This is a genomic window from Pseudomonas sp. NPDC096950, assembly GCF_044762525.1.
Classification (GTDB): Bacteria; Pseudomonadota; Gammaproteobacteria; order Pseudomonadales; family Pseudomonadaceae; genus Aquipseudomonas.
The window spans coordinates 1-53,980 of the sequence record NZ_JBIWEL010000034.1; the positions used below are offsets into that span (position 1 = coordinate 1).

Sequence of the window (53,980 nt, forward strand, 5' to 3'; positions counted from 1 at the left end):
TGGACCTGGGCCACTACGAGCGGTTCATCCGCACGACCATGACCCAGAACAACAACTTCACCACCGGCCGTGTTTACGAACACGTCCTGCGCAAAGAGCGCCGTGGTGATTACCTGGGCGCTACCATCCAGGTGATCCCGCACATCACCGACGAAATCAAGCGCCGGATCATCAAGGGCGCCGGCGATGCCGACGTGGCCATGGTCGAGATCGGTGGCACCGTGGGTGACATCGAGTCGCAACCGTTCCTCGAAGCGATCCGCCAATTGCGTTTCGAAGTCGGCGCCAAGCGCGCGATGCTGATGCACCTGACGCTGGTGCCGTACATCGCCACCGCCGGCGAAACCAAAACCAAGCCAACCCAGCACTCGGTCAAGGAACTGCGTTCCATCGGCCTGCAGCCTGACGTGCTGGTGTGCCGCTCCGACCACCCGATCGACATCTCGTCCCGTCGCAAGATCGCCCAGTTCACCAACGTTGAAGAACGTGCGGTGATTGCCCTGGAAGACGCCGACACCATCTACAAGATCCCGGGCATCCTGCACTCCCAGGGCCTGGATGATTTTGTCGTCGAGCGTTTCGGCCTGCAATGTGGTGGCGCCGACCTGTCCGAGTGGGAAGCCGTGGTCGACGCCAAGCTCAACCCTGAGCACGAAGTCACCATCGCTATGGTCGGCAAGTACATGGAACTGCTGGACGCCTACAAGTCACTGATCGAAGCGATGAGTCACGCCGGCATCAGCAACCGCACCAAGGTCAACCTGCGCTACATCGATTCCGAAGACATCGAAAACCAGGGCACCGCGCTGCTGGAAGGTGTCGACGCGATCCTCGTACCGGGCGGCTTTGGTCTGCGTGGCGTGGAAGGCAAGATCACCGCCGTCCAATACGCTCGCGAAAACAAGGTTCCGTACCTGGGCATCTGCCTGGGCATGCAAGTGGCCGTGATCGAGTTCGCTCGTAACGTGCTGGGCTGGAAAGATGCCAACTCCACCGAGTTCGATCGTGCAAGCGGTCACCCGGTCGTGGGCCTGATCACCGAGTGGGAAGATGCCACCGGCGCCGTAGAAACCCGCACCGAAGCGTCCGACCTGGGCGGCACCATGCGCCTTGGCGCACAGGATTGCCTGCTGGAGCCGGGTTCGCTGGTTCACGATTGCTACGCAAAAGACGTGATTGTCGAGCGTCACCGCCATCGCTACGAAGTGAACAACAACCTGCTGCCGCAAATCATGGAAGCCGGCCTGAAAATCTCCGGTCGTTCCGGTGATGGCGCGCTGGTCGAAGTGGTTGAAGCACCGGATCATCCTTGGTTCGTCGCTTGCCAATTCCACCCTGAGTTCACCTCGACGCCGCGCGACGGTCACCCGTTGTTCACCGGTTTCGTCAAAGCAGCGCTGACTCAACACCAGAAGAAGGCATAAATCCGATGGCGCAGAAGATTATCCGTGTAGGCGATATCGAGATTGCCAACGACAAGCCAATGGTGCTTTTCGGTGGCATGAACGTGCTGGAAAGCCGCGACATGGCGATGCAGGTCTGCGAAGAGTACGTCAAGGTCACCGAGAAACTCGGTATCCCTTACGTGTTCAAGGCCAGTTTCGACAAGGCTAACCGGTCCTCCGTGACCTCTTACCGTGGCCCCGGCCTGGAAGAGGGCATGCGGATCTTCCAGGACATCAAGCAAGCCTTCGGCGTGCCGATCATCACCGACGTCCACGAGCCTGAACAGGCCGCGGTCGTCGCTGAAGTCTGCGACATCATCCAGCTGCCAGCCTTCCTATCGCGCCAGACCGACCTCGTGGTCGCGATGGCCAAGACCGGCGCGGTGATCAACATCAAGAAAGCCCAGTTCCTCGCACCGCACGAGATGAAACACATCCTGAGCAAGTGCGTGGAAGCAGGTAACGATCAGTTGATCCTCTGCGAGCGCGGTTCGAGCTTCGGCTACAACAACCTGGTCGTCGACATGCTCGGCTTCGGCATCATGAAGCAGTTCGAATACCCGGTGTTCTTCGACGTGACCCATTCGCTGCAAATGCCTGGCGGTCGCTCCGATTCCGCTGGCGGTCGTCGCGCCCAGGTCACCGACCTGGCCAAGGCCGGCATCAGCCAGTCCCTGGCGGGTTTGTTCCTCGAAGCCCACCCGGATCCGGACAATGCCAAATGCGACGGCCCTTGTGCCTTGCGTCTGGACAAACTGGAGCCATTCCTGGCCCAGCTCAAAGCTTTGGACGAACTGGTTAAGAGTTTTCCGACGGTAGAAACCGCGTAAACCTCATTTCTCCGGTAAAGTACCGCACGATTTAATGTTCAGGCCCGCGGGCCTGAGCCTTATCGTCCGCAAGCCTGCCCGCTGCACATCACTTGCCGACGGTAAAAGATTTCCTCTAGCTGCGTCGTTTTCGTCAACTTTGGAGTGTTTACAACAATGGCAAAAATCGTCGACATCAAAGGTCGTGAAGTTCTCGACTCCCGTGGCAATCCCACCGTCGAAGCGGACGTGCTTCTCGATAACGGCATCATCGGTAGCGCTTGCGCGCCGTCCGGTGCTTCCACTGGCTCGCGTGAAGCACTCGAGCTGCGTGATGGCGACAAGAGCCGTTACCTGGGCAAGGGCGTACTCAAAGCCGTAGCCAACATCAACGGTCCGATTCGCGACCTGCTGTTGGGTAAAGACCCAAGCGACCAGAAAGCCCTCGATCACGCGATGATCAAGCTCGACGGTACTGAAAACAAAGGTTCCCTGGGCGCCAACGCGATCCTCGCCGTTTCCCTGGCTGCGGCCAAGGCAGCAGCACAGGACCAGGACCTGCCGCTGTACGCTCACATCGCCAACCTGAACGGCACCCCGGGTGTTTACTCGATGCCGGTTCCGATGATGAACATCATCAACGGTGGCGAGCACGCCGATAACAACGTAGACATCCAGGAATTCATGGTTCAGCCGGTTGGCGCCAAGTCTTTCTCGGAAGGCCTGCGCATGGGCACCGAGATTTTCCATCACCTCAAAGCTGTGCTGAAGGCCCGTGGCCTGAGTACTGCCGTCGGTGACGAAGGTGGTTTCGCACCGAACCTGGCTTCCAACGAAGACGCTTTGAAAGTGATCTCCGAAGCCGTGGCCAACGCCGGTTACAAGCTGGGCACCGACGTGACCCTGGCACTGGACTGCGCAGCCAGCGAATTCTACGAAGACGGTAAATACAACCTGTCCGGCGAAGGCCATGTATTCACCTCTGAAGGTTTTGCTGACTACCTCAAAGGCCTGACCGAGCGCTACCCGATCATCTCCATCGAAGATGGCCTGGACGAGTCCGACTGGGCTGGCTGGAAAGTCCTCACCGACAAGATCGGCGAGAAAATCCAACTGGTGGGCGACGATCTGTTCGTGACCAACACCAAGATCCTGAAAGAAGGGATCGATAAAAAGATCGCCAACTCGATCCTGATCAAGTTCAACCAGATCGGCACCCTGACCGAAACCCTGGAAGCCATCCAGATGGCCAAGGCCGCTGGTTACACTGCCGTCATCTCGCACCGCTCCGGCGAAACCGAAGATTCGACCATTGCCGACCTGGCTGTGGGCACCTCGGCTGGCCAGATCAAGACCGGCTCCCTGTGCCGTTCCGATCGCGTTTCCAAGTACAACCAACTGCTGCGTATCGAAGAGCAGTTGAACGGCAAAGCCAAGTACAACGGTCGCAGCGAGTTTCGCGGCTGATTAGTACGTGGTAAAAAAGACACCGGATTGTGTCGGAAAAATCGCTACAGCGATGGATTTGCCACTAATCTGATGCCTTAAGAGCACAAGCCTGGGTCTTCCAGGCTTCGTGCTATCAGAAGCTTCATAGTTTTGGCATGGCTGTCTTTTTTCACTGGATACCTGATATTCGATGCGCAGTCCCAATTGGTTGTTCCTCGTCTTGCTCCTGCTGCTGGCTGGCCTGCAGTACCGCCTGTGGGTGGGAAATGGCAGTCTGGCGCAAGTGGCCGAGCTGACTCAGCAGATTGCGGATCAACACGCCGAGAACGAAGGGTTGCTGGAACGCAATCGGGTGATGGACGCCGAAGTCAGTGAGTTGAAAAAGGGCATGGAGACCGTTGAAGAACGGGCTCGTCATGAGTTGGGCATGGTCAAGGACGGTGAAACCCTTTACCAGTTGGCTCAATGATCCAGTCGTTACCGGCCTTCTGGGCCGTAATTCCTGCCGCGGGCGTCGGCGCCCGTATGGCCGCGGACCGTCCCAAGCAATACTTGCAACTGGGCGGGCGCACTATTCTCGAACACAGCCTCGGCTGTTTCCTTGATCATCCTGCCCTGAAGGGCTTGGTGGTCAGTCTTGCGATTGATGATCCTTATTGGCCGAACCTGGCATGTGCCTCCGATCCGCGCATTCAGCGGGTCGAGGGTGGCGCCGAGCGTTCGGGGTCTGTGCTCAATGCGTTGCTGCATTTGCATGCGCTGGGCGCCGATGATGAGGATTGGGTGTTGGTGCATGATGCTGCACGGCCGAATCTGGCCCGGGATGATCTTGATAAGTTGCTGAGCGAATTGGCGGATGATTCGGTTGGCGGACTGCTGGCAGTGCCGGCACGGGACACTCTCAAGCGCGTCGACAAAAACGGGCGCGTGCTGGAAACCGTGGATCGCAGCGTGATTTGGCAGGCTTATACGCCGCAGATGTTTCGCCTGGGTGCGTTGCATCGGGCGTTGGCCGATAGCTTGGTAGCGGACGTGGTTATTACCGATGAAGCGTCGGCGATGGAGTGGTCGGGTTTGGCGCCGCGCTTGATTGAAGGGCGATCCGATAATCTGAAGGTCACCCGCCCCGAAGACCTGGAGTGGTTGCGTCAGCGTTGGGTGAACCGCCGCTAAGATCGCAGCCTCGTTGCACTCGACAGCGCCTACATTGTCCGCGCTCACCGTACGGCACCTGTGGGCGCTGTCGAGTGCAACGAGGCTGCGATCTTTTGATCTTCAAACCCTCAAACCCGATACTCCGGTCGCTCAGCCAACCCTTCCTTCAAATAATCCACCAACTTGCGCACCTTCGGCGACAGATGCCTTTGCTGCGGATAAAGCGCCCACACCGCCGTATTCGGCGGTTGATGCGCTTCCAGCAGCGAAATCAGCGCGCCGCTGTGCAAATGCTCCAGTACGTAATAGTCCGGCAACTGACACAACCCCACCCCTTGCAGCGCCGCATCCAATACCGCTTGCCCACTGTTGCAACGCCAGTTTCCCTGCACTCGCTGGGAAAATTCCCGCCCGTTCTGTTCCAGTTGCCACAGGTCCGAGCTGCCGATGAGGCAGTTATGCCGGCTCAATTCCGACAAACTGTGTGGCCGACCGTACCGTTCCAGGTAGGACGGGGAGGCGCACAGGAACATGCGTCGCGGTGCCAGGCGTGTTGCCACCAGTCGTGAGTCTTGCAAGCGACCGAGACGGATCGCCAGGTCCAGGCCTTCATGTACCAGATCGAGTTGGCGATTGCTCAGTTCAATGTCGATCCGCAATTGCGGGTAAAGCCCCATGAACCGGGTCACCAGCGGCACGATAAAGCGTTCGCCGTAAGCCACGGCGCAGGTCATGCGCAGCATGCCTTTGGGTTCGCTTGTCAGGTCGCCGACCGCGCGCAACGCTTCTTCGCGACCATCCTGTAAACGCTGGCAGTGCTGCAGAAACGTTTGCCCGGCCTCGGTCAGGGTCACCCGCCGGGTGCTGCGATACAGCAGGCGCGTCTGAAGGCGCTCTTCCAGGCGTACGATTTGTCGACTGACATGGGAGGACGAAACCCCAAGGCGTTCCGCCGCGGCGGTGAATTGGCTGCATTCGGCGACGGCGACAAACTCGTCGATCCCTTCCCAGCGGTTTTCCGACACTTAGGATTATCCCTGTACGGCAATAATATTTTGCATTTGTCCCGATTATTCATCGTACGGCTGTGTATTACACTCCTTGTCTCGTTTTTATTCACTGGAGAGTCAGCATGATCAAGTCGCGCGCCGCCGTTGCCTTCGAGGCCAAGAAACCCCTCGAAATCGTTGAAGTCGATGTCGCCATGCCGAAGGCCGGTGAAGTCCTGCTGCGTGTCGTGGCTTCCGGGGTTTGCCACACCGACGCCTACACCTTGTCCGGCGCTGACCCGGAAGGCATCTTCCCGTCGATCCTCGGTCACGAAGGTGGCGCCATCGTTGAAGCCATCGGCGAAGGCGTGACCTCGGTCGCGGTAGGCGATCACGTGATCCCGCTGTACACCCCGGAATGCCGTCAGTGCAAATTCTGCCTGTCGGGCAAAACCAACCTCTGCCAGGCCATTCGCGCCACCCAAGGCAAAGGTCTGATGCCGGATGGCACTTCGCGCTTTTCCTACAAGGGCCAGCCGATTTTCCACTACATGGGCACCTCGACCTTCTCCGAGTACACCGTGCTGCCGGAAATTTCCGTCGCCAAGATTGCGAAAGAAGCACCTCTGGAAAAAGTCTGCCTGCTGGGTTGCGGTGTCACCACCGGCATCGGCGCGGTGCTGAATACTGCCAAGGTAAAACCGGGTGACACCGTGGCCATTTTTGGCCTGGGCGGCATCGGTTTGTCGGCGGTGATTGGCGCGGTCAAAGCCAAGGCTGCACGAATCATTGCGATCGACATCAACCCGGCCAAATTCGAGATCGCCAAGCAACTGGGTGCAACCGATTGCGTGAACCCGAAAGATTTCGATCGTCCGATCCAGGAAGTCATCGTCGACATGACCGATGGCGGCGTCGACTTTTCCTTTGAGTGCATCGGCAACGTGCAATTGATGCGCGCGGCCCTGGAGTGCTGCCACAAAGGTTGGGGTGAGTCGGTGATCATCGGCGTGGCCGGCGCTGGCCAGGAAATCTCGACCCGTCCGTTCCAACTGGTGACCGGTCGCGTCTGGCGCGGTTCGGCGTTCGGTGGTGTGCGCGGGCGTACCGAGTTGCCAAGCTATGTGGAAATGGCCGAAACCGGCGAGATCCCGCTGGATACCTTCATCACCCACACCATGGGCCTGGAAGATATCAACAAGGCGTTCGACCTGATGCATGAAGGCAAGAGCATCCGTTCTGTTATCCATTTCTGAGGTCGCTCATGAGCCTGGAAAATATCTCCTGCCAGAAAAGCTTCGGCGGCTGGCACAAACGCTACCGGCACCGCTCCGACGTGCTCGGCTGCGACATGGTGTTTGCCGTGTACCTGCCGCCGCAAGCGGAGCAGGGCGGCAAGTTGCCGGTGCTGTACTGGTTGTCCGGCCTGACCTGCACCGACGAGAACTTCATGCAGAAGGCCGGCGCCATGCGCATGGCCGCCGAGTTGGGGCTGATCATCGTCGCGCCGGACACCAGTCCGCGTGGGGCTGATGTACCGGCCGATCCGGAGGGCGCCTGGGACTTCGGCCTCGGCGCCGGTTTCTACCTGAATGCCACCCAGGAACCGTGGTCGCGGCACTATCGGATGCATGACTATGTCGTGCAGGAATTGCCGGCATTGGTCGAAGCGCATTTCCCGGCATCGGATAAACGCGGTATCAGCGGCCATTCCATGGGTGGCCACGGGGCGCTGGTTTGTGCGTTGCGCAATCCGGGCCGTTATCAGTCGGTGTCGGCGTTTTCGCCGATCAACAATCCGATGGATTGCCCGTGGGGGCAGAAGGCATTCTCCCGCTACCTGGGTGAAGACCGATCCAAGTGGCGCGAATGGGATGCTTGCGCGCTGATCGCTGAAGCCGATGAGCACCTGCCGTTGTTGGTCGATCAAGGTGATCGCGACGATTTCCTCGCCACCCAGCTCAAGCCTGAAGCCCTGCAACAGGCGGCCAAACTGGCCGGTCATCCGCTGACGTTGCGCCTGCAACCGGGCTATGACCACAGCTATTTCTTCATCGCCAGTTTCATCGACGACCACTTGCAGCATCACGGGCGCGCTCTAGGCCTCTAATGCAGGTAGAATCACGCCCTGACAAAAATCGGGGCGTTTTTTTATGCGTATTGGCCACGGCTATGATGTGCACCGTTTCGCTGAAGGCGATTTCATTACTCTGGGCGGCGTGCGTATTGCACACGGCTTCGGGCTGCTCGCTCACTCCGACGGTGACGTCCTGCTGCACGCCTTGAGCGATGCCTTGCTCGGCGCGGCTGCGCTGGGTGATATCGGCAAGCACTTCCCGGACACCGACCCAACGTTCAAGGGCGCCGACAGCCGTGTGCTGTTGCGTCACGTCGTCGCACTGATCCACGCCAAAGGCTGGAAAGTCGGCAACGTCGATAACACCATCGTTGCCCAGGCGCCGAAAATGGCCCCGCATATCGAATCGATGCGCGCGCTGATTGCCGCGGATCTTCAAGTTGAGTTGGATCAAGTGAACGTGAAAGCTACCACCACCGAAAAGCTTGGCTTTGTCGGTCGCGAAGAAGGCATTGCCGTGCATTCCGTTGCCTTGTTGCTGCGCGCATGAACGAACTGCAATTGCTCGGCCCTCAGGCCTATGGCGAAGCCCTCGGCACGGCGGTACTGAAAGCCACGGCGGAAGATTTCCAGGTCGATGAAGTGCTCAATATCCCCCTCAGCGGTGATGGCGAGCACCTGTGGATTTGGGTCGAGAAGCGCGGTCTGAACACCGAGGAAGCTGCACGCCGGATCGCCAAGGCGGCGGGCGTACCGTTGCGCACCGTCAGTTATGCGGGATTGAAGGATCGTCAGGCGCTGACCCGCCAGTGGTTCAGCGTGCAACTGCCGGGCAAGGCCGATCCTGATCTGTCGGCAGCGGAAAACGACACACTGAAAATCCTCAAGACCGGTCGGCACAAACGCAAGCTGCAACGCGGTGCCCACTCGGCCAATGGTTTCACCTTGCGTCTGACTCAATTTGCTGGCGACAAGGCGGCAATCGAAGAGCGTCTGCAACTGATCGCCCAAAAAGGTATTCCGAATTATTTCGGCGCCCAGCGTTTCGGCTTTGACGGCGGCAACGTGGTCGATGCCCGGGCCTGGGCGGCACGCAAGGCGTTGCCGGAGCAGCGCAATGTGCGTTCGCGGCTGCTCTCTACGGCTCGCAGTTTTCTGTTCAACCAGGTGCTGGCGGCGCGTGTGGCCGATGGCACCTGGCAGAAAGCTCAGGTCGGCGATCTGCTGGCCTTCACCGACAGCCGCAGCTTTTTTCCGGCCGGTGAAGCGGAGTGCAGCGACCCGCGCCTGGCGATTCTCGACCTGCATCCGACCGGTCCGCAGTGGGGCGAAGGTGACTCGCCGGCCACGGGCGCTGTCCATGAACTGGAGCAGGAAATCGCCAGCCGCGAAGCAGACTTGCGCGATTGGTTGATTAACGCCGGTATGAGCCACGAACGTCGCATCCTGCGGCTGCCCATTGGTGGGTTGACGTGGCATTATCCCGAGCCTGACATTCTGCAACTGGAATTCGTCCTGCCGGCCGGATGCTTCGCCACCGTATTGGTGCGTGAACTCGTCGATCTGGTGCCGGTGGGGCAGACGGACAGCCCATGCGTATTCTGATTTCTAACGACGATGGGGTAACCGCACCCGGTCTCGCCGCGCTTTATGCTGCGCTGGCGGATTACACCGAGTGCGTGGTTATCGCCCCGGACCAGGACAAAAGCGGCGCCAGCAGTTCGCTGACGCTCGACCGTCCGTTGCACCCGCAAACCCTGGCCAACGGCTTCATCAGCCTCAATGGCACACCTACCGATTGCGTGCACCTGGGCCTTAACGGCTTACTGGAGCGCCAGCCGGACATGGTGGTTTCCGGTATCAACCTGGGCGCTAACCTCGGGGACGACGTGTTGTATTCCGGTACCGTGGCGGCGGCCCTTGAAGGTCGCTTCCTGGAGCGTCCTTCGTTTGCCTTTTCGTTGGTCTCACGGCAAGTAGAGAACCTTCCCACAGCCGCCTACTTTGCGCGCAAACTGGTCGAAGCCCATGCTGACCTCCAGCTGCCACCGCGCACGGTGCTGAACGTGAACATTCCCAACCTGCCGCTGGATCACATCCGTGGAATTCAGCTGACCCGCCTCGGGCATCGCGCCCGCGCCGCGGCACCGATGAAAGTCGTCGATCCGCGTGGCAAGTCCGGCTACTGGATTGCCGCTGCCGGGGACGCCGAGGACGGCGGCCCGGGGACTGACTTTCATGCGGTGATGCAGGGCTATGTCTCAATCACTCCACTACAACTGGATCGCACCTTCAATGATGCCTTCAGAAGTCTCGATGGCTGGCTGGAGGGGCTGCGTTAATGTCTCGTGAACAAGACGATATGCTGCGTCGCGGCATCGGCATGACCTCTCAGCGAACCCGCGAGCGGCTTATTCAGCGGCTGTATGAAGAGGGGATTTCCAACGCCAAGGTGCTGGAAGTGATCCGCCGTACACCGCGTCACCTGTTTGTCGACGAGGCGCTGGCGCACCGGGCCTACGAAGATACCGCGCTGCCGATCGGCAACAACCAGACCATCTCCCAGCCTTATATGGTGGCCCGCATGAGCGAGTTGCTGCTGGAGGCCGGTCCGCTGGACAAGGTGATGGAGATCGGCACTGGCTCTGGCTACCAGACGGCCGTGCTGTCGCAGTTGGTGGAGCGGGTGTTTTCCGTAGAGCGCATCAAGGTGTTGCAGGACCGGGCCAAGGAACGCCTGGTCGAGCTGAACCTGCGCAACGTGGTCTTCCGCTGGGGCGATGGCTGGGAAGGCTGGCCGGCACTGGCACCGTATAACGGCATTATCGTCACCGCCGTCGCCACCGACGTGCCCCAGGCACTGCTCGACCAGTTGGCACCGGGCGGACGTCTGGTGATTCCGGTCGGCTCCGGTGAGGTCCAGCAATTGATGCTGATCATCCGTGAAGAACAGGGCTTTTCCCGACGCGTTCTGGGGGCGGTGCGTTTCGTGCCATTGCTCAACGGGCCACTGGCCTGAGCATTTGTTTTGCCGCGCTGAATTCTCTTCGATTGCCCATGTCTTACAGCGGCGTCGATCAGTTAAACGGGATTCATCAGCGGGCAGCAAACGTGTGCGCGAAGCGATTTCGCTTCATTAAAGGTAAAGCCTGTACGGCCCGTTATACTTGCGACATTTCGTGCCGAATCACGGCAATCCACATTTTCAGCCACCACAAAGGGAGCGGCGGGTGAGTCTCACAGTCATTGCGCAGCGTAGGGTTACAACAAGCTTTCAGCGCCTGGTGACTGGCCTTGTCTTGAGCACGTTGCTGGTCGGTTGCTCCAGCACCAAGTCGAGCACCGTGGGCGTGGTGGATCGCAACAATGCGGTCGCCCAGCGTCCGGCGGTGACGACGGGTCAATACGTCGTTCGACCGAAAGACACCCTGTTCTCGATCGCTTTTCGCTACGGTTGGGACTACAAAGCCCTCGCAGCACGGAACAATATTCCTACGCCGTATACGATCCATCCGGGTCAGACAATTCGCTTCGATGGTCGTACCGGTTCAACGTCGACGGCAGCGGCCAGCGCACCGGATTCAACGCCTTCGTCGTCGCTCAAAACCACGGTAATTCGACGCCAACCGAATGGCGCAACTACCACGACAGCGGTGGTTGCACCGTCCGTCGCCAACAAGCCAGCACCCGCACCACTGCCTCCGGCAGGTCCGGCCCCGACCGGCTGGGGATGGCCTTCTAATGGCATATTAATTGGAAAATTCTCTTCAAACGGTAGTTTGAATAAAGGAATTGATATCGCCGGGGATTTGGGACAGCCTGTTTTAGCTGCGTCTGATGGGACGGTGGTATACGCCGGGAGTGGCTTAAGGGGCTACGGCGAATTAGTCATCATCAAACACAGCGATACCTACGTCAGTGCCTACGGACATAACCGCAGGCTGTTGGTTCGGGAGGGGCAGCAGGTCAAAGTCGGACAGACAATTGCCGAAATGGGGTCAACGGGTACAGACCGGGTGAAACTGCATTTTGAGATTCGCCGACAAGGTAAGCCTGTAGATCCGCTGCAATTCCTGCCACGTCGTTGATTTGTTGTCAGCCTGTTCCGTCACGTAGAGGGAACAGGCTCCAGCGTTGCCAAGGATAAAGGCGCCGCTTGAGCTTGAGGTCGAACTCACCAAAGGACTATAACAATGGCTCTCAGTAAAGAAGTGCCGGAGTTTGACATCGACGATGAGGTTTTCCTTATGGAGACCGGCATCGCTACGGATTCGATGTCGAATGATGAAGGGGCTGCACCACCTTCCGTTCGTGCCAAATCCAAACACTCCGCTTCGTTAAAGCAACACAAGTACATCGACTACACGCGGGCACTCGATGCCACGCAGCTGTATCTCAATGAAATCGGCTTTTCCCCGCTGCTCTCCCCGGAAGAAGAAGTTCATTTTGCGCGCTTGTCGCAAAGTGGCGATCCGGCCGGGCGCAAACGCATGATTGAAAGCAACCTGCGGCTGGTGGTGAAAATCGCCCGGCGCTACGTCAATCGTGGTTTGTCGCTGCTGGACCTGATCGAAGAGGGCAACCTCGGGTTGATCCGGGCAGTGGAAAAGTTCGACCCCGAGCGCGGCTTCCGCTTTTCGACCTACGCAACCTGGTGGATTCGTCAGACCATCGAGCGCGCGATCATGAATCAGACCCGGACCATCCGGTTGCCGATCCATGTGGTCAAAGAGCTCAACGTGTACCTGAGGGCCGCACGGGAGCTGACTCAAAAGCTCGATCACGAACCTTCACCCGAAGAAATCGCCAACCTGCTGGAAAAACCGGTAGGCGAGGTCAAGCGCATGCTGGGCCTGAACGAGCGGGTTTCTTCGGTCGACGTCTCGCTGGGTCCGGATTCGGATAAAACCCTGCTGGACACCCTTACCGACGATCGTCCAACCGATCCATGCGAACTGCTGCAGGACGATGACCTGTCCCAGAGCATCGATCAGTGGCTCTCGGAGCTGACCGACAAGCAACGCGAGGTGGTCATACGCCGCTTCGGCCTGCGCGGTCACGAGAGCAGCACGCTTGAAGATGTAGGCCTGGAAATTGGTCTTACCCGGGAGCGGGTCAGGCAAATCCAGGTGGAAGGGCTTAAGCGCCTTCGAGAAATTCTCGAGAAGAACGGCCTGTCGAGTGAGTCGCTGTTCCAATAAGGCATTCGCTCAATGGCACCAAAAAGCCCTGACTGGTTCGGGGTTTTTTGTTGCCTGGGAGAAAGCTCGGGTTCGTAGTCTTGCGGTGTAAGACTTCGCTTACTCTTTCGTAAGTGTTCGTTATTTTTACAGGTTGGTGGTTGGCCATTTTCAAAGCGACGTGGTTATAACTAACTGACTTATATGGATATTTTGTTTTGTGAAGTGCATATGACAGCGCGTTTCGCCAGCGAAGTGCGGTTGCTCATACCGGGGGATTCTCTAGTATCTGGGTTGTGTCGACGGATAGACACGCCCTTCAAGGAAGAGGGGAAAGGACATCGCAGGACGCGGTTCATCAGGACGATGAAAAGGAATACAGGGAATAGGGAAAAAATGTGGGCGGGTCAAACCGCCCCTTTTTTTGCCTGCAGAAAAGTTTAAAGATCGCAGCCTTCGACAACGGCCACAGTCACGTAGGAGCTGCCGAAGGCTGCGATCTTTTGATCTTCATAAAAGCAAAAAGGCCCGCAAGGGGCCTTTTCGAGAACGCGCGGTAAATCAGCGTTCGAGGTCTTTGATCTTGCCTTTGACGCCATCCCACTCTTCGGCATCGGGCATCGATTCTTTCTTCTCGGTGATGTTTGGCCAGATTTCTGCCAGCTCAACGTTCAGCTGAATGAATTCCTGCATCTCTTCCGGGACTTCATCTTCGGAGAAGATGGCCACGGCCGGGCATTCTGGTTCGCACAGTGCGCAGTCGATGCACTCATCCGGGTGAATCACCAGGAAGTTCGGGCCTTCGTAAAAGCAGTCCACCGGACAGACTTCTACGCAGTCGGTGTACTTGCACTTGATGCAGTTGTCGGTGACGACGAAGGTCATTTCTAATTTTCTCCTCAGGCGGCGGCAGCGGAGCCCCTTCACGTTGGGGTCGCCAGGTTCGGGAGCGATAGTCTGCAGGCGGGCTAAACGCCTGCAGCATCCCAAACCGCGCGAGATTCTAACAGCTTGCAGGCAAGTGCGTTAGATCCGTGTCTTTAGTGTATAGAGCATTTCCAGCGCACGGCGCGGACTCATGTCGTCCAGATCCAGTTTGGCCAGTTCATCCAGCACCGGATGCGGCAGGCTGGCGAACATGTCGCTCTGCTGCGGCGCGGCCGGTTTGCCTTTGACGGGCTTCGGCACTTCATGGGGCAGGGCGGTGGCTTCCAGTCGACCCAGGTGCTCGCGGGCACGCACGATCACTTCGCTTGGCACACCGGCCAGCTGCGCAACCGCCAGGCCATAGCTCTGGCTGGCAGGCCCTGGCAGGACGTGGTGCAGGAACACGATGCGTTCGTTGTGCTCGGTGGCATTGAGGTGCACGTTGGCTACCAGTGGCTGGGCTTCCGGCAACACGGTCAGTTCAAAGTAGTGGGTGGCGAACAGCGTGTAGGCACGCAGGTGCGCCAGACGCTCGGCCGCCGCCCAGGCCAGGGACAGACCGTCGAAGGTACTCGTGCCGCGCCCGACTTCGTCCATCAGCACCAGGCTGCGTTCGGTGGCGTTGTGCAGGATGTTCGCGGTTTCGCTCATCTCGACCATGAAGGTCGAACGGCCGCCGGCCAGGTCATCGCTGGAACCGATCCGGGTGAAGATGCGGTCCACCAGGGACAACTCGCAACTGGCCGCCGGCACGAAACTGCCGATATGCGCCAGCAACACAATCAATGCGGTCTGACGCATGTAGGTGGATTTACCGCCCATGTTCGGACCGGTGATCACCAGCATGCGGGTGTTGTCATCAAGGCACAGGTCGTTGGCCACGAACGGCGTGCTCAGCACTTGCTCGACCACCGGGTGACGACCCTGGCTGATACGCATGCACGGCTCACTGACGAAGCGTGGGCAGTTCAGGTCGAGGTTCAGCGCCCGTTCGGCAAGGTTGCTCAATACGTCGAGTTCAGCCAGGGCAGCGGCGGTGTCTTGCAGCGGCGGTAACTGGGCGATCAAGTCTTCGAGCAGCGCTTCGTAGAGCATCTTCTCGCGAGCCAGGGCGCGGCTCTTGGCCGACAACGCTTTGTCTTCGAAGGCTTTCAATTCCGGCGTGATGAAGCGCTCGGCACCTTTGAGCGTCTGGCGGCGAATGTAGTCCGCCGGTGCTGACTCGGCTTGCTTGCTCGGCAACTCAATGAAGTAACCGTGAATGCGGTTGTAGCCAACCTTCAGGTGCGACAGACCGGTGCGGGCCTTCTCCCGGGCTTCGAGGTCGATCAGGAACTGCCCGGCGTTTTCGCTGAGCGATTGCAGGTCGTCGAGTTCGGCGTCGTAACCGGTTTTCAACACGCCGCCGTCACGGATCACCGCCGGCGGGTTGTCGATGATGGCTTTTTCCAGCAGCGCCGCCAGTTCCGGGTAGGTGCTGGTGGTCGCAGCCAATTGAATAATGTGCGGGGCTTCGAGCTCGGTCATTGCCACTTGCAGCTCGGGCAGTGCGCCGAGGGCGTCGCGCAGGCGAGCCAGGTCGCGAGGACGGGCGTTACGCAAACCGATCCGCGCCAGGATCCGCTCGATGTCGCCGATTTCCTTGAGCTGCGGTTGCAGCTTTTCGAAACGGTAGGCGTCGAGCAGGCAAGTGATCGAGGACTGACGCGCCAGCAACACGGTCAAATCCCGCAGCGGACGATTCAACCAACGGGTCAGCAAACGGCTGCCCATCGCGGTCTGGCAGCGATCGACCACCGATTGCAGGGTGTTCTCGCGACCGCCGGCCAAGTTGGTGTCCAGTTCCAGGTTGCGACGGCTCGCGCCGTCCAGTACCACGGTGTCGTCCAGGCGCTCATGGCGCAGGCTGCGCAAGTGCGGCAGGGCGGTGCGCTGGGTTTCCTTGGCATAACTGAGCAGGCAACCGGCGGCGCCGATGGCCAGGGTCAGGTTCTCGCAACCGAAGCCTTTAAGGTCTTGGGTCGAGAATTGCTGGCAGAGACTTTTCAGCGCTGTGTCGCGCTCAAAATCCCACGGCGCACGACGACGAACCCCACGACGTTTTTCCGCCGGCAAGTCCTTCGGCCAATCGTCCGGGATCATCAGCTCCACCGGATTGACCCGCTCCAACTCCGCCAGCAAGTTTTCCCAGCCTTTGATTTCCAGCACGGTGAAGTTGCCGCTGGTGATGTCCAGCACCGCCAGACCGAACAAGCGCTCATCACCCAGCACCGCCGCGATCAGGTTGTCCCGACGCTCATCCAGCAACGCTTCATCACTGACCGTACCCGGCGTGATGATCCGCACTACCTGACGATCCACCGGACCTTTGCTGGTGGCCGGGTCGCCGACCTGCTCACAGATCACCACCGACTCGCCGAGTTTGACCAGTTTCGCCAGGTAACCTTCCGCGGCGTGGTAAGGAATCCCACACATCGGAATCGCCTGACCCGCCGACTGCCCACGGGCGGTCAGGGTAATGTCCAGCAACTTGGCGGCCTTCTTCGCGTCTTCATAGAAGATCTCGTAGAAGTCACCCATGCGGTAGAACATCAGCTGGTCAGGGTGCTGGTTCTTCAGGCGCCAGTATTGCTGCATCATCGGCGTGTGCGAGGACAGATCGGAGATAGCTTTATTCATCGGAAATCAGGAAAACTCGTTGAAAGGTGTAGGGCAAAGGAGGGGCATCGGCCCGGCTTTTCCGCGATGGGCGCAAGGTTAACATGAGCGGTCTGCCGGACGCAGGCATGAAAGACCTGTGACTCATTCGGCTTTTATTTACGTTTTATGCGCTATCTATGCAATTCTGCATTTGTTTTCCGCAAAAAGATCAAGCACTATTCGCGTTATGCAAAAACGCAATGTTTCTTCAGTCTTAAGAGCGCTGCTCGATCAGCACGGGATCTCCCCCACGGAGCTTCACCGTCGCACCGGCGTGCCTCAATCCACACTCTCGCGCATTCTCAGCGGGAAGATCGTCGATCCTTCGGATAAACACATTTCGAAGATCGCCGAGTACTTCGCCGTGAGCACCGATCAGTTGCGCGGGCGCGCGGATGTTGCGCCGGCCGCGGGTGCGGGGCGCGAGCCCATACATTCCGAACTCAAGGATATAAGCTTGTGGGACGACGATACCCCTGTCGATGACGACGAGGTGTCGGTCCCCTTTCTTCGCGAGGTTGAATTGGCTGCTGGATCAGGAAGATTCGTCATCGAAGAAAGCGAGCGTTCCAGCTTGCGCTTCGGCAAGCGCAGTCTGCGTCACAACGGCGTGCAGTTCGACCAGGCCAAGTGCGTGACGGTACGCGGCAACAGCATGTTGCCGGTGCTGCGCGACGGCGCCACTGTCGGCGTGAATGCCGGTAAATGCGGGATTGGCGACATCGTCGACGGCGACCTGTACGCGATCAACCATAACGGCCAATTGCGGGTGAAACAGCTTTATCGCCTGCCGACCGGTATCCGCCTGCGCAGCTTCAATCGCGATGAGCACCCGGACGAGGACTACACCTTCCAGGAAATCCAGGAAGAGCAGATCGTCATCCTCGGTCACGTCTTCTGGTGGGGCATGTACGCCCGCTAACCTCTTCTCCGTCAGATAAAAACCCGCCACCCGGCGGGTTTTTTTTCGCCTGTGCAAAAACCACCAACGCCTTTGCCTGTGGGGCTTTCATGCGTCAGTGCAAAACAAATGCATAAATAAATGCATTTACGCATTGACTGTATATGCATCCATGCATATTCTTTGTCTCAAGCCGCTCAACAAAGCGGCTCGAAACGAAGCTCTTTAGTTCCACCACAAAGGCAGCGATGAACCGGCCTCAACGGTTCAGAGGGTTGGCAACTGACCCGGGTGTGCAGCGTAAAGCACCAGAAGCAGTTATCCGGCGGGCAGGGACCGCGGTCGGAAAAACAATTTGAATGGACTCGTACCGCGCCAGTAGCGCCGAAAAGTCAGCTTCCTTTTTTGCACACAGGATCAAAGGAAGGCGAAGGACCGCATTACTGAAAAGCCCGGCACGCGCCGGGCTTTTTGGAATGCCTACCTGAACCATTCCGGAAGAGATGCTGCAGTGAGCCAGCATCCGCCATAAACCCAATGTGAGGAGTAAGAAAATGAACCGATATGCATTTGTCAACCTGTCGGGCAGGCCGAGCGTTTTCAAGGTAGTGGAGACCGATCAAGGTGTTCCCGATATCGATCCCAATGGCCCTTGGGGTGTCTGGGTCGACATTACGGGGAACACTGATGTTCAAGAGGGTTGGCATGCCGACCTCATCAACGATGTCTGGACGTTCACCCCGCTGACAGAACAAGAAGCACTCGATAAGGCACGCGGTCGGATGCAGGAGCTGCTGGAGAAAGCAGGCCGGTGGCTGATGTTCAATCCCTTGCAATACAAAGCAGACATTGGCGTTGCCAGCACGGCTGAGCAAACCCTGTTGGTGGCGTTCAAGGAGTACTGCATCGCGGTGAGCGAAGTCATCAACCAATCCGGTTATCCGCGAACGATCAATTGGCCGGTTGCGCCCTTCTGAACCGGTAAACGGTTAAATCCGCTGCGAAGGACTGCATTACTGAAAAGCCCGTCTAAAAACGGGCCTTTTGGAATGCCTACCTACCGTCAGGCATATCAAGCCAATCATTCAACTCAATAGGTGAACTCATGGACGTCTTCAAAAAATACATTAACCGGTTCTTGCTTTCCGTTGCGCTGCTCGGCGCCGGAGGCAACGCTTTTGCCGCCAACCTTTTGGTCAACGGCAGCTTTGAACAACCCGGCTGCAGCGGTAGCTGCATTCTGGATACCACAGCGAAAACCAACTTCATCACGGGCTGGACGACGTTTCTGTCCGGTGCCGAGTATTTCAATATGCCCGCCTCGATTGGCGGCTCGGTAGCAGCCGATGGCGTGGTGATTGTCGACCTGGCCAACTACGTCTACGGCAACGGCGGCGGCATTCAGCAGAACTTTGCCACCACGGTCGGCGCCAAGTACCGATTGACCTTTAGCGCAGGCAACTCGCGATACGCCAGTCGCTCCGGCGACGGTGTCATCCAGGTGAAAGTGGCCGGGCAAACCGCTTCCTTCAACACCCCGGTCGCCAAAGGCGTCGCGGTCGAGTGGAGCACCATCACCTACGACTTTACCGCCACCACAGCGCAAACAACGTTGGCGTTTTTCAACGAACAGAACCCGTACAACAACTTCGCCTTTATCGACAACGTGATCGTTGAACGCCTTTAAAGCCGTATCGCCTGACATCACCAGGGCTGCGTCCACAACCCGCAGCCCGATCCTTCATCAATCACCCCCGGGAGGCGTGACATGACAAACGAGCAACAAGCGTTGCTGGACATGCCGATCTGGCTTGTCATCGTCCTTGCCCTGGTGGGCGGGGTGTCCGGCGAAATGTGGCGCGCCGACAAGGAAGGCGCCCGAGGCTGGGCGCTGTTGCGGCGCCTGGCGTTGCGCTCCGGGGCCTGCGTGATCTGTGGAGTCTCCGCGATCATGTTGCTGTACGCCGCCGGCGTTTCGATCTGGACCGCATGTGCGTTTGGCTGCCTCACGGCGATGGCTGGAGCGGACGTGGCCATCGGGCTGTATGAGCGCTGGGCGGCGAAGCGGATCGGCGTCTGTGACGTCCCGGCCCGCGATTCCCAAACGGATCAACCCTAAACGAAGGCACAGGAGGCCATGAATGCCCGTTGTCATCGAAAACCCTTCGCAACTGGTGACCGCCATTGCCGATGCGTTGCACATCGCCATGCCCGGCGTGAAGGTCGGCAGTCCTCAAGACTTTGACAGCACCAGCCATTCGACCTGGGTGCTGATTGCGATCGACCACGATGCGCCGGGCCTGCGCGCCAATAACGGACGCATCGCGCATGTCCTGACGATTTCGTTGCAGATCATATTGCCGACACCGGGGCCGGAAGTGTGCGACCTGGTCAGCGAGTTGAAAAACCTCGTCACCGACAATCGCTGGAAACTGCCGGCCGATCAATGCGACCTGCCGCAGGACATCGATGGCCTCCCAGCCATCTCCGTCAGCGGTACTCGGGATTACAAAGCCTGGACCGTTTCATTCACCCAGACGCTGTACCTCGGCCCATTGCTGCTGGAGGACCCGACGGGCATCCCGAAATTCGCCCGCACCTGGGAGGTGTCGAACATCGACGACCCGGATCAATACACCGCACTCGAGGACTAGCCCATGTTTGACGCGCTGCTACGGATGCAACTGGGTCCGATCATCGAGCGACTGGCGCAAATGGAGACTGAGCTTGAAGACCTGTATCGGCGCGCCGACAGCTTTTGTCGGCTCGGCGTGTGTGAGGAAGTCGATGCCGCCAGCAATACCTGCAAGGTCCGTCACGGCGAGTTGCTGACCCCGGCCATCCGCTTTTTCAACCCGAGTGCCGGGGCCCAGAGCGAGTCGCGAATCCCCTCCATCGGCGAGCAATGCCTGCTGCTGAACCATGGCGGCGGCGAGGGCGGCAGCCAGTCGGTCGCGATGTTCGGCCTTAACGGTGACCGGTTTCCTCCGGCCTCGACACTGGCTTCGCTGACCCGTCGCCTCTATCAGGACGGCACGGAAAGCGGCTACGACGATGCCAGCCATGTCCTGCACTGGAACAACGGCCCGGCAGCTTTCACCGGTTCTCGCGAATCGCTTGAGCTGAGTATCGGCCCGGCCCGATTGGCGATGACACCCCAGGCAATCACCTTGCAACTGGGTGCGGTCGGTTTGCTGATCGACGCTGGCGGTGTGCACCTGAGCGGCCCGGTGGTGGATCACCAGGGGCGTGTCATCAGCCCCAAATAAAAGGTTTCCCATGATCGGAATCGATAGAAATACCGGAGCCACTGTCGACGACTGGCTGCAGTTTGTGCAGCGCGCAACCCGCGCACTGACCACTCCGTTGGGCACCCGTCAGAAGCGTCCTCTGTATGGCAGCACACTCCCTGAATTGCTGGGGCAGAACCTCGGTGATGACGTGCTGATCCTGGCCCAGAGCCATGCGGCGCAGGCGTTCTACAACAAGCAGAACGGCATCGACGATTTTGAGCCGCAGGTCATCGTGGCCAGCCGGCAGGGCGCGGGGTTGTTGCTGCGCTTCGCCGGCACCTGGAAAAACCGTCAACAGACCTTCGAGGTGGTGACATGAGCATGTTGATCCCCGGCCAAAACCAGTTGGCCGAGCCGGCCATCGTCACCGTCGAAGCGTTTGAGGACCTGCTCGCAGAGTTCAAGACCTTTGTCGTTGAGTACGTCGGTGCCCGCTCTCCCGAGAGCGCGGCGAAGCTGAAAGTCAGTCTGGAAAATGAAAGCGAACTGCTGACCCTGGCCCTCGAGGCCTTTTGTGTGCGGGTGCAAACTCACGAGCGCAAATACAACGCCCGGATCAAGCAGATGCTGGCGTGGTGGGCCTCCGGCAGCAACCTCGATGCACGCCTGGCGGACATGGGGCTTGAGCGTCAGTTGCTGGACCCGGGCGACCCGGCGGCATTCCCGCCCATCCCTGCGGTTTTTGAAAGCGACGACGATGCTCGGTTGCGTTATTACCTGGCGCCCCATGCCCCGGCAGCGGGGTCGCGGATGCAGTATCGCCGTGAGGTGTTCACCCTGGGCGAACGGCCGGCGGTGAAGGTCGAAACCGCGGCGGCGGGTGTGGTGACGGTCACTTACACCTTCGACCCGGACGGCTTTGCCGCACAGGTCAAGGATGGTAATGGACGGCGTACGGCTCCCGGAGAAGTGATGGTCACCGTGCTGGCCCGAGAGGGCGATGGCACGCCGTCCGCTGCGCTGCTTACCGGTGTTCGCCAACACTTTGCCCGGCCAGATGTGCGGCCGGAAACGGACCTGGTCACGGTGCAGGGCGCGCAAATCAAGACTTACAAAATCCGTGTCGTGGCGAAGATCAACGCCGGTCCCGATTCGGGGCTGACCAAGGTCGCCGCGCAACAGCAGTTGCAAGCGTATGCCGATTCTTGTCATCGCCTCGAAGGGCGGGTTGACCCGAGCTGGATCGACTACACGCTGCACAGCGCCGGCGCGGTTCAATTGCAAATCCTTGAACCGCTGGCGCCGATTGTGACCACGGCGTTCCAGGCCCCCTATTGCACGGGCGTCGAGGTCGAGGTGGACACGTTATGAGTGATGACACACCTCACCCGAGCCTGTTGCCGGCCAACAGTTCGCCGCTGGAAAGGGCGCTTGATATTGGTTTTTGCCGATTGCTTGAACGCATCACGCCGCCGTTTCCGGAGTTGATGAATCCCACCGAAACACCGTTGGCGTTCCTGCCGTACCTCGGCGCGGATCGTGGGGTCAGCGAGTGGAGCTCCGAAGCGCCCGAAGCTGAAAAGCGTTTAACGGTCGAACTTGCCTGGCCCACCGCACGCCAGGCCGGCACTCGAAAGGCGCTGGAAAACGCCGCCAAAGGTTTGCAGTTGCAACCCGAGGTGCGCGCCTGGTACGAGCAATCGCCGCCCGGCCAGCCCTACAGTTTTTCCGTCCGGGCCTTTACCGAACAGCCTTACAGCGAAGCAATCGATGCGCGCCTCGATCGACGCCTGGCGGACGCCAAGAGCGAGCGAGACACCTTAAAGGTCTCCGTCGGCCTGAGTGCCTTCGGCAATCACGTCATCGCCGCCACCACCGTGTGCGGCGAGTTGACCACGGTTTATCCGATTGTCATCGAAGGGCTCGAAGCCTCGGGCCAGGTCTTTATGGCGGCCGGGCTCTACGCCGTCGAAACCTCCACTATTTATCCTCAGGGGTCCTAAATGGCCGACTATTACACCCTGCTTACCAACGCGGGGATCGCCTACGAAACTGCCTGCAAAGCGGCGGGCCTGCCGATCAAATTGTCTCAACTGTCCGTTGGTGATGGCGGTGGTGCGGTTTACAACCCGGCGGCAACCGACACCGCACTCAAGCGTGAAGTCTGGCGCGGGCCGCTTAATGCACTGTTCCAGGATGAGAAAAATCCGAGCTGGTTGCTGGCTGAAGTGACCATCCCGCCGGAGGTTGGCGGCTGGTATGTGCGCGAGGCTGGGATCTGGACCGATACCGGCATTCTCTATGCCATCGTCAAATACCCGGAGTCGTTCAAACCGGTGTTGGCAACGTCGGGGTCGGGCAAAGAGTTTTACATCCGCTCGATTTTCGAAACCAGTAATGCGTCCTTGGTGACGTTGCTGATTGACGACACCGTGGTTAAAGCGACCCGTGCGTGGGTGACTTCCTATGTCGCTGACGAACTCGCCAAACTCGACAGCAAGCAATCGGTGCGTGTGGCGACGACCGCCAACATCTCGCTCGCCGGGCCTCAAACAATCGATGGCGTGGCAGTAGTTGCGGGTGATCGTGTTCTGGTTAAAAACCAGACGGCCGCGAAAGATAACGGCCTCTATGTGGCGGCGGTTGCTGCCTGGGTTCGAGCGAAAGACGCGGATGTCAGTGCCGAGGTGACGTCGGGCCTGATCGTCTCCGTAGAGCAGGGCGCGACGCTGGCCGACACACGCTGGCAGTTGATCACGGATGTAGCAATTGTCCTGGGCACCACAGCGCTGACATTCCAGAACGTGACGCAGGGTTTTGCGCCGCTCAATGCGCCTGCATTGGTCAGCCCTACGGCGAATACACCAGCGCAGTTCGATAACTCGCAACTGCTGGTCAATTCGGCGTTTCTGAAACGGGCGGGAGTTGAGTACGGGGACTATACGACCTACGCGGCGTCTACTGCATTGACCCTCGCGGACATCGGTAAATGGGCGGCCTTTTCTACTGCTGGCGCGGCTGTCGCTACCTTGCCGGTCGGAGGTGGCGTTATTTCGCGCGGTGCCACAATTTCCATTCTGTGTGGGATGGGAACGCTCAGGATCACGGCAGGGGCTGGTGAGCTGATTGATGCGGTTAACGCTCCGGGTGATATCTCAATTGCTCAGGGTGACACTGCCGAGTTTATTCGCATTGGCAACTTGTGGCGGTTAATCGGTGGGTCAGCGTTGCTGAAATATGCCGGTGTCATGTCTGGGCCTAACTGGACGACGCCTCCACGGTTTGATAACACCAAGAAGCTTGCGACGACTGAGTGGGCCAGGTCGAGAGGGTTTGAACTGGGAGGTTTCTATCCATTCACCACCGCATTAACCGGTATCGCGGCCCATATTGGCAGCTTGGTTCACGCCTACGGTAATGGTCCAGCTTCCTACAGTATTCCCGACTCGGTGGCGAACGGCGTACTGCCAGGTAGCACTATCCGCCTGCAGAACTGGTCAATCGCGAACATGGTCCTGGTCACTCAGGGCGCGGACAAGATGCAGGAAAGTCTCGCCATATTGAATACTGCCACCAGCCGTTCCATTCCGCCGGATACTTATGTGGACATCACCTACATTGGCGACGGTAACTGGCTTTTGCTGGGTACCGGCGTCGTTGGCAGGACGTTACCGTTTGGTGCTCTGATGTCAGCGAACGGCTACCAAAGGCTGCCGAGTGGAATGATTATTCAATGGGGTTCTTCTGGAGGAACGGCAGGCAGTGTTCCGATAACTTTCCCAGTTGCATTCCCCAATAAAATCGTCTGGCTTGGTACTCAGGACAGCAATGGTTCGCCGTCCTTAACGTTTTGGTCTTATACGCTATCGGGCCTTGCGGGGTTTACGGCCTACAACATTGCCTCCATCACAAAGGGGTCAACAACGGTGAACGCACCAACTGGTTCCGCCTGCCTTTGGATTGCTCACGGTTATTAAGGAGAGAAAATGTTCTATTCCGCACAAACTGGCGGCTTCTATGATGCCGAGCTTCATGGTGCGCGCCTGACCATGATTCAGAACCCGGCTTGGATCAGGCCAACGAGGGATATCATCCTACAGCCGGGGGAGTCGATGCTGGTCGGCGATGAGCTCATGACGAACACTGGTGAAGAACCGGTGACGCTGAAAAATGTACTCGATATGGGTGCAAGCCCAGACATGCTTGAGGTGGCTAACCTGAGCTGTTTAATCCCCTTGGATGCGGTAGAAATCACGACAGAGCATCGTAACGAACTATTGGCAGGGCAATCGCTGGGAAGGGTGATTGCTCCTGATGACAGCGGCTACCCGATTTTGATTGATCCGCCGCCTGTGTCTGCAGTCGAGCAAGCACGTGTGGAGCGAGCTTGGCGCGATGCCCAGCTCGCGCCTACTGACGGTATGGTCTCCCGGCACCGCGATGAGCTGGAGGCGGGCATTGCGACCTCCCTCACGACCGAGCAATACGCCGAGCTGCAAGCCTACCGGCGCGAGCTGCGCGACTGGCCACAAGGGGCGGCGTTTCCCCTGGCGGATCACCGTCCCGTTGCACCCATCTGGCTGTCTGGCCAGCTCCAATAAACGCCCCGCACCGCCGGGGCGTTTTCTTATCCGCTACATCCCAACACCACCCGAAAGCCCCAATCGAATGGGGCTTTTTCGTCTCTGGAGAAACACAAATGGCAGAACGCCAAACCTACACCGTGCTCGTGCCGTTCCCTGTCGGGCGCGGCCACTGGTCCACCGCTGGCCAGGAACTCGACCTGCTCGACGTCGAAGCCAACGCCCTGCTTAGCGCCGGTCGCCTGGCGCTGAAATCCACATCCACCCAGGCCGAACCGGCCGCTGCCAAGAAGGCTGAATAACCATGGCTGAGGTTTTGAACTTCGAGCATAACGGCATTACCGTCAATGCCACCGAATCCCCCGAGGCCATGGGTGGCCTGGGTGACAACGTGATTGGTCTGGTTGGCACCGCGCCTAAAGCCGATCCGCTGATTCCGCGTAACTCTCCGTTCCGCATCAATAGTTTCACCACTCAGGCGCTGCTCGATCCGACCGGCACCGAGTCGGGCACGCTGTATCAAGCGGTGTACCAGATCCTGAAAGTGGTGAAGGTGCCGGTCTACGTGGTCATCGTCGAAGAGGGCACCGCCCCGGCCGACACCATCAACAACGTGATCGGCGGCATCGAGCCAGTGACCGGTCGCAAACTCGGCCTGGCCGCACTGAGCGGTGTGCCGGAAGACCTGACCATCATCGGTGCGCCAGGCTTCACCGGCACCAAGGCGGTGGCCAGCGAATTCGCTTCGTTCGGCAAGCGCATCAAGGCCCGTGTAGTGCTCGACGGCAAGGACGCCGCGGTCGCTGATCAAGTGACTTACAGCCAGGAACTGGGCGGCGCCGACCTCGGTTTCGACCGTTGCCTGGTCGTGCACAACATGCCGGCCGTTTACTCCAAAGCGGCGAAGAAGAACGTGTTCCTCTCGCCTTCCAGTCTGGCAATTGCCGCACTGGCCAAGGTCAAGCAATGGGAAAGCCCGGGCAACCAGGTGACCTACGCCGAAGACGTTTCGCGGGTCGTGGAATACAACATCCTCGACACCTCCACCGAAGGCGATCTGCTCAACCGTTATGGCATCAGCTATTACGCCCGCACCGTCCTCGGCGGCTTCTCGCTGCTGGGTAACCGCTCGATCACCGGCAAGTTCATCAGCTACGTCGGCCTGGAAGATGCCATCAGCCGCAAATTGGTGAAAGCCGGCCAGAAAGCCATGGCCAAGAACCTGACCAAGTCGTTCATGGATCAGGAAGTCAAACGCATCAACGACTGGCTGCAAACCCTGGTCGCCGACGAAACCATCCCGGGCGGCAGCGTGTACCTGCACCCGGAATTGAACAGCGTCGAGAAGTACAAGAACGGCACCTGGTTCATCGTCATCGACTACGGCCGCTACGCACCGAACGAACACATGATTTACCAACTCAACGCCCGCGATGAAATCATCGAGCAGTTCCTGGAGGATGTTCTCTAATGTTTACCAACCGTGTAAGACAGGCCATCGCGGCCACCCTGCAAGGCCTGCCGTTGTCGGCGACTGTGGAAGATTTCACCCCGCCGAAGATTGAATTCGACATGGAAGAGATGCGCGGCGGGCGCTTTATCGGCGAGGAGATGGCCAAGAGCGGCAAAGTGCTCAATGCCACATTGACCCTGCAAGGCGCTGGTCCGGAAATCATGCTGGCGCTGGGTGTGAGCCTGGGCGATGACATTCTGCTGAACGTCCGTGAAGCCGGCCAGGATCAGGATGGCAACACTTGGTTCACCTACCACACCGTGGGCGGCAAGTTGAAATCCCTCGAAGAGGCCAAGTTGAAGATGGGTGATAAGCCCACCACCACGCTCGTGCTGTCCTGCCGCACCTACAACCGCCTCGAAAACGGCATCCCGGTGATCGACATCGACGTGCGCACCCAGAAGTTCATGCTCAACGGCGTCGACATCCTCGGCGATGCGCGCCGCGCCGTGCTGCTGCCTTAAACCCCGCAATACCCGCCAGTTAAACGCAATCCTTGTGGGAGCGGGCTTGCTCGCGAAAGCGACGGTACATCCAACATCAATGTATCTGACACACCGCTTTCGCGAGCAAGCCCGCTCCCACAGGTTGCACACCTCGACTGGCCTGCATCACGCAACACCTCCCCATGATCCACCAAGGAATTCATTTCATGTCCTGGACGCCTCCTGTTCACGTCTTGCTGGCGCCGATCACCGCCGACAATCAGGCGCAGATCGAGCAGATTCAGCTCAACCCCTTGTTCTACGCCGCGCAGAAAGAGGCCCTGGCCCGTGCCGGTGAGGATGAGGACGATCAGTTCTTCGAACTGGCGAAATTGGCCACCGGGTTGTCGGTCAAGGAACTCGACCAACTCAAACGCCCGGACTACGTGAGCATCGCCCAGTACGTGCACGAAATGTCGACCCGCCCGGCTGCTTACTTCCTGGAACAGGAAGGGCAGGGCGAGCAATCGGCAGACCCCGATCAAGTGCAACTGCTGCAACCGCTCAATGCCGGGGGCCGCAGCATGACCGCGCTGACCCTGGAAATGCCGGTGCTGCGCGCCACCAAGGCGATGAAAAAACTGAAAACCGCCAAGGAACGCGCCGAGTTCATCACCGCCCATTGCACCGGGCTGATGATTCCCGATCTGGACCTGCTGACCGTGCCCGACTGGACACAGCTTCAGGTACGCATCGACGATTTTTTAAACAAACCGGCGGACTTCTTTCGGAGCGCGACATCGAAGTAATCCTCGATGTGGTGCCGCTCATTTACCCGGTAAGTGAAGCGGAAATTCTGGAATGGGACGCCGGCAAGGCCTTGCGCCGCTACGACATCGCGATCACTCGCCTTGGCGTGAAACAGGAGTAGAGCGGGATGGCGGACGATAGATATTCGCTCAAATACGCAGCCCCCGACGACAGTGGGTTGGCGTTCGGTAATACCAGCCTGGTCGCCGCCGGCACGAGCGTTGTGTCAGCACAAGGCACGGGCACGTCCGCCAGGGATCAATTGCCTGGCCTCGGTCTTGCGCTGGAAAACGTCGGGCTCAAACTCGCGCTGCTGACGACGGCGATTGAGTCGTTGACCTTGAAACTTTCGTCACAACGTTTGCTGTCCCAAACGATGGGAGCCGGTGCCAAGAGTGAGCCGGCTAGCGAGAAGAGTGCGGGCAGCGCGGGTAACAAAATCGAACCGCCTGACCTGCTCAAACCTGCAATAGAGATGGACTCGGCCATGGCCGATCTGAAGCAGGCCGCTCAGTTGACCCCGCGCCAGAGCGCAGAGATGGCTCAGTCAACCCAGTACATCGCCAGCGCTCCGCTGGTGGCGGCCGGGGGGACTAAAGCGGTTGATCTGGTGAAGATCGAAAGCCTGGCGGCCAAGGCCGGGATCGTTAGCGATTTGCCCAACGCTTCGGACCGTCAGTTTGAGCTGCTGCGCTTCGCCAGTGACGCTGGCGTCACCGCGTCGGCATTCAAAATGCCGGCCCTTGATGTCGGCGAGATGATGGTCGCCTGGCGGACCTCCATGAAGCTCAGTGGCGCACAGGCTTTTGATCTGGCGGACGCTACCAACCACCTGAGCAAAATACCGGGTGGTGCGAAAGCGGCTGATATCGGAGCCGTCTTGCAGAGTGACGGTGCTGCCACCGCCGCCGCGGGCCTGGCCCCGGCACAAGCAGCAGCGCTGACGGCGGCATTGTTGACCACGGGTACGCAAAAGTCCGACGCTGGCACTGCGCTCAATAGCATCACCACCGCCATGGCCAAGGGTGATCAGGTTTCGGCAACCGAACGAGCGGCCTGGCAACAGTTGAAGCTTGATCCTGTCGAGGTGGCTGGCCTTCTACGCCAGGAGGACAAGGCACCCGGCGCGATCATGTCGGTGCTTGCAGCGTTGAACGCACAACCTGCCGAACAACGCGCGACGCTGGCCACCACTTTGTTCGCCAACGGGGACGCAGCGGCGGTGCGTATGTCGCGCAATCTGCCTGACGTCAACCAAGCGTTCTGGCAGGTCTCCGATAATCGCCAGTACGCCACGTCGCAGCTGGGTGACAAGGGCTCGGTGAAGCAAGACGCACTCATACAATCGAAGACCCAACAGGGTCAGTGGAATGTCTGGAATGCGCGTAATGATCGTCTGTCGGTGGCCACCGGGAATGCGCTGGCACCCACAGCTGCCAGTGCGCTGAGTACCGCAGGCTCGTTGACGGAAAATCTCAGTGAGTTGGCCGAAACCCACCCGAAAATCACGGCGGCTGTCGTTATTGTCACCGCCACCCTCAAGCCGCTGGTGAGTGCGCTGTTCAAAGCCATCACGGATGAGGTGAGCAGTCAGGCAGCCAAGGGCGTGTTGGGTAAGGTGGCCCCTCGGCTGCCTGGCAGTTTGGGGAAATTGATCTCCGAAGACTTCAGAAAAACCGGTGGCTCGCCCAAACCGGATCTCAAGCTCGCGAATGCCGCCGCGGCTGATGTAGAGCTGGGTCCCATGCGAGGCCTGAGGACTTCAATGAGCCCCTTTAGACGCTTGATACCTGCAGCGACCGCGGTAGCTGTCGCCCCCATGGTGGTAGAAGGCGCGATGAACGGTGACGCCCGGATGGTTGGCACTGGCCTGGGCACTGCTGGCGGCGCTTGGGCAGGTGCTGAAATGGGTGCCGTCATGGGCGGCACGGCGGGCGCCTTTCTCGGTCCTTTCGGCGCCGCCGTTGGCGGGCTGGCCGGCGCGGCCATTGGCGGATTGGCAGGCAGCTGGATCGGTCAAGAAGCGGGTGCCTGGCTGGGTGAAAAACTCGGTACGCCCGCCGACAAACTTCCCGCTCCGGATCAGGCCGCGAAAGACCTGACCAATACCCAGACCACCAGTCAGCAAAATGCGCTGACCGCAAACATTTATATCAATGGCCAGGACCAAACCAGCGCGACCCAACTGGCCAACCTGGTGGTGCAACACATTTCCAGCCAATTCGGGCTGATGACAACGACCAATCAACTCGCCGTGCGACGTGACACGGCCCTGACCGACGGGGTGGCTTGATGAGGCAGCAAATGGCACTCGGCACCTTCATTTTTGGCCTGTCGAGCGACTTCGCCTACAGCGGTCTGGTGCGCAAGTCGGACGGCGGCTGGGTGAAGGTGGATATTTTGACCAGCAAGCCCAAGTCCAGCCAGACCGGCCAAGGCCTGCAAACCCTGACGATCAACGGCAAGGCGATGTACGCGGTGGCCATGGATCGGCTCGATGAGTTGCGCGCTTTGCAAGCACTGCGAGTACCACTGCCGCTGGTCGATGGCATTGGTCGCAACTGGGGGCTGTGGCGGATCGACGATGTGACTGAAACCCAGAGCGACGTGATCGATGACGGCACGGCGATGTTGATCAGTTGGTCGATTATCTTGGGAGAGTACGTCAATGCGTAAGGTCCGAACGATTGCCGGTGACTCGGTGAATCTGTTGCTCTACCGCGAAATTGAACGCTGCGACGACGGGGCCGAAGAAGCGCTGTGGCGCCTTAATCCGACGCTGGCCGAGCAAGGTCCGGTACTGCCGGCTGGCGTCTGGGTGGTGCTGCCGGAACTTGAATCCAGGCCCACAGCGAAAACGCCGGTTACGGCTTGGGATTAAGGAGGCTACATGGCCATCGGCTTCACACCGGCGATAGAAATCTACGGGGCCAATGCGACCCTGATCAATCAGCGCCTGATCAGTTGGGAGCACATCGATACCGCTGGTATCGAGTCTGATCAACTGACGTTGGTGCTCGATCTGGAAGGTCTTGAAGGGCTGCCGAGCCTGGGTGGGAAAATCGGCTTGCGCGTGGGGTATCTGGAATCCGGGCTGGTGGATAAAGGCCAGTTTGTGGTGGCCCGACGGACGCCGACGCTGTTCCCGTTCCGTGTGTCGCTGGTGGCGACCGCCGCGCCGTTCAGTGCGGCGGACGAGAGCGGATTCCAGCAGCGCCGCTCGGTCAGTCATGGCCCGACGACCCTTGGTGCGTTGTTTCGCGAACTGACGTCCAAATACGGTTTTTCGCCGAGGGTGGACCCGTCACTGTCGTTGATAAAGATCGCGCACATCGATCAGTCGAATGAAACCGACATGGGCTTTATCTCACGCTTGGCGACCAGGTACCGTGCCATCGCCAAACCCTTTAATGAGCTGTATGTGCTGGCGCGGCCGGGGCAGCTAAAATCGTTGTCGGGCAAGGTATTGGCGGACGTGAGACTGTCAGTCACCCACAACAATCGCCCCGGCGACCATGCGTTCATCACCGCGACCCTTGATGATTCCGCCCGAGCCAAGACTCAGGGCTGCCAGATCACTTGGTGTGACGCTGCAACCGGTTTGCTGCAGATGGTTGAAGCCGGGTTCGCACCGTTCAAGACCCTGCGCTTGAGCTGCCAGAACGCGGAAGAAGCGCAAGCGATCGGCGAAGGTGAAGTGCGCAAGATGGGCCGTGAAAAACTCAAGGTGAAAATCAGCTGTCCGGGCAATCCTGACTTCTCGGCCGAAGGGCTGGTCGTGCTGGACGACACCTGGCCGGACTTTATGCGCGGGCGTTGGTCGATCGACAAAGTCACCGCCAGCGGCGACCGCGCCACCAGCTATCGCTGCATGATCGACGCGACCTGCATCGATCCCGGTGCTGAAGCCATCGTCTGACCTAAACCAGTCGCCAGCACACAACCCCCCTGCGGGAGCGGGCTTGCTCGCGAAGACGCCAGCCCATCCAACACCGATGGCGCCTGGCCCACCGCTTTCGCGAGCAAGCCCACTCCCACATTTGCTCCGCGTCATGCGCAGCAGTTGAGCACAACCGAGATCCCCTGTGGGAGCGGGCTTGCTCGCGAAGACGGCGGCACATTCAACATTGATTCAGCCTGACCCACCGCTTTCGCGAGCAAGCCCGATCCCACAGGTTTCGACCGCACCTTTCATACAGATGGAGCGCCCTGATGAAGATCACTCCGATCCTCACGCAACTGCGTGACCAATGCCCAACCCTGGCCAATCGCATCGCGGCGGGCATCGACCTCACCACTTTGCAAGCCAACACCCCGCTTACCACGCCATGCGCCTACGTCGTCCCCCTCGCCGATGTGGCGAGTAAAAGTCTCGCGCAAAACCTGGCCCTGCAACCCATCCGCGACACCTTCGAAGTGACCCTGGTGCTCGACACCACGGACGCAACAAAAGCGCTGGATCTGTTGCATGACCTGCGCGCCGAATTGTGGCGCGCGCTGGTGGGTTTCAAGCCTGGGACTGCCTACAACGCCATCGAATACGACGGCGGTGAACTGCTTTCCATCAACGCCAGCCGCGCGTTGTATCGCCTGCGCTTTTTCGCCGAATTCCAGCTCGGCCGCAATCTGCCCAACCAACCGGCAGAGAGCTGGCACGAGCGTGAACTGGACGGTTTGTCGTCCTTTACCGGGGTCACCGTGCGGGTCGATGCCATCGATCCGGCGGACCCCAATTTGCAACGCCCAGGCCCCGACGGGCGCCTGGAAATGACTTTCTCTGGAGATGTAACCCCATGAGCAAACGCATCACCGTGCTGCCGGCCCCAGGCCGTGTCGTGCCGGACCCGGAAGCGGGCGATCTGTTGCCCCTCGAGGGCCGTGAAGTGCCGGACAACGCCTGGTGGCGTCGTCGTCTGGCTGATGGCGATATCACTACCAAAGCCGTGAAAGCGGCCAAACCACAGGGAGCCAAATAATGGCGATCGGATTCAGCAACATCCCCGCGGACATTCGTGTTCCTCTGTTCTACGCCGAGATGGACAATTCGGCGGCCAATAGCGCGTCGTCGGCCATGCGCCGTTTGATCGTCGCCCAGGTCAACGACAACATCGCGCCGGCCGACGTCGGCAAACTGGTGCTGGTGTCCAGCGTTGCGCTGGCCAAAAGCATTGGCGGCCAAGGTTCGATGCTCGCCTCGATGTACGAAACCTGGCGCAAGACCGACCCAATCGGCGAGATCTGGTGCCTGCCGCTGCACAACACCGAAGGCAGCATCGCCAAAGGCGTGCTGACCCTGACCGGCGCAGCAACCCAGAGCGGCGTGCTTAACCTGTACGTCGGCGGCGTTCGCGTTCAGGCAGCCATCGTCAGCGGTGCTACCGCGGCTCAAGCCGCCACGGCGCTGGCGTTGAAAATCAACGCGGCTGCGGATCTGCCGGTCAGCGCTGCTGCGGCCGAAGGCATCGTGACCCTGAGCGCCAAATGGACCGGCGACAGCGGCAACGACATCAGCCTGCAATTCAATCGCCTGGGCAAGAGCAACGGCGAAGAAACCCCGGCAGGCCTGACCGCGGCCGCCACTACCATGACCGGCGGCGCCGGTGTACCGGATCAAGTGGCTGCCGTGGCAGCGCTGGGTGATGAGCCGTTCGAGTTCATCTGCATGCCGTTCTCCGACCTGTCGACCCTCAACACCTGGCAAGCCGTCATGGATGACAGCACCGGTCGTTGGTCCTGGGCCAAGCAATTGTTCGGTCACGTCTACAGTGCCAAGCGCGGCACCATCGGTACTCTGGTCGCTGCAGGCCAGGCGCGCAACGATCAGCACATGACCATCCAGGCGCTGGAGCCGGGCGTACCGCAACCGTTCTGGGTCCAGGCCGCTGCACTGGCCGCGCGCACCTCGGTGTTCATCTCCGCCGACGCCAGCCGTCCGACTCAAAGCGGCAGCCTGCCAGGTCTCGACCCGGCGCCGGCCAGCGAACGCTTCACCCTGACCGAGCGTCAGTCGCTGCTCAACTACGGCATCGCCACCGCGTACTACGAAGGCGGCTACGTGCGCATTCAGCGTTCGATCACCACCTACCAGAAAAACGCCTACGGCCAGGCCGACAATTCGTATCTGGACAGCGAAACCATGCACCAGTCGGCGTTCATCGTGCGTCGTCTGCAAAGCGTGATCACCAGCAAATACGGGCGCCACAAACTGGCCTCCGACGGCACCCGTTTCGGCGCCGGCCAGCCGATTGTCACCCCGAGCACCATTCGCGGTGAGCTGATTGCCCAGTACGCCAAGCTCGAACTGGAAGGCCACGTGGAAAACGCCGAGCTGTTCGCCGAGCACCTGATTGTCGAGCGCGACGTGCAGGACCCGAGCCGCGTGAACGTGCTGTTCCCGCCGGATTACATCAACGGCCTGCGCGTGTTCGCACTGCTCAACCAATTCCGCCTGCAGTACGACGACGCCGCTTAAAAAACGCGTCTGACTGTGTGATTCAGCCCACCTCGCGTGGGCTTTTTATTTGAAGGGAGAAACACCATGGGTCAACTGATTGCGGGCACCTGCTACGTCAAAGTGGACGGCGCTCAACTGACTATCAATGGCGGCTGCGAAGCGCCACTGATGTCCACCAAACGCGAAACCGTCGTACCGGGTTTCTACAAGGAAACCGACATCGCGCCGTCGTTCAAAGTGACCGCGCTGCACACCCCGGACTTCCCGCTCAAGCAGCTGGTGGCTGGCGTCGACATGACCGTCACCTGCGAATTCAGCAACGGCAAAGTCTACGTGCTGGCCGGTGCCTACCTCGTTGATGAACCGGCGTCCAAGGGCGATGACGCCTCGATCTCGCTGGTGTTCAACGGCGTCAAGGGGACCTGGCAATGAGCGGCGCCGTGAAGCTTCAGGTTGCGATTGAAGCCCACGGCGAGCCTTTGACCGAACTCAACCTGCGCCGTCCGACGGTGCAGGAAGTGCGGGCAATCAAGGCGCTGCCGTACAAGATCGACAAGAGCGAAGAAGTCAGCCTGGACATGGACGTCGCGGCCAAATACATCGCGGTCTGCGCCGGTATTCCACCGTCGTCGGTCAACCAGTTGGACCTGGCTGACCTCAACGCGCTGAGCTGGGCTGTCGCGAGTTTTTTCATGAGTGCGGCGTCGGAGCCATCACCGACCTGATCGCAGTCGCCTATGACCTGGCCTGGTTCTGGAAGGTTGACCCCGAACAGATGATGGCCAGGCCACTGGATGTGCTCCGGGAATCCCTGGAGCACGCGCAACGGATCAATGCTATGCAGCAGGTGCAGTGATGGCAGACACAGAAACGGTAAAGAAATCGGTGCTGTTGACCGGTATCGATGAACTGTCACCCAAGCTGGCGGCCCTTGTTTCGAAGGTCGACAGCTTCAAGAAAAACCTCGAACAGGCCGGCCTCGGCAAGCTGGATATCAGCGGACTGTTCAAGGGCGGTAGCGTGATCACGCCGTTCGTGGAGGGGATCAAGGCGTCCGACGCGTTCAAGGGCAAATTGGCCGAGGTCAGTGAGTCGGCCAAGGCTGTCGATCTGCCGAGTGCGCCCGAAAGCGCCGCGCAAAGCATGAATATTTTCAGCCAGTCGATGGCCAAGGTATCGACCTCCATCGACGCCGCGTTGGCACCGGCAGTCGCCACCCTGGTGGTGAGTCTGGAGCCGTTGTTGACGGGAGTAGGGCGCTTTGTCGCCGACAACCCGAAACTGGTCGAGACGCTGGCGACGGCCGCCATCGCGTTCTCGGCGATGCAAACCGCGGTCACCGGGGCGACCCAGGTTTTTGATCTGATGGGCTCGGTGCTCAAGGTCAATCCGATCATGTTGATTGCCATGGGCGTAGCGCTGGCCGCCGGTTTGATCATTACCAACTGGACGCCGATTTCCGCGTTCTTCGTCAACCTGTGGGACGGCATCAAGAATGTCGCCGCGAAGGCAATGGCGGTGTTGAGCACAGTCTTCAACTGGACACCGCTCGGCCTGCTGATTGCTAATTGGGGACCGATTACCGGGTTCTTCTCCGGTATCTGGGATGGCATCAAAGCCATGACCACGACGGTGACGGGTTTCCTGAAAACGGCTTTTTCGTGGACGCCCTACGGAATGATCATCGACAACTGGGCCGGGTTGACCGGTCTGTTCTCGGCGATCTGGGAGTTGCTCAAGGCCCTGACGGTGCCGGTGATCGACTTCCTCAAAGGTGTGTTCGACTGGACTCCACTGGGCATGATCGTCAACAACTGGGGCGCCATCACCGGTTACTTCAGTTCGATCTGGACCACCCTGCAACTGGCGGCCCAAGTCATCAAGGACTTCTTCGGCACGTTGTTCGATTACTCGCCGCTGGGGATGATCATCACTAACTGGGGGGCCATCAGCGGTTTCTTCAGTTCGATCTGGGCCGCGCTGCAACCGGCGGCCCAGGCCATCAAGGATTTCTTCGGCACGTTGTTCGATTACTCGCCGCTGGGGATGATCATCAATAACTGGGGCGCCATCAGCGCGTTCTTCGATCCGCTGTGGGCCGCTTTGCAAAGCGCGGCGCAAGTGGTCAAGGATTTCTTCAGCAGCGTGTTCGAGTGGTCACCGATGGCGCAGATTGCGGCCAATTGGCAACCGATCGGCGAAGTGTTTTCGGCGTTGTGGGGTGTGGTGCAAGCATTGGCCGCGCCGACGCTGGAGTTCCTGCACGGGATGTTCGAATGGTCGCCGCTGGGGCAAATCATCAAGAACTGGGAACCGATCACCGAGTGGTTCAGCGGTCTGTGGAAAAAGCTCCAGGACGTCATCGCGCCGATCAAGGAATTGTTCGAAGGCGGGTTCGCGGGGGTGATCGCCAGCGTCACCGGCAAGGTCGAAGGTCTGGCCGAGGCGCAGAAGAAAACCAATGCCGAAGGCAAAGGTGAACTGGCGCCAGCGTTCTTTGGCGCCAGTACCGAACCGTCGTCGACGACAGACTTGGCGCCCGGCGACCTGGCGCAAAAACCGTCGATGTTGACGGGTTCCCTGACGCAAAACTCCAGCGCCCTGATCCAGCAAACCGCCGCCAACAACCGTACGCAACTCGAAGGCGGCCTGACCGTGCGCTTCGACAATGCGCCGGCCGGCTTGCGCACTGATCAACCGCAAACCAATCAGCCGGGGCTGGCGCTCAACTCGCGTATCGGCTACCGCTCACTTTCGCTTGGAGGTTCCAATGAGCTGGCGTGATCGTTTATTGCCGGCGTCCTTTCGAGGTGTCGGTTTCTGGGTCGACCAGGCGAAAACCCCGGTCGGTAAAAAGGGGCAGTTGCACGAGTACCCGCAGCGGGACTTGCCGTATTTCGAGAACCTTGGCCAGCAGGCGAAGATTCACGATCTGACGGCATTCATCGTCGGCCCCGATTGCCTGGAACAGCGCGACAAGCTGCTCCAGGCGCTGGAGCAGGGCAGCGGCGAACTGGTGCATCCGTGGCTGGGACGCTTGCAGGTCAAGGTCGGCGAATGCGACATGACCCACACCCGCCAGGACGGCGGGTTGGTGACGTTTACGCTGAAGTTTTACCCCGATGAACCGCTGCCGTTTCCGACGGCGACGGTCAGTACACAGAAAGTGTTGCTGGTATCGGCGGACAGTTTTTTAGGTTCGGCGGTGGCGCGTTTCGAAGACGCGATGACTTTGGTCAAGGCGGCGCGGATCGGCATTGCCGACCTGCGCAACAGCATCAAGGACATCTACGGGGTGATTCAGACTCAGCTGCAACCGCTGATCGATCAATACAAGCAGATCAGCGAGTTGGTCAAAGCGGTCAAGGAATTGCCCAAGGAAGTGGCGGCCGAATTCAAGGGATTGGTCGGCGACATCAAGGAACTCAAGGACTTCGCCCGTGACGGTTACCGTGGCGTGATTGCCAACGTCTCCCAACAGGTCGAAGCCATCCGCAAGGCTGACGCGCCGAAGATCACCACCGGCAAGGACACCACCGCCGCGGCCCAGGCCCTGGCCAATCTGGTGCAGGACACCTTGCTGGTGCAGGCCGCCCAATGGGTCGCGGCGATGCCGGTGGCGTCGAAAGTGGTCAAGTTGGGTACCACGCCGTCCCTCGAACAACAGGCCGAGCAACCGGTCCAGCGACAAGCCGTGCCGGTGGCCGATGATGTGCTGGCGTTGCGCGCGGCGCTGGATGAGGCGATCCAGCAAGCGTCGAACAAGGCTGATCCGGCGCACTATCAGGCAATGACGGACCTGCGGCATAAGCTCAATGCGCACCTGACGGCCGTTGCGTCGTCGGGTGTCAGGCTGGTCAGCAAGTCGTTCCAGGAAAGTTTTCCGGCCCTCGTCATCGCGTACAAGCAATTGGGCGACGCCACTCGGGTGGAGGAAGTGATCCAGCGTAACGGCATTGTTCATCCCGTTTTCTCTCCGCCGAATGACCTGAAACTTTCCGGGGAGTAAGCCATGAGTGATCTGGATAACAAAGTGACCCTGACCGTTGATGGCCTGGAGTATGGCGGCTGGAAAAGCGTGCAAATCACCGCGGACCTAGAGCGTCAGTTCCGCACCTTCAAGCTCGACGTTACCTGGCAATGGCCGGGGCAGACCACGGTGCGACGGATTCAGCCGGGGGCGCCGTGCGAGGTGCGCATCGGTAACGATCTGGTGCTCACCGGGTATGTGTTCAAGGCGCCGATCAGTTATGACGGGCGGCAAATCGGGCTGAGCATCGAAGGCAGTTCGAAAACCCAGGACTTGGTGGATTGCGCGGCGACCAACCGTCCCAACCAGTGGCATCAGCAATCGTTGCTGAGCATTGTCGAGGCGCTGGCGTCGTCCTATGGCGTCGCCGTGGTCAGTGAGATTCCGGAAACCGCCCGGCTCGGCAGTCACACCATCGTGCCGGGGGAAACGGTGTTCCAGTCCATCGACCGGTTGCTGACGCTGTTCCGGGTGTTTTCGACCGATGACGCCCAGGGCCGGGTAATCCTCGCTCGCCCGGGCAGCGGCGGACGTGCGAGCGATGTGCTGGAACTGGGCAAGAACATTCTTTCGGCCAGTGCGCCGATGGATTACAGCCAGGTGTTTTCTGAATATCGGGTGATCGGCCAACAGAAGGGCACTGACCAGAAGAGCGGGACGGCGGCCAGTGAGGTCGAGGCGGTATCCACCGACCTGGGCTTCAAACGCAAACGGGTCACGGTGATCAATGAAGGCATGCAGATCACGCCGGAACTGGCGCTGCAACGCGCCAACTGGGAAGCCGCCACCCGCGTCGGCAAGGCCTCGGCCACCAGTTACCAAGTGCAAGGCTGGCGCCAGGCCAACGGCGATTTGTGGCGCCACAACACGCTGGTCAGGGTCAAGGACCCGGTGCTGGAAGTGGATGGCGACATGCTGATTTCCAAAGTCACTTACTCGCTCTCAGCGCAAGGCTCCACCACCACCCTGCAAGTGGCCCCGCCACACACCTTCGACGCCAACCCGGCACCGCCCAAGAAAACGTCGGCCTGACACCGAAACCTGTGGGAGCGGGCTTGCTCGCGAAAGCGGTTAAGCATCCATCACTGAAGTCGCCTGACCCACCGCCTTCGCGAGCAAGCCCGCTCCCACATGGGTCTGCATCGGTCCTGATTTAAAGGAAACCCAATGAGCCTACTGACACGCCTCCTGGCGCGCGGCACTGTCGTGCTCGCCAACTCGGCATCCAAGCTGCAATCGCTGCAAATGCGCCTCACCGCCGGTGAAGTGAACGATGACATGGAACACTTCGAGCCCTACGGTTTCACCAGTAACCCACTGGCCGGCGCCGAGGGCATCGCCACGTTTCTGGGCGGTGACCGTTCCCACGCCATCGTCCTGGTGGTCGCCGACCGCCGCTATCGCCTCCAGTCCCTGGCCGCCGGTGAAGTGGCGATCTACACCGACGAAGGCGACAAGATCCACTTCAAGCGCGGGCGGATCATCGACATCCAGACCGCGACCCTGAACATCCGCGCCAGCACTGCCGTGAACATCGATACACCCGTCATCAACCAGACCGGAAAAATCGTCTCCACGGGCGATCAAATCGCCGGCGGCATCAGCCAGCTCAAACACGTGCACGTCGGCGTCCAAGCGGGCAGCGGCCAGACCGGCGTGCCGGCGGGAGGTCAGTAATGCTCATCAGCCAGAACCTCCACGCCGCACTCACCCGCGCGGTGCTGATCAGCCTGTTCACCTGGCGCCGCGCCGCCGATGACGATGCCCTCGATGACGAGGAACGGTTCGGCTGGTGGGGCGATACGTTTCCCACCGTCGCCGACGACCGCATCGGCTCGCGGCTGTGGCTGCTGCGCCGGGTCAAGTTGACCCGGCAAACGCAGATGGACGCCGAATTCTATGCCCGCGAAGCCCTGCAATGGCTGATCGACGATGGCCATTGCAGTGCTATCGACATCATCAGCGAACGCCTCGACGCCCAGCGCCTGAACCTGCGCACGGTCCTGACCCTGGCCGATGGCGAGCGCCTGGACATCAACCCTGATAACAGTTGGCAGGTGATCTATGCCGTTTGAAACCCCTTCGCTGCCGGTGCTGATCAAACGCACCCAAAGCGACCTGGCCAGCGATTCGCTGCGCCAGTCCGATGCGCAAGTGCTGGCCCGCACCCTCGGTGGCGCCACGTATGGCTTGTATGGCTACCTCGACTGGATCGCCGAGCAGATCCTCCCGGACAAGGCCGACGAGTCGACCCTGGAACGGATCGCCGCCCTGCGCCTGAACCAGCCGCGCAAAGCCGCGCAAGCCGCCAGCGGCAGCGTCAGCTTTACCGCCAGCGCCGGCGCCGTGCTGGATGTCGATACCCTGCTGCAATCGAGTGACGGTCGCACCTACAAAGTGACCGCGTCACGCACCACCATCAATGGCCTCAACACCACCAGCATCGCCGCGCTCGACGCCGGCAGCCTGGGCAACGCCGACGCCGGCATGACGATGATTCCGGTGCAGCCGATTCAGGGCATTGCCGGCAACAGTTTTACGGTGCTGGCGCCGGGCCTGATCGGCGGCGTCGCCCGGGAAAGCCTGGAATCCCTGCGCTCCCGGGTGATCAGTTCGTATCGCATCATTCCCCACGGTGGCTCGGAGCAAGACTACGAAACCTGGGCGCTGGAGTGCCCCGGTGTGACCCGGGCCTGGTGTCGCGGCGGCCTCCTGGGGCCGGGCACCGTCAGCCTGTACATCATGCGCGATGACGATCCGCAACCGGTGCCGAACGCCGCGCAATTGGCGGAGGTGCAGGCTTACATCGAACCGCTGCGACCGGTCACGGCTGAGCTGCATGTGCTGCCTCCCATGCAAGTGCCGGTCACTTACACCTTGAGCCTGACTCCCGATACCAGCGCCGTGCGTGCTGCTGTCGAAGCGCAACTGCGTGACTTGCATAACCGCGAATCCGGCTTGGGCGACACCTTGTTGCTGAGCCACATTCGCGAAGCCATCAGCAGTGCAACCGGCGAAAACGACCACAAGCTGAAGGCGCCGACAGCCAATGTGATTGCCGAAAAATATCAGCTGCTGGCCTTTGGAGGCTGCGTATGGGAGGCATAAGAACTCCGGCGCAGTACGAGGCCCAATTGCGCAGCCTGTTGCCGAGTGGTCCGGCATGGGATCCGGAGCGCGTGCCGGAACTGGAGAAAGTGCTTGAGGGTATCTCTCAAGAGCTATCGCGCCTGGATGCACGTGCCGTTGACCTGCAAAACGAGATGGATCCGGCCGGGGTCAGTGAGTTGGTACCGGACTGGGAGCGGGTAATGAATTTGCCCGATCCATGCCTGGGAGAGGCGCCCCTGTTTGACGACCGTCGCCTTGCCGTTCGCCGGCGCCTGCTCGCGGTTGGCAGTCAGACCATCGGTTACTTCGTCGACATCGCGCGAAGCCAAGGGTATCCCCACGCGACTGTCACTGAATTTGAAGCCCCCCGAATGGGCCGCTCGCGTTTTGGTAGTGCGCATTTCGGCAGTTGGCAAGCTCAGTTCATGTGGACCCTCAACACCGGGGGCCGGCAGTTCATCGGTCGTCGATTTGGCGCCAGTTATTGGGGCGAGCATTTCGGCATGAACCCGGGTAGTGCCCTGGAATGCCTTATCCATCGAAGCGCGCCGGCTCATACCCGCGTGTACATCAATTATGACTAGAGGTTAGAAGTATGGATTACCCAAAAAACACACCCAGTGTCGGGCTAGTGAATGGACAGTTTGTGGATGAAAACCCGGTTGCAGGAACGCCGGGTTCTTTGATTCCGGCAACGTGGGGCAACGCCGTCACTCAGGAGATCCTGAATGTGATCAAGGCCGCTGGCATCGTGCCCAAGGAGGAGGTGTCGACTCAATTACTCGAAGCGATCCAGAGTTTTGCGGCCCATGATTTCAAGAACTCGGTGCGTGCCGCGACCACGGGGACGATTGCACTCAGTGGCTTGCAGAACATCGACGGCGTGCAACTGGCGGTGGCCGACCGGGTCTTGGTGAAAGACCAGGCCAATGCCGCGCAAAACGGTGTCTATGTGGCGGCGACCGGTTCATGGTCGCGAGCGGTGGATGCGGCTCAAGACTATCAAGTGACCACCAGTTTTATTGTGGCTACCGACGAAGGCTTGGTGAACAAGTCCCGCCTTTGGCAACTGACAACACCTGGCCCGATCAAAGTGGGTGCTACCGGCCTGACCTTCGAAATGCTGGCGGGCTACACCGGCGTGGCGCCTGGCGAATACCGCAAGGTCATGGTCAATGCGCGAGGTCAGGTAACGTCCGGCACCAATCCGGTCACGCTGGACGGCTACGGTATTGCCGATGCCTATACCAAAGTGGCGGCCAATAATGCCTTCGTCAAACAGGGCGGCGGTACCGGACAACTCGGCAATGCGGTATCGATTGGCTGGGATGGCAAGAACATCCTCATCCAGGTGGATGCCACCAGTTTTGGTGCCTTGTGGTGTGCCGCAAACTTCGATCCAAACTCAAAGGCTAACGTGGCGGACGTTTACAGCAAGACGGCGGTGAACGGCTTGCTTGATGGAAAAATCGCATCGGATGCCTGTTCGGTCGCCGGTTTTGCCGGGGGCAGTTCTGCCACGCCCTACATGAGGAACAGGAACACCAACGAAGTCATCACGCTGGCCAGAACGGCGACAACGCTTGGCGGTTATGGCATCACGGATGCCCCCACCACGGCACAAGTCAACTCGCAGGTGGACGCCCGGGTTTTGCGTGATTCCATCACCTACGCAGGGTTTGCCAGTAACGATGCCACGCTTCCGTACTTTCGGCGCGTCAGTGACAACGCCGTCTACTTCTTGCAGCCACGCCTGGGGTTTACACCGGTCCGGCAGGGAGGAGGGAACTTCCAGTCGACCAACACGGTAATGATCGGCTGGGCGGCTGATGGTACGTCGCTCAGGGCGCAAGTGGATGCGACTGATCTGGGCAGTATCTGGACCGACGGTATCGCCAATGCCAAGGCGGTCTTCGCGCAATCGACGACGGGGGCAGGGGCGGTTGGCTCCTATGCGCTGCTGGTGGTCGGCGGTGGCGGTGGTGTGGGAGCAAGTGAGCTTGCCGCCGGCGTCAATTGCCGGTTTACAGCCACTGACGGTTCCCCCTGGGGCGTTGCTCCCGCCGGAACATGGCGACTGATGGGCCATATTCGAAATGCGGACGGCCAAAGCCCCGACTCCACCACTCTATGCCTGAGGGTTTCTTGAAATGATGACAATACTCAATGCACGTCAGCCACGCTGGAATGACGTTGAACACACCTCGTTGAACCTGTTCGTAACGTTTGAGGAAACCAAGGACACGCTGGGGGAGGTGCCCTTTACGGCCTCGCCGAAAGACCCGGAACCCCATGGGCGTGAAGTGTTTGAACGTGCCGTTGCCCTGGAGTACGGCGATATTGCCGAGCCCTCTGAAGAAATCCTGACACGCGCTCAGCAGATGAAGTGTTCTGGGCTCTCGGCGTTGGCGACTTCGATGATTGCCAAGTTGCAGGGTGAACTCAATACGCTCCAGGACTCCGTGGCGCTGGAGATGGCCACTGAGACGGAAGTAGCATCGCTGCCGACGACCCAGGCACAACTGGACCTCTGGAGGAAATACCGAGTGTTGCTATCACGGGTAGAAACCCAGGCAACTTATCCCCATACGGTCGACTGGCCCAAACAGCCTGAGTGATCATTTTTAGTCGGTAGGGAACCGATTGCGCTTGCCTCTGATACCCCGTCAAAACTTCTTTTTAGTTGCTGGTTTAAAAGTCCCCAGGCGTCATTAACGTCTGGCGCTGGTCGGTGGGCAGGGGGGCGCAATTCGGTATCGCTGAATAAAAGCTGGAGACAACTAGATGGATTATCCAAAGGATTTACCCCGCTCTTTAAGGGCAGGACAGTTTCGATGAAGCGTTTTATCGCTGAACGGCTTTCCCGGGGGGCGCTATGACTGTTACGCAACAGCAACTCCAAAACATAATGCCCAACGCCCGCTCCCAAGCGGGCGTTTTCATTTCCGCCCTCAACACCGCCATGACCCATCGCAACATCAACACCCCGAAACGTATGGCCGCGTTTCTCGCGCAAGTCGGCCATGAATCCGGGCAATTGCAGTACGTGCGTGAACTGGGCAACAACCAATACCTGAGCAAGTACGACACCGGCACCCTGGCCTTGCGTCTGGGCAACACCCCGGAGGCCGATGGTGACGGTCAGAAGTATCGCGGTCGTGGGCTGATCCAGATCACCGGTCGTAATAATTACCGGGAGTGCAGCCTCGGCCTGTTTGGCGATGAGCGTCTGCTGTCGCTGCCTGAACTGCTGGAACAACCGCAATGGGCCGCCGAGTCCGCCGCGTGGTTCTGGGAGAAGAACGGCTTGAATGAATTGGCCGACCGCGACCAGTTCAACAGCATCACCCGGCGCATCAACGGTGGCTTGAACGGGCTCGAGGATCGCCTGCAACTCTGGGCGCGGGCGAGGGTGGTGCTATGCCAGCCTTCGGTCTGATGTCCTGGCGGGTGCTGGGCATTATTGTGTTAGCCGGTTTGTCGGGGTTGCTGGCCTGGCAGGTTCAGGACTGGCGTTACGGCCGGCAACTCGCGGAGCAGGCCCGGTTGCACGGCGAAACGCTGAATCAACTGACCCAGGCCGCCGCGACGCAACAACAGGCCGAGCAGGACAAGCGCCTGGCCCTGGAACAACGGCTGTCGGCCAGTGAACAAACCCATTATCGAGCGCTTAGCGATGCCCAACGTGATCAAGGTCGCCTGCGCGATCGTCTTGCCACTGCTGATGTGCGCCTGTCAGTCCTCCTCGATGCCCATGACGTCGCCGCAACCTGTGCAATGCCAGCCGCCTCCGGCACCGGCGGCGTGGATCATGGCGCCCCGCGCGCCCGACTTGACCCGGCGCATGCTCAACGAATTATCGCCATCACCGACGCCGGCGACAGCGGATTGATTGCCTTGCAGGCCTGTCAGGCTTATATCAGCGCTTTGGCTCGCTAACATTTTGATCGGTTCTGTGTCTTGCCAGCGCGATTGGCTCGTGTACGGTGGTTCCATTCAGCCCGATCAGGAGAGGGACCGTGAAAGAAATCACCCAGCTGGCCGCTGAACTTGGCAGACGCCTGCAGGTTCTCAATGCCCACGTCACCACCGCCGAATCGTGTACCGGTGGCGGGATAGCCGAGGCGATCACCCGTATTCCCGGGAGTTCGGCGTGGTTCGAGGCCGGCTATGTGACGTATTCCAATCGCCAGAAAACCCTGCAACTGAATGTGCCCGAGGGGCTGTTCGAGACAGTGGGGGCGGTCAGTCGCGAGGTGGTCGAAGCCATGGTGCGTGGCGCGCAGGACAAAAGTCATGCGCGGTTTGCCGTGGCGGTCAGCGGTGTGGCGGGGCCGGATGGCGGTTCTCCGAGCAAGCCGGTGGGCACGGTCTGGCTGGCCTGGGGCGTTGGCGAGCAGCTGTTCAGTGAGGTCCAGCACTTCCCCGGCAACCGCGACGAGGTCCGCCGACAAACGGTGAAGGCCGCGCTAGAGGGGCTGCTGCGCCATGCTGCTGGAGAAATCTCAAATCAGGGGTAGGCGATCCTGAATCGCTGTGGAATAATACTGGCTACTTATACAGGTGTTGGCCGTCAGGCCTTATTGATTACGTGAGGACTTTAATGGACGACAACAAGAAGAAAGCCTTGGTCAGATCGAACGTCAATTACGCAAGGGAGCCGTAATGCGTATGGGCGATCAGGACCGTCAGGCGATCCCGGCTATCTCCACTGGCTCTCTGGGTCTGGACATCGCGCTCGGCATTGGCGGCCTGCCAAAAGGCCGTATCGTTGAAATCTACGGTCCTGAATCCTCCGGTAAAACCACGCTGACACTGTCCGTGATCGCCCAGGCTCAAAAAGCCGGCGCGACCTGCGCATTTGTCGACGCCGAACACGCCCTCGACCCTGAGTACGCCGGCAAACTGGGCGTCAACGTCGACGACCTGCTGGTTTCCCAGCCGGACACCGGTGAGCAGGCCCTGGAAATCACCGACATGCTGGTGCGTTCCAACGCGGTTGACGTGATCATCGTCGACTCCGTAGCCGCCCTGGTGCCAAAGGCTGAGATCGAAGGCGAAATGGGTGACATGCACGTGGGCCTGCAAGCCCGTCTGATGTCCCAGGCGCTGCGTAAGATCACCGGTAACATCAAGAACGCCAACTGCCTGGTTATCTTCATCAACCAGATCCGTATGAAAATCGGCGTGATGTTCGGCAGCCCGGAAACCACCACCGGTGGTAACGCGTTGAAGTTCTATGCTTCGGTTCGTCTGGATATCCGCCGTACTGGCGCGGTGAAAGAAGGTGACGAGGTTGTCGGTAGCGAAACCCGCGTCAAGGTTGTGAAGAACAAGGTGGCTTCGCCGTTCCGTCAGGCCGAGTTCCAGATTCTTTACGGCAAAGGCATCTACCTCAACGGTGAGATGATCGACCTGGGTGTTCTGCACGGTTTCGTCGAGAAATCCGGTGCCTGGTACGCCTACGAAGGCACCAAGATCGGTCAAGGCAAGGCCAACTCGGCCAAGTTCCTGGCAGACAACCCGGAAATCGCCGCGAAGCTCGAAAAGCAGCTGCGTGACAAACTGCTGACCCCAGCGCCGGACGTTAAAGCATCGCCAGTCAAACAGACTGCTGATGACCTGGCTGACGCTGATATCTGATTGATCCGATGACCGCCGTACTCGATACACTCGTCGCGGTGCGGCGAACCGCAATGGACCTGCTCGCACGACGCGAGCATGGTCGGGTCGAGCTGACGCGTAAACTGCGTCAGCGCGGCGCCCTCCCTGAAATGATCGACACAGCACTCGACCGGTTGACGGAAGAGGGACTGCTGTCCGAGTCCCGCTACCTCGAAAGCTTCGTTTCCTACCGCGCTCGTTCCGGCTACGGGCCATTGCGCATTCGCGAAGAACTGAGCCAGCGTGGCCTGCAACGTAACGACATCGAACTCGCATTGCGCGAGAGCGGTATCAACTGGCAGGAACAACTGGAAGACACTTGGCGGCGCAAGTTTGCCGGGCATCTACCGATAGACATGCGCGAACGCTCCAAGCAGGGGCGTTTCCTGGCTTATCGGGGGTTTTCCATGGAGATGATCAACCGCTTGTTCAGCGGTCGAGGGATGGACGATTAAATGAAAACGGCCCGCTATTTCGATAGCGGGCCGTTTTTTTTGCCTGTTGTTTACGTCACCTTGGACGGTTCCCGTGTGCGCTGCTGCGCCTGGGGTTTGGGTTGCGCCCAGTTTTCCGGCAGATTGATGTAGTCCACCAATTCTCGCAGGCGCCCATGATCACGGGCATTGAAGGTGAAGGCGAGTCGCGCCAGATGGCTGAACTGCGGCTCATCGTGCTCCTCGCCGCTATAGACATGCTGATGGAAGTGGTCACTAAGGCACAGGTCGGCGAATGCCGTTTGCATGTGTTCAAGCGCACCGTCGCTGAGCTGGTGATTCATCCGAATCACGAACTGATGCTTGAGCCAGCGACTGGAGTGGAAGTTACTGTAGAACTGGTTGATCTGCTCCACCGCCTCTTCGGCGCTGTAGACCAGGCTCACCAGCTTCATGTCGGTCGGCAGGATGTAGCGGTTTTCCTCCAATTGATGATGGATGAAGTCCAGCGCGCCTTGCCAGAACGTGCCCCCCGGCGTATCCAGCAACACCACCGGCACCAGTGGGCTTTTGCCGGTCTGGATCAGGGTCAGCACTTCCAGCGCTTCGTCCAGTGTACCGAAACCGCCCGGGCACAAGACCAGCGCGTCGGCTTCCTTGACGAAGAACAGCTTGCGGGTAAAGAAGAAGTGGAAGGACAGCAGGTTGGTGGTGCCCTGGACGGTAGGGTTGGCATGCTGCTCGAAGGGCAGCGTGATATTGAACCCCAGGCTGTGTTCCAGGCCGGCACCTTCATGGGCGGCTGCCATGATGCCGCCTCCGGCACCAGTGATGACCATCAGGTCCGAGCGCGCCAACGCGGCGCCGAGCTCCCGGGCCATGCCATACAGCGGATGTTCGATCGGTGTGCGGGCCGAGCCGAAAACAGTGACTTTGCGTCGGCCCTTGAACTGTTCCAGCACACGGAATGCGTGCTCCAGTTCGCGCAGGGCTTGCAGGGTGATCTTGGCGTTCCAGCGGTTGTGATCTTCCTGGGCCATGCGCAGCACGGTCAGGATCATGTCGCGGTAAATCGGGATGTTCGGGCTGTTGGGTGAAACCAGGTTGAGTTGTTCTTCGACCTTGCTGGTGAGGTCGTGGCCGCTTTCTTCGAAATGACGGCTGAGGAGGTCATTCGGTTGGTAAGGCATTCAACTTCTCCTTATGCACAGAACCCTTGGCCCCGACAAAACAGTCGTCAGTGCCGCGACACCCCTTGTGTCGCTGTCTGCCCAAGCCCTTGCCTGGGCGATCCACTTGACCCGCGTTGCAATCGGGTCATCCATACAGGCTCTGTTTTTCCCTTGGATGAAAGAAACATTCGCACAACAAGACGTATAACGGGCGGCCCCTTTCCCACCCTCAAAAGTGAACAGGACTACTCTGAATCTAGACCTTCACGGTGATTTGCGCTGACTTGATCATTGCGCCGCAAAGTCTTTCCTGGCAACCGCTTATTGACGATTTGCAAGGTGGTTTCACCGCTCGTCTGAACGCAAGCCCGGTGGCTGTGGCTCTGATTTACTAAGTTACAGGTGTGACACGACAACTTTGCGTCAAAGGCAGTACGCAAAGTGTTAGCGGTTCAGGGATTTGAGTGAGCAGGGAGGCGGGAAATCATGGCCAGATTGATTCTGGAGATCGATGCGCAACTGTATCGATTATTGAAGTCGTCAGCAGAGACCAATCATTTGAGTCTTGAAGAGGAGTGCTGCCGGCGTCTGGGCGGCGGTGAGCGCCGCTCGCGTTATTTGCAGGCCTTGCTTGCAGAACTGCGCGCCGAGGATGAACAGCGGCGCGCCAATTCCCGATGATTACTTCTTCTTGGCCGGGGTCGCTTTCGGGCAATCCGATTCCTGATAACTGGCGGAACCGACCGAACGGTTGGTCTTCACCTCAGTGAAGTCGTAACGCATGACCGCGCCCTTGGCCATCAGTTTGCGGAACGATGGGTTGTTGCAGACAGAGGCACCCAACTGGAAATACACGGCTTTCGGATCGGCACGCATCTTGTCGGCGTGGCTGCTTTGCACGCTCAAGTGGTTGATCAGCGTGTTGCCTTCGACGGTGTAGCCCTGATCAAGAATGTCCTCGTTGATCGCCCGTGGCGTGCCGACGCTACTTTGTACGGCGACGTTGCGCAGCTCTCTGTTGAGAGTTTGCTCACTCAAGGAAGCAGCCTGAGCGCTGAGGGACGACGCCAATAGAACGGCAGCGGTGGGAACGATAAGGCGCAGCATGAAACTCTCCTGGTTCAGTGACTGGTGGTTTCGACCCGTCACATGACTGTGCGTTCAGTGGCGGCGAATTATAGGGGAGCGGGCCCCGACGGTACAGGCTTGCGCCGGCCGCTCTGATAAACTGCCGGCACTTTCTGCCTTACCGAGTGTTTTTTGTGTCGATTTTCCTTACCTGTCGGCGTTGCCTGCGATGAACACCCTGCCTGCTCACTTTGCGGTCAACGCCGTGGCCCGCTTGCGCGATGAGCGCGAAGAGGAAGGCATCAAGCCGATTCAGGCCCGTGGCTGGCGAGCACCGCGTTGCCGTGCCTGCCGCGTGATCGAGAGCCATTGCCTGTGCGCCTGGCGACCGCAGGTCGAGACGCGTTCCGGCGTGTGCCTGATCATGACCAACAAGGAAGTGTTCAAACCCAGCAATACTGGCTGGTTGATTGCGGATGTGGTCCGCGATAACCATGCGTTCATCTGGTCGCGCACCGAAGTCGATCAGCAATTGCTGGATCTGCTGGCCGACCCGCAATGGCAGCCGTATCTGGTATTTCCGGGGGAGTACGTCGAGCCCGAGCGCGTGACCAACAGCGTCGCGGCCGATAACGCCAAGCGCCCGCTGTTCATTCTGCTGGACGCCACCTGGACCGAGGCCCGGAAGATATTCCGCAAAAGCCCCTATTTCGACCGGTTGCCGATTCTCAGCCTGCTCCCGGAGAAACTCTCCCGGTACCGCTTGCGCCGCTCGACCCGCAGCGAGCACTTGTGCACCGCGGAAGTGGCCGCACTGTGCCTGGATCTGGCGGGCGATACCGACGCGGCATCGGCACTGGACGCTTACTTCGATGTGTTCAGCCAGCACTACCTGGATGCCAAGCACCAGTTGGACATGAATGTTGAAACGCCGGCCCACGCCGAGTTGATGCCGTTTGTGCAGAACACGGTTCCGGTGATCGGCTGATTGTCGCCCATACTGCAAAGAACTGTACCGGCCACGCACCTTGACCACCCTGACTTCGCTGGGCATGCTTGGCGCCGATTAGGGCGCGGCCAAAGTTTGATACGCCGACTTCTTTGCGTGATTGCCACGTAATTGGCGTTGAACGTGCCCTGTTGGTGCAGCTCCGTGGCTGCGCCTTGAGTTGTTTGAAAAACAGGATCATTTGAAAAATGGCCACATACGAAATCCTGATTGCCGATGACCATCCTCTTTTTCGCAGTGCCCTGCACCAAGCGTTGACCCTGGGCCTGGGCCCGGATGTCCGTCTGGTGGAAGTGGCGAGCATTGCCGAACTGGAAACCCACCTCGACGAAAAATCCGACTGGGACCTGGTCCTGCTGGACCTGAACATGCCGGGGGCCTACGGTTTTTCCGGTCTGGTGCTGCTGCGCGGCCAGTACCCGCAAATTCCGGTGGTGATGGTCTCAGCCCAGGAAGAAGCCTCGATCATGGTCAAGTCCCGGGAATTCGGCGCCAGTGGTTTCATTCCCAAGTCGAGCGACTTGAGTGTCATTCAGAAAGCCGTGCGTGCGGTGCTCGATGGCGACGTCTTCTGGCCGCCCCAGGCGTTCGAAGCGGTCAGTGTTTCCGCCGAAGCCAAGGCTGCCAGTGAGGGGCTTGCCAGCTTGACGCCCCAGCAGTTCCGGGTGCTGACTATGGTGTGCGAGGGTTTGCTGAACAAGCAGATTGCCTACGAGCTGAGCGTCTCCGAAGCGACAATCAAGGCCCACGTGACGGCGATCTTCCGCAAGCTGAATGTGCGGACCCGAACCCAGGCGGCGTTGCTCTTGCAACAACTTGAGTCAATTTCGAGCCACTAAAGCGCAGCAGATTCACGCTTTTTTGACTTTCTTTACTCTAGCTTTCCCACTCCTTTTTGGTTCAGTTGCCTACTCTATGTCACCTTTTAAAGGCCAGACCGGCCTAAAACGCATCCTCAACGCCTCTGGCTACTCGCTGGATGGCCTGCGCGCCGCCTTCACCGGTGAAGCGGCTTTTCGGCAACTGGTGTTGCTCAACGTTATCTTGATTCCGATTTCGTTCTTCCTGAACGTCAGTCGCGTCGAGCAAGCGCTGCTGATCGCGGTTTGCCTGCTGGCCTTGATCGTCGAGTTGCTCAATTCGGCGGTAGAAGCGGCGATTGACCGCATTTCCCTTGAGTTGCACCCGCTGTCCAAGAACGCCAAGGACATGGGCAGTGCCGCGCAATTCGTGGCGTTGACCATGATTGCGTTGGTGTGGGCAGTGATTCTGCTTTAAGCGATGGTGGGCAGCACGATCTCGTCGCTGCGCTGCACCCCGGCGGTGAAGGCGCGGCACAGATCGAGGAATTCGCGCATCGCCGGCGTCTGAAATTTCTGTTTGTGCCAGATGAAATAGAACTGCCGCGCCAGGTCCAGATCCGGTGTCTCTACCGCCACCAGGCTGCCTCGGCGGAAGGCATCGCGCAGGGCCAGCCGCGAAATGCAGCCAATCCCCAAGCCTGACTCCACCGCGCGTTTGATCGCTTCGGTGTGTTCCAGCTCCAGGCGAATATTCAGCGAGCTGCGATGGTGCCGCATGGCCTGATCGAAGGTCAGCCGCGTGCCAGAGCCTTGTTCGCGTAGAATCCAGGCCTCATGGCTCAGCTCTTCCATGGTCGCGATGCCGCGTTTGGCCAATGGATGCTGGGGCGCACAGAACACCACCAGTTCATCTTCGACCCAACTCTGCACTTCGATGTCCGGGTGGCTGCAGTCGCCTTCGATTAGACCCAGATCAATTTCATAGTGGGCGACTTGTTGCACGATGTTAGCGGTGTTCTGCACATGCAGCTTCACTTGGCTTTCCGGGTGACGCTGCATAAAGCTGCCGATCAGCAGCGTTGCCAGGTAATTGCCGATGGTCAGGGTCGCACCGACCGCCAGCGAACCGAAACCTGACTTGCCGTTGAGCAGGTCTTCAATTTCCTTGGATTGATCAAGCAACGCCACCGCTTGGGGCAATAGCTGTTTGCCGAGGGCGTTGAGGCTCAGCCGTTTGCCGGCGCGGTCGAACAGCTGGCAGCTGGACTGGCGCTCTAGCTCGGTGATCGAGGTACTGGCCGCCGACTGCGAGAGGTTGAGCAGACCCGCAGCACGGGATACGCTTTCCTGCTGAGCAACGGCGACGAAGACTTGAAGTTGACGTAGAGTAAATCGCATATCTATATAACCGATAACCCTTATCTTAATAATCCAGTTAACAGATATTGTGGCTGCCATTAGAATGCGATGCAATTGCGCACGGCTGGTTCTCTGGCAGAGCAGCGCAGACCCAATCTCCAGGAGTCCCACGTACATGAGCAACATGAACCACGAGCGTGTCCTCAGTGTTCATCACTGGAACGACACTCTGTTCAGCTTCAAGTGCACCCGCGATCCGGGCCTGCGCTTCGAGAACGGTCAGTTCGTGATGATCGGCCTGCAACAGCCCAACGGCCGCCCGCTTATGCGTGCTTACTCGATTGCCAGCCCGAACTGGGAAGAGCATCTCGAGTTCTTCAGCATCAAGGTGCCTGATGGCCCGCTGACTTCCCAGTTGCAGCATCTGAAGGAAGGCGACGAGATCATCATCAGCAAGAAGCCTACCGGCACCCTGGTGCTGGATGACTTGAAGCCTGGCAAACATTTGTACCTGCTCAGCACCGGTACCGGTCTGGCGCCGTTCATGAGCGTCATCCAGGACCCGGAAACCTACGAGCGTTTCGAAAAAGTGATCCTGTGCCACGGCGTTCGCTACGTCAACGAAGTCGCCTACCGCGAATTCATCACCGAGCACCTGCCGCAGAACGAGTTCTTCGGCG

The 53,980-nt window shown here is 59.5% G+C and carries 62 protein-coding genes (1 of these 62 cut by a window edge); 56 read left to right on the forward strand and 6 right to left on the reverse strand.

Annotation, left to right across the window (positions count from 1 at the left end; translation table 11 throughout):
• From ACIQY3_RS31625 to ispD, 5 genes are all read left to right on the forward strand, one after another.
• On the forward strand, positions 1–1,424 hold a 1,424-nt coding region (locus ACIQY3_RS31625), incomplete at its 5' end, for a CTP synthase (RefSeq protein ID WP_403027902.1).
• Between the two features lie 5 nt (positions 1,425–1,429).
• Complete coding sequence (gene kdsA / locus ACIQY3_RS31630) at positions 1,430–2,275, forward strand: 3-deoxy-8-phosphooctulonate synthase (RefSeq protein WP_054047163.1); 846 nt, start codon at positions 1,430–1,432, stop codon at positions 2,273–2,275.
• A gap of 156 nt (positions 2,276–2,431) precedes the next feature.
• Positions 2,432–3,721, forward strand: a complete 1,290-nt coding sequence (gene eno / locus ACIQY3_RS31635; protein ID WP_403027905.1) for a phosphopyruvate hydratase — start codon at positions 2,432–2,434, stop codon at positions 3,719–3,721.
• A gap of 172 nt (positions 3,722–3,893) precedes the next feature.
• Positions 3,894–4,172 carry a cell division protein FtsB gene (gene ftsB / locus ACIQY3_RS31640; RefSeq protein WP_008028992.1) on the forward strand — a complete coding sequence of 93 codons (279 nt, stop codon included), beginning with the start codon at positions 3,894–3,896 and terminating at the stop codon, positions 4,170–4,172.
• Positions 4,169–4,876, forward strand: coding sequence for a 2-C-methyl-D-erythritol 4-phosphate cytidylyltransferase (ispD, locus tag ACIQY3_RS31645; protein ID WP_403027908.1), 708 nt, complete (start codon positions 4,169–4,171; stop codon positions 4,874–4,876). The genes ftsB and ispD overlap by 4 nt, the downstream gene beginning before the upstream one ends.
• A 110-nt stretch (positions 4,877–4,986) precedes the next feature.
• Here ispD and ACIQY3_RS31650 read toward each other — a convergent pair whose 3' ends face one another.
• Positions 4,987–5,883: a LysR substrate-binding domain-containing protein gene (locus ACIQY3_RS31650; protein WP_403027911.1), complete on the reverse strand. Its 897-nt coding sequence runs from the start codon at positions 5,881–5,883 to the stop codon at positions 4,987–4,989.
• A gap of 107 nt (positions 5,884–5,990) precedes the next feature.
• Between ACIQY3_RS31650 and ACIQY3_RS31655 the strand changes: the two genes are divergently transcribed.
• The 8 genes from ACIQY3_RS31655 to rpoS all read left to right on the forward strand — a co-directional run bounded on the left by ACIQY3_RS31655 (position 5,991) and on the right by rpoS (position 13,125).
• Positions 5,991–7,103: an S-(hydroxymethyl)glutathione dehydrogenase/class III alcohol dehydrogenase gene (locus tag ACIQY3_RS31655; RefSeq protein WP_008054058.1), complete on the forward strand. Its 1,113-nt coding sequence runs from the start codon at positions 5,991–5,993 to the stop codon at positions 7,101–7,103.
• An 8-nt stretch (positions 7,104–7,111) separates the two neighbouring features.
• Entirely contained in the window at positions 7,112–7,957 is an 846-nt protein-coding gene (fghA, locus tag ACIQY3_RS31660; protein WP_403027913.1) for an S-formylglutathione hydrolase, read from the forward strand.
• Between the two features lie 43 nt (positions 7,958–8,000).
• Positions 8,001–8,474: a 2-C-methyl-D-erythritol 2,4-cyclodiphosphate synthase gene (ispF, locus tag ACIQY3_RS31665; protein ID WP_010462780.1), complete on the forward strand. Its 474-nt coding sequence runs from the start codon at positions 8,001–8,003 to the stop codon at positions 8,472–8,474.
• Positions 8,471–9,529 (forward strand): tRNA pseudouridine(13) synthase TruD, encoded by a 1,059-nt coding sequence (truD, locus tag ACIQY3_RS31670; RefSeq protein ID WP_403027915.1) that lies wholly within the window; start codon positions 8,471–8,473, stop codon positions 9,527–9,529. The genes ispF and truD overlap by 4 nt, the downstream gene beginning before the upstream one ends.
• Positions 9,517–10,266: a 5'/3'-nucleotidase SurE gene (surE, locus tag ACIQY3_RS31675; RefSeq protein ID WP_403027918.1), complete on the forward strand. Its 750-nt coding sequence runs from the start codon at positions 9,517–9,519 to the stop codon at positions 10,264–10,266. Before truD ends, surE begins: the two co-directional genes overlap by 13 nt.
• Before the next feature lie 41 nt (positions 10,267–10,307).
• A complete protein-coding gene (locus ACIQY3_RS31680; protein ID WP_173860469.1) occupies positions 10,308–10,943 on the forward strand; it encodes a protein-L-isoaspartate(D-aspartate) O-methyltransferase in 636 nt (211 codons plus the stop codon).
• Positions 10,944–11,154: 211 nt separating this feature from the next.
• Positions 11,155–12,012, forward strand: coding sequence for a peptidoglycan DD-metalloendopeptidase family protein (locus tag ACIQY3_RS31685; protein WP_403027921.1), 858 nt, complete (start codon positions 11,155–11,157; stop codon positions 12,010–12,012).
• A gap of 105 nt (positions 12,013–12,117) precedes the next feature.
• On the forward strand, positions 12,118–13,125 hold the full coding sequence (rpoS, locus tag ACIQY3_RS31690; RefSeq protein WP_403027924.1) for an RNA polymerase sigma factor RpoS: 1,008 nt from the start codon (positions 12,118–12,120) through the stop codon (positions 13,123–13,125).
• A 540-nt stretch (positions 13,126–13,665) separates the two neighbouring features.
• Here rpoS and fdxA read toward each other — a convergent pair.
• The gene (gene fdxA, locus ACIQY3_RS31695; protein WP_054047139.1) at positions 13,666–13,989 is read right to left on the reverse strand and encodes a ferredoxin FdxA; all 324 of its coding nucleotides are present in this window, start codon (positions 13,987–13,989) and stop codon (positions 13,666–13,668) included.
• 141 nt (positions 13,990–14,130) lie between these two features.
• Positions 14,131–16,698 carry a DNA mismatch repair protein MutS gene (gene mutS, locus ACIQY3_RS31700; RefSeq protein ID WP_403028060.1) on the reverse strand — a complete coding sequence of 856 codons (2,568 nt, stop codon included), beginning with the start codon at positions 16,696–16,698 and terminating at the stop codon, positions 14,131–14,133.
• A 220-nt stretch (positions 16,699–16,918) separates the two neighbouring features.
• Here mutS and ACIQY3_RS31705 point away from each other — a divergent pair, with 220 nt between their 5' ends.
• The 38 genes from ACIQY3_RS31705 to recX all read left to right on the forward strand — a co-directional run bounded on the left by ACIQY3_RS31705 (position 16,919) and on the right by recX (position 47,910).
• Positions 16,919–17,653 carry a S24 family peptidase gene (locus ACIQY3_RS31705; RefSeq protein ID WP_123597076.1) on the forward strand — a complete coding sequence of 245 codons (735 nt, stop codon included), beginning with the start codon at positions 16,919–16,921 and terminating at the stop codon, positions 17,651–17,653.
• Between the two features lie 533 nt (positions 17,654–18,186).
• Entirely contained in the window at positions 18,187–18,609 is a 423-nt protein-coding gene (locus ACIQY3_RS31710; RefSeq protein WP_403027925.1) for a tail fiber assembly protein, read from the forward strand.
• Positions 18,610–18,737: 128 nt separating this feature from the next.
• Positions 18,738–19,319, forward strand: a complete 582-nt coding sequence (locus tag ACIQY3_RS31715) for a DUF642 domain-containing protein (RefSeq protein WP_403027928.1) — start codon at positions 18,738–18,740, stop codon at positions 19,317–19,319.
• An 81-nt stretch (positions 19,320–19,400) separates the two neighbouring features.
• The gene (locus ACIQY3_RS31720; RefSeq protein ID WP_403027931.1) at positions 19,401–19,751 is read left to right on the forward strand and encodes a phage holin family protein; all 351 of its coding nucleotides are present in this window, start codon (positions 19,401–19,403) and stop codon (positions 19,749–19,751) included.
• 22 nt (positions 19,752–19,773) lie between these two features.
• Positions 19,774–20,286, forward strand: coding sequence for a hypothetical protein (locus ACIQY3_RS31725; RefSeq protein ID WP_403027932.1), 513 nt, complete (start codon positions 19,774–19,776; stop codon positions 20,284–20,286).
• 3 nt (positions 20,287–20,289) lie between these two features.
• Positions 20,290–20,901, forward strand: coding sequence for a phage baseplate assembly protein V (locus ACIQY3_RS31730; RefSeq protein WP_403027935.1), 612 nt, complete (start codon positions 20,290–20,292; stop codon positions 20,899–20,901).
• A gap of 10 nt (positions 20,902–20,911) precedes the next feature.
• A complete protein-coding gene (locus ACIQY3_RS31735) occupies positions 20,912–21,244 on the forward strand; it encodes a phage baseplate protein (protein WP_123511936.1) in 333 nt (110 codons plus the stop codon).
• Positions 21,241–22,236 (forward strand): baseplate J/gp47 family protein, encoded by a 996-nt coding sequence (locus ACIQY3_RS31740; RefSeq protein ID WP_403027939.1) that lies wholly within the window; start codon positions 21,241–21,243, stop codon positions 22,234–22,236. The genes ACIQY3_RS31735 and ACIQY3_RS31740 overlap by 4 nt, the downstream gene beginning before the upstream one ends.
• On the forward strand, positions 22,233–22,868 hold the full coding sequence (locus tag ACIQY3_RS31745) for a phage tail protein I (protein WP_403027941.1): 636 nt from the start codon (positions 22,233–22,235) through the stop codon (positions 22,866–22,868). The genes ACIQY3_RS31740 and ACIQY3_RS31745 overlap by 4 nt, the downstream gene beginning before the upstream one ends.
• Positions 22,869–24,842, forward strand: coding sequence for a phage tail protein (locus tag ACIQY3_RS31750; protein ID WP_403027943.1), 1,974 nt, complete (start codon positions 22,869–22,871; stop codon positions 24,840–24,842).
• A 9-nt stretch (positions 24,843–24,851) separates the two neighbouring features.
• Positions 24,852–25,466, forward strand: a complete 615-nt coding sequence (locus tag ACIQY3_RS31755) for a phage tail assembly chaperone (protein WP_403027948.1) — start codon at positions 24,852–24,854, stop codon at positions 25,464–25,466.
• A 98-nt stretch (positions 25,467–25,564) separates the two neighbouring features.
• Entirely contained in the window at positions 25,565–25,750 is a 186-nt protein-coding gene (locus ACIQY3_RS31760) for a hypothetical protein (protein ID WP_403027952.1), read from the forward strand.
• A 2-nt stretch (positions 25,751–25,752) separates the two neighbouring features.
• Positions 25,753–26,919, forward strand: coding sequence for a phage tail protein (locus ACIQY3_RS31765; RefSeq protein ID WP_403027955.1), 1,167 nt, complete (start codon positions 25,753–25,755; stop codon positions 26,917–26,919).
• Positions 26,919–27,425: a phage major tail tube protein gene (locus tag ACIQY3_RS31770; protein ID WP_403027957.1), complete on the forward strand. Its 507-nt coding sequence runs from the start codon at positions 26,919–26,921 to the stop codon at positions 27,423–27,425. The genes ACIQY3_RS31765 and ACIQY3_RS31770 overlap by 1 nt, the downstream gene beginning before the upstream one ends.
• 188 nt (positions 27,426–27,613) lie before the next feature.
• Positions 27,614–28,195 carry a phage tail assembly protein gene (locus ACIQY3_RS31775; RefSeq protein ID WP_403027960.1) on the forward strand — a complete coding sequence of 194 codons (582 nt, stop codon included), beginning with the start codon at positions 27,614–27,616 and terminating at the stop codon, positions 28,193–28,195.
• A 128-nt stretch (positions 28,196–28,323) separates the two neighbouring features.
• On the forward strand, positions 28,324–30,489 hold the full coding sequence (locus ACIQY3_RS31780; protein WP_403027962.1) for a phage tail tape measure protein: 2,166 nt from the start codon (positions 28,324–28,326) through the stop codon (positions 30,487–30,489).
• A complete protein-coding gene (locus ACIQY3_RS31785; protein WP_403027965.1) occupies positions 30,489–30,872 on the forward strand; it encodes a phage tail protein in 384 nt (127 codons plus the stop codon). Before ACIQY3_RS31780 ends, ACIQY3_RS31785 begins: the two co-directional genes overlap by 1 nt.
• The gene (locus ACIQY3_RS31790) at positions 30,865–31,077 is read left to right on the forward strand and encodes a tail protein X (protein WP_403027968.1); all 213 of its coding nucleotides are present in this window, start codon (positions 30,865–30,867) and stop codon (positions 31,075–31,077) included. Before ACIQY3_RS31785 ends, ACIQY3_RS31790 begins: the two co-directional genes overlap by 8 nt.
• Positions 31,078–31,086: 9 nt before the next feature.
• Entirely contained in the window at positions 31,087–32,115 is a 1,029-nt protein-coding gene (locus ACIQY3_RS31795) for a phage late control D family protein (protein ID WP_403027971.1), read from the forward strand.
• Between the two features lie 293 nt (positions 32,116–32,408).
• Entirely contained in the window at positions 32,409–32,993 is a 585-nt protein-coding gene (locus tag ACIQY3_RS31800) for a hypothetical protein (protein WP_403027974.1), read from the forward strand.
• Positions 32,990–33,172 (forward strand): DUF2635 domain-containing protein, encoded by a 183-nt coding sequence (locus ACIQY3_RS31805; protein ID WP_007907211.1) that lies wholly within the window; start codon positions 32,990–32,992, stop codon positions 33,170–33,172. The genes ACIQY3_RS31800 and ACIQY3_RS31805 overlap by 4 nt, the downstream gene beginning before the upstream one ends.
• Positions 33,172–34,668 carry a phage tail sheath subtilisin-like domain-containing protein gene (locus tag ACIQY3_RS31810; protein WP_403027977.1) on the forward strand — a complete coding sequence of 499 codons (1,497 nt, stop codon included), beginning with the start codon at positions 33,172–33,174 and terminating at the stop codon, positions 34,666–34,668. The genes ACIQY3_RS31805 and ACIQY3_RS31810 overlap by 1 nt, the downstream gene beginning before the upstream one ends.
• Positions 34,669–34,734: 66 nt before the next feature.
• Positions 34,735–35,082: a phage tail tube protein gene (locus ACIQY3_RS31815; protein WP_123511965.1), complete on the forward strand. Its 348-nt coding sequence runs from the start codon at positions 34,735–34,737 to the stop codon at positions 35,080–35,082.
• Positions 35,079–35,375 (forward strand): phage tail assembly protein, encoded by a 297-nt coding sequence (locus tag ACIQY3_RS31820; RefSeq protein ID WP_054047093.1) that lies wholly within the window; start codon positions 35,079–35,081, stop codon positions 35,373–35,375. The genes ACIQY3_RS31815 and ACIQY3_RS31820 overlap by 4 nt, the downstream gene beginning before the upstream one ends.
• A gap of 130 nt (positions 35,376–35,505) precedes the next feature.
• Positions 35,506–37,434, forward strand: a complete 1,929-nt coding sequence (locus tag ACIQY3_RS31825) for a phage tail protein (RefSeq protein WP_403027980.1) — start codon at positions 35,506–35,508, stop codon at positions 37,432–37,434.
• Entirely contained in the window at positions 37,421–38,659 is a 1,239-nt protein-coding gene (locus tag ACIQY3_RS31830; RefSeq protein ID WP_403027983.1) for a DNA circularization protein, read from the forward strand. Before ACIQY3_RS31825 ends, ACIQY3_RS31830 begins: the two co-directional genes overlap by 14 nt.
• A gap of 3 nt (positions 38,660–38,662) precedes the next feature.
• A complete protein-coding gene (locus ACIQY3_RS31835; protein WP_403027986.1) occupies positions 38,663–39,712 on the forward strand; it encodes a phage baseplate assembly protein in 1,050 nt (349 codons plus the stop codon).
• Positions 39,713–39,847: 135 nt separating this feature from the next.
• The gene (locus ACIQY3_RS31840; protein WP_403027988.1) at positions 39,848–40,357 is read left to right on the forward strand and encodes a phage baseplate assembly protein V; all 510 of its coding nucleotides are present in this window, start codon (positions 39,848–39,850) and stop codon (positions 40,355–40,357) included.
• Positions 40,357–40,755, forward strand: coding sequence for a phage GP46 family protein (locus tag ACIQY3_RS31845; RefSeq protein WP_054047083.1), 399 nt, complete (start codon positions 40,357–40,359; stop codon positions 40,753–40,755). The genes ACIQY3_RS31840 and ACIQY3_RS31845 overlap by 1 nt, the downstream gene beginning before the upstream one ends.
• The gene (locus ACIQY3_RS31850) at positions 40,745–41,788 is read left to right on the forward strand and encodes a baseplate J/gp47 family protein (protein WP_403027991.1); all 1,044 of its coding nucleotides are present in this window, start codon (positions 40,745–40,747) and stop codon (positions 41,786–41,788) included. Before ACIQY3_RS31845 ends, ACIQY3_RS31850 begins: the two co-directional genes overlap by 11 nt.
• On the forward strand, positions 41,776–42,375 hold the full coding sequence (locus tag ACIQY3_RS31855) for a YmfQ family protein (RefSeq protein ID WP_123405856.1): 600 nt from the start codon (positions 41,776–41,778) through the stop codon (positions 42,373–42,375). Before ACIQY3_RS31850 ends, ACIQY3_RS31855 begins: the two co-directional genes overlap by 13 nt.
• Before the next feature lie 11 nt (positions 42,376–42,386).
• Positions 42,387–43,940, forward strand: a complete 1,554-nt coding sequence (locus ACIQY3_RS31860; RefSeq protein WP_403027993.1) for a phage tail protein — start codon at positions 42,387–42,389, stop codon at positions 43,938–43,940.
• A gap of 1 nt (position 43,941) precedes the next feature.
• Positions 43,942–44,409: a tail fiber assembly protein gene (locus ACIQY3_RS31865; RefSeq protein WP_259699601.1), complete on the forward strand. Its 468-nt coding sequence runs from the start codon at positions 43,942–43,944 to the stop codon at positions 44,407–44,409.
• 257 nt (positions 44,410–44,666) lie between these two features.
• Positions 44,667–45,230 (forward strand): glycoside hydrolase family 19 protein, encoded by a 564-nt coding sequence (locus ACIQY3_RS31870; protein ID WP_403027997.1) that lies wholly within the window; start codon positions 44,667–44,669, stop codon positions 45,228–45,230.
• The gene (locus ACIQY3_RS31875; protein ID WP_403028000.1) at positions 45,212–45,730 is read left to right on the forward strand and encodes a lysis system i-spanin subunit Rz; all 519 of its coding nucleotides are present in this window, start codon (positions 45,212–45,214) and stop codon (positions 45,728–45,730) included. The genes ACIQY3_RS31870 and ACIQY3_RS31875 overlap by 19 nt, the downstream gene beginning before the upstream one ends.
• Before the next feature lie 80 nt (positions 45,731–45,810).
• Positions 45,811–46,311, forward strand: a complete 501-nt coding sequence (locus ACIQY3_RS31880) for a CinA family protein (protein ID WP_290027445.1) — start codon at positions 45,811–45,813, stop codon at positions 46,309–46,311.
• A gap of 115 nt (positions 46,312–46,426) precedes the next feature.
• A complete protein-coding gene (gene recA, locus ACIQY3_RS31885) occupies positions 46,427–47,434 on the forward strand; it encodes a recombinase RecA (protein WP_403028062.1) in 1,008 nt (335 codons plus the stop codon).
• 8 nt (positions 47,435–47,442) lie between these two features.
• Complete coding sequence (recX, locus tag ACIQY3_RS31890) at positions 47,443–47,910, forward strand: recombination regulator RecX (protein WP_403028003.1); 468 nt, start codon at positions 47,443–47,445, stop codon at positions 47,908–47,910.
• Positions 47,911–47,960: 50 nt separating this feature from the next.
• On the opposite strand, the gene ACIQY3_RS31895 is transcribed toward recX, so the two are convergent.
• On the reverse strand, positions 47,961–49,079 hold the full coding sequence (locus ACIQY3_RS31895; RefSeq protein ID WP_403028006.1) for a TIGR00730 family Rossman fold protein: 1,119 nt from the start codon (positions 49,077–49,079) through the stop codon (positions 47,961–47,963).
• 468 nt (positions 49,080–49,547) lie between these two features.
• Between ACIQY3_RS31895 and ACIQY3_RS31900 the strand changes: the two genes are divergently transcribed.
• Positions 49,548–49,742: a hypothetical protein gene (locus ACIQY3_RS31900; protein WP_054047053.1), complete on the forward strand. Its 195-nt coding sequence runs from the start codon at positions 49,548–49,550 to the stop codon at positions 49,740–49,742.
• Here ACIQY3_RS31900 and ACIQY3_RS31905 read toward each other — a convergent pair whose 3' ends face one another.
• A complete protein-coding gene (locus tag ACIQY3_RS31905; RefSeq protein ID WP_403028010.1) occupies positions 49,743–50,168 on the reverse strand; it encodes a PA3611 family quorum-sensing-regulated virulence factor in 426 nt (141 codons plus the stop codon). It lies immediately after the preceding gene.
• Positions 50,169–50,358: 190 nt separating this feature from the next.
• On the opposite strand from ACIQY3_RS31905, the gene ACIQY3_RS31910 reads away from it, so the two are divergent.
• The 3 genes from ACIQY3_RS31910 (at position 50,359) to ACIQY3_RS31920 (ending at position 52,416) form a co-directional block, all read left to right on the forward strand.
• Entirely contained in the window at positions 50,359–51,117 is a 759-nt protein-coding gene (locus tag ACIQY3_RS31910) for a tRNA-uridine aminocarboxypropyltransferase (RefSeq protein ID WP_403028014.1), read from the forward strand.
• Positions 51,118–51,326: 209 nt separating this feature from the next.
• Positions 51,327–51,977, forward strand: a complete 651-nt coding sequence (gene erdR, locus ACIQY3_RS31915; RefSeq protein ID WP_403028017.1) for a response regulator transcription factor ErdR — start codon at positions 51,327–51,329, stop codon at positions 51,975–51,977.
• A 76-nt stretch (positions 51,978–52,053) separates the two neighbouring features.
• Positions 52,054–52,416 carry a diacylglycerol kinase gene (locus ACIQY3_RS31920; RefSeq protein WP_007947182.1) on the forward strand — a complete coding sequence of 121 codons (363 nt, stop codon included), beginning with the start codon at positions 52,054–52,056 and terminating at the stop codon, positions 52,414–52,416.
• Here the strand turns inward: ACIQY3_RS31920 and ACIQY3_RS31925 are convergent.
• Positions 52,413–53,339, reverse strand: coding sequence for a LysR family transcriptional regulator (locus ACIQY3_RS31925; protein ID WP_403028020.1), 927 nt, complete (start codon positions 53,337–53,339; stop codon positions 52,413–52,415). The genes ACIQY3_RS31920 and ACIQY3_RS31925 overlap by 4 nt on opposite strands.
• A gap of 136 nt (positions 53,340–53,475) precedes the next feature.
• Here ACIQY3_RS31925 and fpr point away from each other — a divergent pair, with 136 nt between their 5' ends.
• A protein-coding gene (gene fpr / locus ACIQY3_RS31930) for a ferredoxin-NADP reductase (RefSeq protein ID WP_003443014.1) crosses the window boundary here: on the forward strand, positions 53,476–53,980 show its 5' portion. 275 nt of this gene lie beyond the right edge of the window; only the first 505 of its 780 coding nucleotides appear in the window; its start codon is at positions 53,476–53,478; its stop codon lies beyond the right edge, outside the window.

What these genes read in the sequence shown, in the direction of transcription:
- kdsA (WP_054047163.1), top strand. Translation starts at nt 1,430, where the DNA reads ATGGCGCAGAAGATTATCCGTGTAGGCGATATCGAGATTGCCAACGAC.
- eno (WP_403027905.1), top strand. Translation starts at nt 2,432, where the DNA reads ATGGCAAAAATCGTCGACATCAAAGGTCGTGAAGTTCTCGACTCCCGT.
- ftsB (WP_008028992.1), top strand. Translation starts at nt 3,894, where the DNA reads ATGCGCAGTCCCAATTGGTTGTTCCTCGTCTTGCTCCTGCTGCTGGCT.
- ispD (WP_403027908.1), top strand. Translation starts at nt 4,169, where the DNA reads ATGATCCAGTCGTTACCGGCCTTCTGGGCCGTAATTCCTGCCGCGGGC.
- ACIQY3_RS31655 (WP_008054058.1), top strand. Translation starts at nt 5,991, where the DNA reads ATGATCAAGTCGCGCGCCGCCGTTGCCTTCGAGGCCAAGAAACCCCTC.
- fghA (WP_403027913.1), top strand. Translation starts at nt 7,112, where the DNA reads ATGAGCCTGGAAAATATCTCCTGCCAGAAAAGCTTCGGCGGCTGGCAC.
- ispF (WP_010462780.1), top strand. Translation starts at nt 8,001, where the DNA reads ATGCGTATTGGCCACGGCTATGATGTGCACCGTTTCGCTGAAGGCGAT.
- truD (WP_403027915.1), top strand. Translation starts at nt 8,471, where the DNA reads ATGAACGAACTGCAATTGCTCGGCCCTCAGGCCTATGGCGAAGCCCTC.
- surE (WP_403027918.1), top strand. Translation starts at nt 9,517, where the DNA reads ATGCGTATTCTGATTTCTAACGACGATGGGGTAACCGCACCCGGTCTC.
- ACIQY3_RS31680 (WP_173860469.1), top strand. Translation starts at nt 10,308, where the DNA reads ATGACCTCTCAGCGAACCCGCGAGCGGCTTATTCAGCGGCTGTATGAA.
- rpoS (WP_403027924.1), top strand. Translation starts at nt 12,118, where the DNA reads ATGGCTCTCAGTAAAGAAGTGCCGGAGTTTGACATCGACGATGAGGTT.
- fdxA (WP_054047139.1), bottom strand. Translation starts at nt 13,989, where the DNA reads ATGACCTTCGTCGTCACCGACAACTGCATCAAGTGCAAGTACACCGAC.
- ACIQY3_RS31705 (WP_123597076.1), top strand. Translation starts at nt 16,919, where the DNA reads ATGCAAAAACGCAATGTTTCTTCAGTCTTAAGAGCGCTGCTCGATCAG.
- ACIQY3_RS31710 (WP_403027925.1), top strand. Translation starts at nt 18,187, where the DNA reads ATGAACCGATATGCATTTGTCAACCTGTCGGGCAGGCCGAGCGTTTTC.
- ACIQY3_RS31715 (WP_403027928.1), top strand. Translation starts at nt 18,738, where the DNA reads ATGGACGTCTTCAAAAAATACATTAACCGGTTCTTGCTTTCCGTTGCG.
- ACIQY3_RS31720 (WP_403027931.1), top strand. Translation starts at nt 19,401, where the DNA reads ATGACAAACGAGCAACAAGCGTTGCTGGACATGCCGATCTGGCTTGTC.
- ACIQY3_RS31725 (WP_403027932.1), top strand. Translation starts at nt 19,774, where the DNA reads ATGCCCGTTGTCATCGAAAACCCTTCGCAACTGGTGACCGCCATTGCC.
- ACIQY3_RS31730 (WP_403027935.1), top strand. Translation starts at nt 20,290, where the DNA reads ATGTTTGACGCGCTGCTACGGATGCAACTGGGTCCGATCATCGAGCGA.
- ACIQY3_RS31735 (WP_123511936.1), top strand. Translation starts at nt 20,912, where the DNA reads ATGATCGGAATCGATAGAAATACCGGAGCCACTGTCGACGACTGGCTG.
- ACIQY3_RS31740 (WP_403027939.1), top strand. Translation starts at nt 21,241, where the DNA reads ATGAGCATGTTGATCCCCGGCCAAAACCAGTTGGCCGAGCCGGCCATC.
- ACIQY3_RS31745 (WP_403027941.1), top strand. Translation starts at nt 22,233, where the DNA reads ATGAGTGATGACACACCTCACCCGAGCCTGTTGCCGGCCAACAGTTCG.
- ACIQY3_RS31750 (WP_403027943.1), top strand. Translation starts at nt 22,869, where the DNA reads ATGGCCGACTATTACACCCTGCTTACCAACGCGGGGATCGCCTACGAA.
- ACIQY3_RS31755 (WP_403027948.1), top strand. Translation starts at nt 24,852, where the DNA reads ATGTTCTATTCCGCACAAACTGGCGGCTTCTATGATGCCGAGCTTCAT.
- ACIQY3_RS31760 (WP_403027952.1), top strand. Translation starts at nt 25,565, where the DNA reads ATGGCAGAACGCCAAACCTACACCGTGCTCGTGCCGTTCCCTGTCGGG.
- ACIQY3_RS31765 (WP_403027955.1), top strand. Translation starts at nt 25,753, where the DNA reads ATGGCTGAGGTTTTGAACTTCGAGCATAACGGCATTACCGTCAATGCC.
- ACIQY3_RS31770 (WP_403027957.1), top strand. Translation starts at nt 26,919, where the DNA reads ATGTTTACCAACCGTGTAAGACAGGCCATCGCGGCCACCCTGCAAGGC.
- ACIQY3_RS31775 (WP_403027960.1), top strand. Translation starts at nt 27,614, where the DNA reads ATGTCCTGGACGCCTCCTGTTCACGTCTTGCTGGCGCCGATCACCGCC.
- ACIQY3_RS31780 (WP_403027962.1), top strand. Translation starts at nt 28,324, where the DNA reads ATGGCGGACGATAGATATTCGCTCAAATACGCAGCCCCCGACGACAGT.
- ACIQY3_RS31785 (WP_403027965.1), top strand. Translation starts at nt 30,489, where the DNA reads ATGAGGCAGCAAATGGCACTCGGCACCTTCATTTTTGGCCTGTCGAGC.
- ACIQY3_RS31790 (WP_403027968.1), top strand. Translation starts at nt 30,865, where the DNA reads ATGCGTAAGGTCCGAACGATTGCCGGTGACTCGGTGAATCTGTTGCTC.
- ACIQY3_RS31795 (WP_403027971.1), top strand. Translation starts at nt 31,087, where the DNA reads ATGGCCATCGGCTTCACACCGGCGATAGAAATCTACGGGGCCAATGCG.
- ACIQY3_RS31800 (WP_403027974.1), top strand. Translation starts at nt 32,409, where the DNA reads ATGAAGATCACTCCGATCCTCACGCAACTGCGTGACCAATGCCCAACC.
- ACIQY3_RS31805 (WP_007907211.1), top strand. Translation starts at nt 32,990, where the DNA reads ATGAGCAAACGCATCACCGTGCTGCCGGCCCCAGGCCGTGTCGTGCCG.
- ACIQY3_RS31810 (WP_403027977.1), top strand. Translation starts at nt 33,172, where the DNA reads ATGGCGATCGGATTCAGCAACATCCCCGCGGACATTCGTGTTCCTCTG.
- ACIQY3_RS31815 (WP_123511965.1), top strand. Translation starts at nt 34,735, where the DNA reads ATGGGTCAACTGATTGCGGGCACCTGCTACGTCAAAGTGGACGGCGCT.
- ACIQY3_RS31820 (WP_054047093.1), top strand. Translation starts at nt 35,079, where the DNA reads ATGAGCGGCGCCGTGAAGCTTCAGGTTGCGATTGAAGCCCACGGCGAG.
- ACIQY3_RS31825 (WP_403027980.1), top strand. Translation starts at nt 35,506, where the DNA reads ATGGCAGACACAGAAACGGTAAAGAAATCGGTGCTGTTGACCGGTATC.
- ACIQY3_RS31830 (WP_403027983.1), top strand. Translation starts at nt 37,421, where the DNA reads ATGAGCTGGCGTGATCGTTTATTGCCGGCGTCCTTTCGAGGTGTCGGT.
- ACIQY3_RS31835 (WP_403027986.1), top strand. Translation starts at nt 38,663, where the DNA reads ATGAGTGATCTGGATAACAAAGTGACCCTGACCGTTGATGGCCTGGAG.
- ACIQY3_RS31840 (WP_403027988.1), top strand. Translation starts at nt 39,848, where the DNA reads ATGAGCCTACTGACACGCCTCCTGGCGCGCGGCACTGTCGTGCTCGCC.
- ACIQY3_RS31845 (WP_054047083.1), top strand. Translation starts at nt 40,357, where the DNA reads ATGCTCATCAGCCAGAACCTCCACGCCGCACTCACCCGCGCGGTGCTG.
- ACIQY3_RS31850 (WP_403027991.1), top strand. Translation starts at nt 40,745, where the DNA reads ATGCCGTTTGAAACCCCTTCGCTGCCGGTGCTGATCAAACGCACCCAA.
- ACIQY3_RS31855 (WP_123405856.1), top strand. Translation starts at nt 41,776, where the DNA reads ATGGGAGGCATAAGAACTCCGGCGCAGTACGAGGCCCAATTGCGCAGC.
- ACIQY3_RS31860 (WP_403027993.1), top strand. Translation starts at nt 42,387, where the DNA reads ATGGATTACCCAAAAAACACACCCAGTGTCGGGCTAGTGAATGGACAG.
- ACIQY3_RS31865 (WP_259699601.1), top strand. Translation starts at nt 43,942, where the DNA reads ATGATGACAATACTCAATGCACGTCAGCCACGCTGGAATGACGTTGAA.
- ACIQY3_RS31870 (WP_403027997.1), top strand. Translation starts at nt 44,667, where the DNA reads ATGACTGTTACGCAACAGCAACTCCAAAACATAATGCCCAACGCCCGC.
- ACIQY3_RS31875 (WP_403028000.1), top strand. Translation starts at nt 45,212, where the DNA reads ATGCCAGCCTTCGGTCTGATGTCCTGGCGGGTGCTGGGCATTATTGTG.
- recX (WP_403028003.1), top strand. Translation starts at nt 47,443, where the DNA reads ATGACCGCCGTACTCGATACACTCGTCGCGGTGCGGCGAACCGCAATG.
- ACIQY3_RS31895 (WP_403028006.1), bottom strand. Translation starts at nt 49,079, where the DNA reads ATGCCTTACCAACCGAATGACCTCCTCAGCCGTCATTTCGAAGAAAGC.
- ACIQY3_RS31900 (WP_054047053.1), top strand. Translation starts at nt 49,548, where the DNA reads ATGGCCAGATTGATTCTGGAGATCGATGCGCAACTGTATCGATTATTG.
- ACIQY3_RS31905 (WP_403028010.1), bottom strand. Translation starts at nt 50,168, where the DNA reads ATGCTGCGCCTTATCGTTCCCACCGCTGCCGTTCTATTGGCGTCGTCC.
- ACIQY3_RS31910 (WP_403028014.1), top strand. Translation starts at nt 50,359, where the DNA reads ATGAACACCCTGCCTGCTCACTTTGCGGTCAACGCCGTGGCCCGCTTG.
- erdR (WP_403028017.1), top strand. Translation starts at nt 51,327, where the DNA reads ATGGCCACATACGAAATCCTGATTGCCGATGACCATCCTCTTTTTCGC.
- ACIQY3_RS31920 (WP_007947182.1), top strand. Translation starts at nt 52,054, where the DNA reads ATGTCACCTTTTAAAGGCCAGACCGGCCTAAAACGCATCCTCAACGCC.
- ACIQY3_RS31925 (WP_403028020.1), bottom strand. Translation starts at nt 53,339, where the DNA reads ATGCGATTTACTCTACGTCAACTTCAAGTCTTCGTCGCCGTTGCTCAG.